General features: G+C 69.6%; 40 protein-coding genes, 1 tRNA gene and 1 CRISPR repeat array. Of the genes, 17 read left to right on the forward strand and 24 right to left on the reverse strand.

Annotated elements, in window-relative coordinates; all coding sequences use genetic code 11:
• The 3 genes from LIU39_RS27380 to LIU39_RS27390 all read left to right on the forward strand — a co-directional run.
• Nucleotides 1-1,098: FtsX-like permease family protein (locus LIU39_RS27380; RefSeq protein ID WP_227049579.1), on the forward strand; the 1,098-nt coding region annotated here is incomplete at its 5' end.
• A 63-nt stretch (nt 1,099-1,161) separates the two neighbouring features.
• Nucleotides 1,162-3,882 (forward strand): FtsX-like permease family protein, encoded by a 2,721-nt coding sequence (locus LIU39_RS27385; protein WP_227049580.1) that lies wholly within the window; start codon nt 1,162-1,164, stop codon nt 3,880-3,882.
• Nucleotides 3,879-4,919 (forward strand): ABC transporter ATP-binding protein, encoded by a 1,041-nt coding sequence (locus tag LIU39_RS27390; RefSeq protein ID WP_227049581.1) that lies wholly within the window; start codon nt 3,879-3,881, stop codon nt 4,917-4,919. Before LIU39_RS27385 ends, LIU39_RS27390 begins: the two co-directional genes overlap by 4 nt.
• A gap of 40 nt (nt 4,920-4,959) precedes the next feature.
• On the opposite strand, the gene LIU39_RS27395 is transcribed toward LIU39_RS27390, so the two are convergent.
• The 7 genes from LIU39_RS27395 to LIU39_RS27425 form a co-directional block, all read right to left on the reverse strand.
• Nucleotides 4,960-5,682: a DUF8010 domain-containing protein gene (locus LIU39_RS27395; protein WP_227049582.1), complete on the reverse strand. Its 723-nt coding sequence runs from the start codon at nt 5,680-5,682 to the stop codon at nt 4,960-4,962.
• Nucleotides 5,682-6,113, reverse strand: a complete 432-nt coding sequence (locus LIU39_RS27400) for an acyl-CoA thioesterase (RefSeq protein WP_227049583.1) — start codon at nt 6,111-6,113, stop codon at nt 5,682-5,684. The genes LIU39_RS27395 and LIU39_RS27400 overlap by 1 nt, the downstream gene beginning before the upstream one ends.
• Nucleotides 6,114-6,118: 5 nt before the next feature.
• Entirely contained in the window at nt 6,119-7,783 is a 1,665-nt protein-coding gene (gene ettA / locus LIU39_RS27405; protein ID WP_227049584.1) for an energy-dependent translational throttle protein EttA, read from the reverse strand.
• A gap of 552 nt (nt 7,784-8,335) precedes the next feature.
• On the reverse strand, nt 8,336-9,730 hold the full coding sequence (locus LIU39_RS27410; protein WP_227049585.1) for a thioester domain-containing protein: 1,395 nt from the start codon (nt 9,728-9,730) through the stop codon (nt 8,336-8,338).
• Nucleotides 9,731-10,107: 377 nt separating this feature from the next.
• The gene (locus tag LIU39_RS27415) at nt 10,108-10,773 is read right to left on the reverse strand and encodes a single-stranded DNA-binding protein (protein ID WP_227049586.1); all 666 of its coding nucleotides are present in this window, start codon (nt 10,771-10,773) and stop codon (nt 10,108-10,110) included.
• 325 nt (nt 10,774-11,098) lie between these two features.
• The gene (locus tag LIU39_RS27420) at nt 11,099-13,195 is read right to left on the reverse strand and encodes a GTPase (protein ID WP_227049587.1); all 2,097 of its coding nucleotides are present in this window, start codon (nt 13,193-13,195) and stop codon (nt 11,099-11,101) included.
• Between the two features lie 812 nt (nt 13,196-14,007).
• Nucleotides 14,008-15,762, reverse strand: coding sequence for a dynamin family protein (locus LIU39_RS27425; RefSeq protein ID WP_227049588.1), 1,755 nt, complete (start codon nt 15,760-15,762; stop codon nt 14,008-14,010).
• A 302-nt stretch (nt 15,763-16,064) separates the two neighbouring features.
• Between LIU39_RS27425 and LIU39_RS27430 the strand changes: the two genes are divergently transcribed.
• Nucleotides 16,065-16,137, forward strand: a tRNA-Arg gene (locus tag LIU39_RS27430).
• Between the two features lie 62 nt (nt 16,138-16,199).
• On the opposite strand, the gene LIU39_RS27435 is transcribed toward LIU39_RS27430, so the two are convergent.
• Entirely contained in the window at nt 16,200-17,723 is a 1,524-nt protein-coding gene (locus LIU39_RS27435) for a tyrosine-type recombinase/integrase (RefSeq protein ID WP_227049589.1), read from the reverse strand.
• Nucleotides 17,720-17,920 (reverse strand): helix-turn-helix transcriptional regulator, encoded by a 201-nt coding sequence (locus tag LIU39_RS27440; RefSeq protein WP_227049590.1) that lies wholly within the window; start codon nt 17,918-17,920, stop codon nt 17,720-17,722. The genes LIU39_RS27435 and LIU39_RS27440 overlap by 4 nt, the downstream gene beginning before the upstream one ends.
• Nucleotides 17,921-19,494: 1,574 nt before the next feature.
• Between LIU39_RS27440 and LIU39_RS27445 the strand changes: the two genes are divergently transcribed.
• The 3 genes from LIU39_RS27445 to LIU39_RS27455 all read left to right on the forward strand — a co-directional run bounded on the left by LIU39_RS27445 (nt 19,495) and on the right by LIU39_RS27455 (nt 21,960).
• Nucleotides 19,495-19,647: a hypothetical protein gene (locus LIU39_RS27445; RefSeq protein WP_227049591.1), complete on the forward strand. Its 153-nt coding sequence runs from the start codon at nt 19,495-19,497 to the stop codon at nt 19,645-19,647.
• A 212-nt stretch (nt 19,648-19,859) separates the two neighbouring features.
• Nucleotides 19,860-20,252, forward strand: coding sequence for a plasmid mobilization protein (locus LIU39_RS27450; RefSeq protein WP_227049592.1), 393 nt, complete (start codon nt 19,860-19,862; stop codon nt 20,250-20,252).
• 4 nt (nt 20,253-20,256) lie between these two features.
• The gene (locus tag LIU39_RS27455; protein WP_227049593.1) at nt 20,257-21,960 is read left to right on the forward strand and encodes a relaxase family protein; all 1,704 of its coding nucleotides are present in this window, start codon (nt 20,257-20,259) and stop codon (nt 21,958-21,960) included.
• A 27-nt stretch (nt 21,961-21,987) separates the two neighbouring features.
• On the opposite strand, the gene galE is transcribed toward LIU39_RS27455, so the two are convergent.
• The 7 genes from galE to LIU39_RS27490 form a co-directional block, all read right to left on the reverse strand.
• Complete coding sequence (gene galE, locus LIU39_RS27460) at nt 21,988-22,986, reverse strand: UDP-glucose 4-epimerase GalE (RefSeq protein ID WP_227049594.1); 999 nt, start codon at nt 22,984-22,986, stop codon at nt 21,988-21,990.
• 89 nt (nt 22,987-23,075) lie between these two features.
• Nucleotides 23,076-23,960: a formylglycine-generating enzyme family protein gene (locus LIU39_RS27465; protein WP_227049595.1), complete on the reverse strand. Its 885-nt coding sequence runs from the start codon at nt 23,958-23,960 to the stop codon at nt 23,076-23,078.
• Between the two features lie 2 nt (nt 23,961-23,962).
• On the reverse strand, nt 23,963-25,177 hold the full coding sequence (locus tag LIU39_RS27470; RefSeq protein WP_227049596.1) for an SDR family NAD(P)-dependent oxidoreductase: 1,215 nt from the start codon (nt 25,175-25,177) through the stop codon (nt 23,963-23,965).
• Between the two features lie 342 nt (nt 25,178-25,519).
• Nucleotides 25,520-25,756 (reverse strand): DUF5999 family protein, encoded by a 237-nt coding sequence (locus LIU39_RS27475; RefSeq protein ID WP_227049597.1) that lies wholly within the window; start codon nt 25,754-25,756, stop codon nt 25,520-25,522.
• A 95-nt stretch (nt 25,757-25,851) separates the two neighbouring features.
• Complete coding sequence (locus LIU39_RS27480) at nt 25,852-26,466, reverse strand: hypothetical protein (RefSeq protein ID WP_227049598.1); 615 nt, start codon at nt 26,464-26,466, stop codon at nt 25,852-25,854.
• On the reverse strand, nt 26,463-26,915 hold the full coding sequence (locus tag LIU39_RS27485) for a hypothetical protein (RefSeq protein WP_227049599.1): 453 nt from the start codon (nt 26,913-26,915) through the stop codon (nt 26,463-26,465). Before LIU39_RS27485 ends, LIU39_RS27480 begins: the two co-directional genes overlap by 4 nt.
• Complete coding sequence (locus tag LIU39_RS27490; protein ID WP_227049600.1) at nt 26,912-27,850, reverse strand: ATP-binding protein; 939 nt, start codon at nt 27,848-27,850, stop codon at nt 26,912-26,914. Before LIU39_RS27490 ends, LIU39_RS27485 begins: the two co-directional genes overlap by 4 nt.
• A 309-nt stretch (nt 27,851-28,159) precedes the next feature.
• Here LIU39_RS27490 and LIU39_RS27495 point away from each other — a divergent pair, with 309 nt between their 5' ends.
• Nucleotides 28,160-29,494 (forward strand): NsdA family TPR-like regulatory protein, encoded by a 1,335-nt coding sequence (locus tag LIU39_RS27495; protein WP_227049601.1) that lies wholly within the window; start codon nt 28,160-28,162, stop codon nt 29,492-29,494.
• A gap of 3 nt (nt 29,495-29,497) precedes the next feature.
• On the opposite strand, the gene LIU39_RS27500 is transcribed toward LIU39_RS27495, so the two are convergent.
• Nucleotides 29,498-30,529 carry an NAD-dependent epimerase/dehydratase family protein gene (locus LIU39_RS27500; protein WP_227049602.1) on the reverse strand — a complete coding sequence of 344 codons (1,032 nt, stop codon included), beginning with the start codon at nt 30,527-30,529 and terminating at the stop codon, nt 29,498-29,500.
• A gap of 556 nt (nt 30,530-31,085) precedes the next feature.
• Between LIU39_RS27500 and LIU39_RS27505 the strand changes: the two genes are divergently transcribed.
• The 6 genes from LIU39_RS27505 (at nt 31,086) to LIU39_RS27530 (ending at nt 43,360) form a co-directional block, all read left to right on the forward strand.
• On the forward strand, nt 31,086-35,654 hold the full coding sequence (locus LIU39_RS27505; protein WP_227049603.1) for a PDDEXK-like endonuclease domain-containing protein: 4,569 nt from the start codon (nt 31,086-31,088) through the stop codon (nt 35,652-35,654).
• Nucleotides 35,651-36,493, forward strand: coding sequence for a hypothetical protein (locus tag LIU39_RS27510; RefSeq protein ID WP_227049604.1), 843 nt, complete (start codon nt 35,651-35,653; stop codon nt 36,491-36,493). Before LIU39_RS27505 ends, LIU39_RS27510 begins: the two co-directional genes overlap by 4 nt.
• A 62-nt stretch (nt 36,494-36,555) precedes the next feature.
• Nucleotides 36,556-37,908, forward strand: coding sequence for a hypothetical protein (locus tag LIU39_RS27515; RefSeq protein WP_227049605.1), 1,353 nt, complete (start codon nt 36,556-36,558; stop codon nt 37,906-37,908).
• Between the two features lie 595 nt (nt 37,909-38,503).
• Nucleotides 38,504-38,920: a hypothetical protein gene (locus LIU39_RS27520; RefSeq protein WP_227049606.1), complete on the forward strand. Its 417-nt coding sequence runs from the start codon at nt 38,504-38,506 to the stop codon at nt 38,918-38,920.
• Nucleotides 38,917-42,681 (forward strand): caspase, EACC1-associated type, encoded by a 3,765-nt coding sequence (locus tag LIU39_RS27525; protein WP_227049607.1) that lies wholly within the window; start codon nt 38,917-38,919, stop codon nt 42,679-42,681. The genes LIU39_RS27520 and LIU39_RS27525 overlap by 4 nt, the downstream gene beginning before the upstream one ends.
• Nucleotides 42,682-42,856: 175 nt before the next feature.
• On the forward strand, nt 42,857-43,360 hold the full coding sequence (locus LIU39_RS27530; protein WP_227049608.1) for a hypothetical protein: 504 nt from the start codon (nt 42,857-42,859) through the stop codon (nt 43,358-43,360).
• 39 nt (nt 43,361-43,399) lie between these two features.
• Here LIU39_RS27530 and LIU39_RS27535 read toward each other — a convergent pair whose 3' ends face one another.
• Entirely contained in the window at nt 43,400-44,824 is a 1,425-nt protein-coding gene (locus tag LIU39_RS27535; RefSeq protein ID WP_227049609.1) for a hypothetical protein, read from the reverse strand.
• A 1,150-nt stretch (nt 44,825-45,974) separates the two neighbouring features.
• On the opposite strand from LIU39_RS27535, the gene LIU39_RS27540 reads away from it, so the two are divergent.
• On the forward strand, nt 45,975-47,348 hold the full coding sequence (locus LIU39_RS27540) for a hypothetical protein (RefSeq protein ID WP_227049610.1): 1,374 nt from the start codon (nt 45,975-45,977) through the stop codon (nt 47,346-47,348).
• Between the two features lie 391 nt (nt 47,349-47,739).
• Here LIU39_RS27540 and LIU39_RS27545 read toward each other — a convergent pair whose 3' ends face one another.
• The 4 genes from LIU39_RS27545 to hemC all read right to left on the reverse strand — a co-directional run bounded on the left by LIU39_RS27545 (nt 47,740) and on the right by hemC (nt 51,315).
• Nucleotides 47,740-49,134: a tyrosine-type recombinase/integrase gene (locus LIU39_RS27545; protein WP_227049611.1), complete on the reverse strand. Its 1,395-nt coding sequence runs from the start codon at nt 49,132-49,134 to the stop codon at nt 47,740-47,742.
• Nucleotides 49,134-49,331, reverse strand: a complete 198-nt coding sequence (locus LIU39_RS27550) for a helix-turn-helix transcriptional regulator (protein ID WP_227049612.1) — start codon at nt 49,329-49,331, stop codon at nt 49,134-49,136. The genes LIU39_RS27545 and LIU39_RS27550 overlap by 1 nt, the downstream gene beginning before the upstream one ends.
• Nucleotides 49,332-49,753: 422 nt before the next feature.
• On the reverse strand, nt 49,754-49,933 hold the full coding sequence (locus tag LIU39_RS27555; protein WP_227049613.1) for a MarR family transcriptional regulator: 180 nt from the start codon (nt 49,931-49,933) through the stop codon (nt 49,754-49,756).
• A 419-nt stretch (nt 49,934-50,352) separates the two neighbouring features.
• Nucleotides 50,353-51,315: a hydroxymethylbilane synthase gene (hemC, locus tag LIU39_RS27560; protein ID WP_227049614.1), complete on the reverse strand. Its 963-nt coding sequence runs from the start codon at nt 51,313-51,315 to the stop codon at nt 50,353-50,355.
• A gap of 110 nt (nt 51,316-51,425) precedes the next feature.
• Between hemC and LIU39_RS27565 the strand changes: the two genes are divergently transcribed.
• Complete coding sequence (locus LIU39_RS27565) at nt 51,426-52,022, forward strand: site-specific integrase (RefSeq protein ID WP_227049615.1); 597 nt, start codon at nt 51,426-51,428, stop codon at nt 52,020-52,022.
• 89 nt (nt 52,023-52,111) lie between these two features.
• Nucleotides 52,112-53,050 (forward strand): phosphotransferase family protein, encoded by a 939-nt coding sequence (locus tag LIU39_RS27570; protein WP_227049616.1) that lies wholly within the window; start codon nt 52,112-52,114, stop codon nt 53,048-53,050.
• 39 nt (nt 53,051-53,089) lie between these two features.
• On the opposite strand, the gene LIU39_RS27575 is transcribed toward LIU39_RS27570, so the two are convergent.
• Both LIU39_RS27575 and LIU39_RS27580 read right to left on the reverse strand, forming a co-directional pair.
• Entirely contained in the window at nt 53,090-53,896 is an 807-nt protein-coding gene (locus LIU39_RS27575; RefSeq protein WP_227049617.1) for a class I SAM-dependent methyltransferase, read from the reverse strand.
• Nucleotides 53,886-54,638 carry an ATP-grasp domain-containing protein gene (locus LIU39_RS27580; RefSeq protein ID WP_227049618.1) on the reverse strand — a complete coding sequence of 251 codons (753 nt, stop codon included), beginning with the start codon at nt 54,636-54,638 and terminating at the stop codon, nt 53,886-53,888. The genes LIU39_RS27575 and LIU39_RS27580 overlap by 11 nt, the downstream gene beginning before the upstream one ends.
• A 48-nt stretch (nt 54,639-54,686) precedes the next feature.
• Nucleotides 54,687-55,081: a CRISPR direct-repeat array (repeat unit 29 nt; unit sequence GGGCTCATCCCCGCAGGCACGGGGAGCGG).
• Nucleotides 55,082-55,125: the final 44 nt, after the last annotated feature.

A 55,125-nucleotide genomic window follows, 5' to 3' on the forward strand; every position in this document is an offset into this window, starting at 1 on the left:
CTGGTCGCCGACCTGGACCAGACGGAGGTCTCGCACCGGCAGCGGCTGACCCTCGCCGCCGCGCAGGCCCTGCTGCCCGGCGGCGCGGGACGTCAACTCCACGCGCCCGCGGGCCTTTCGTGGTCGGGGCAGGTGAGCGCGGCGAGCACCTTCGCGGGCGAGCCCTTCGGCCCCAGGGCGGGCCGCCCGGCCGTTCCTTCGGGCGGGCTGCTGACCCAGACGTACGACACCGGCGTCCGTCCGGCGGGCAGTTACGGCGCGGCCCGCACCACGCTGCGCATCGGCGCGGCCCACCCCCCGCACGGCCCGTTGCCGGCCGTCGCGACGGACGGGTACCTGCGCGACAGCGGCTCGAAGACCGGTTCCGTCATCGAGATCCCGGTCAACGGCCGGCCGCTGAAGGCACGGATCGTGCGGGCGGTACGGGCGCTGCCGGGGCCCGCCGACCAGCAGTCGGCGGGCGCCGGGCTGCTGGTCGACTTCGGCACCGTCAACGAAGCGCTCGGCGACCAGGATGCCGCGCCGCTGGCCGCCACCGAGTGGTGGATCAGGCCGCGGGCGGGCGCGGCCGGGCAGGTGGTGGCGGCGCTGCGGGACCGTGCGGACACCGATCCCGGCCAGGTGGTGGCGCGCGACGAGATCGCCGGCCGGCTGCACGACGACCCGCTGGGCCTGGGCCCGCAGGCCGCGCTGGCCGCGGCGGCCGTGGTGGCGGCGCTGCTGGCGGCGGTCGGTTTCGCGGTGAGCGCCGCCGGGGCGCTGCGCGAGCGCGCCCGGGAGTTCGCGGTCCTGCGGGCACTGGGCGCGCCGCGGCCGCAGCTGGCCCGGATGATCGCGGCGGAACAGGGCGTGCTGATCGCGCTGGCGCTGGCCGTCGGTACGGCGCTGGGGGCCGTGCTGACCCGCGCGGTGGTGCCGCTGGTGGTGCTGACCGAGCAGGCGACGCGGCCGGTGCCCGATGTGCTGGTGGAACTGCCGCCTGGGCAGGTCGCGTTGCTGCTGGCCGCGGTCGCCGCGGTGCCGCTGCTGGTCGTCGCCGCGGTGGGCCTGCGGCGCGGCGACCCCGTCCAGGCCCTGCGCAGCCAAGGAGCCGTGTGAGATGAACCGTGCCGACCACGAGGTCCGGTGCCGCGCCGGGGCGGCCGTGCGAGGTGAGGACCGGTGACCGCGTTCGCCGGGACCGGCGCGCTCCGGGCCGGGCGGCACGGGCCCGCGCTGGGTCTCTGCGTCCTGGTGCTGGTCACCGCGTTCCTCGCCGCGGCGTTCCCGCGCGCGGTGGACGCGTACGAGACCCGGGGCGCGCGGGATGCTCTGACGTCGGTCACCGCCGAGCAGCGGACCTTGCAGATCTCGCTCGGCCGCGACGACGTGACCTCCCAGGCCCCCGGCACCGCGTTCGCCGCCCCGGAGACCGACCGCCAGGACCGGGCGCTCCGCGGCCTGTTCACCGCACCGCTGCGCGTCGCCGCGGACCGTTCCGCGCACGGCGTGCGCACCACCGCGCCGCTCGGCGCCCAGGACACCTGGCTGCCCCGGCCCGACGGGGTGGCGGCCCACTTCACGCTCGCCACCGCGTCGGAACTCGCGGCGCACAGCACCCGCGTCACGGGCCGGCTGCCGCACGCCGCGGCGCCCGGCGCCCGCACCCTGGAGGCCGCGGTCAGCGCGGCGAGCGCCCGCACACTCGGCCTCCGCGTCGGCAGCACCCTGCACCTCGACGGCCTGACGGTGCGGATCTGCGGCCTGTTCACCCCGCGGGCCCCCCAGGACGCGTACTGGTCCGTCGACGCGCCGCTGGCCGCCCCGAGCCAGGCCACCACGGGCAGCGCCCCGGCGCTGCGGTACTGGCAGGCGGGCCTGCTGCTGAACCCGGGCGACGGCCCGCGGCTCGCGGAGGTCGCCCCCGGCAAGCCGGAGAAGTACTGGTGGTACGAGCTGGACGGACGGGCCCTGACCGCGCAGCAGGCGCCCGTCCTGCGGGACCTGCTGCTCTCCGTCGAACACGGCGCGGGCCTGGCCCGGATCCGTTCCGTCGCGGGCGCGGGCGCGGTCACCGACACCCCGGCCGACGGCCTCATCGACGCCTTCGAGCGGACCCGCGCCACGGTCGCCCCGGTGATCGCGGTCGCCGCGTTCGGCATCGGCACCGTCGCCGCCGTGGTGCTGCTGATGACCGGCGCGCTGACCGCCGCCAGGCGCCGGCCCGAACTCGCCCTGCTGCGGGCCCGCGGCGCCTCGCTCGCCGGGCTGACCGGACGGCTCGCGGCGGGCACGGCGGCGGCTTCGCTGCCCGCCGCGGCGGCCGGCGGTGGCCTGGCACTGCTGCTGGTGCCCGGCGGGCGGACCGCCGTCCCGGTGCTCGCCGCGGCCTGCGTCGGCGTGGTCGGCACCCTGGCGCTGCCGCTGCGGGCCGCGGCCGCGCACCGCCGCCCGCGCCCGGCAGGCCGCGATGACCTGGCCACCGCCCGCCCCTCCCGGCGCCGTACGGTCGCCGAACTCACCGTCGTGGTCCTGGCGTTCGGCGCGGTGCTGGCGCTGCGCCGCCGCAGCACCGCGGCCGGCGGCGTGGACATCCTGGTGAGCGCGGCGCCGGTGCTGATCGGCGTGATCGCCGCGCTGCTGCTGCTCCGCCTCTACCCGCTGCCGCTGCGGCTCGCCGCGCGGCCCGCGGCCCGTACGGCGGGGCTGCTCGGCTTCCTGTCACTGGCCCGCGCGGGCCGCGCCCCGGCCACCGCCGGGCTGCCGCTGCTGGCGCTGCTGGTGGCGCTGACCACCGCGTCGTTCGGCGGTTCGGTGCTGGCGGGGGTGGCGCAGGGCAGGGATCGCGCGGCGCTGGCCGCGGTCGGCGCCGAGGCGCGGATCTCCGGTGCCGAACCGCTGCCGAAGGGGCTGGCCGCCGCCGTGGCGAAGGTGCCGGGTGTCACCGGCGCGGTGCCTGTGCAGCTCGGCATTCTGGCGGCGTCGGACAGCGGGCCGCCGCTGACCCTGGTGATCGCGGACGCCGACCGCTACGCCGGGCTCGCCCGCGCCACCGGCCTCGGCGCCTTCCCCGCAGGAATCCTGACCGACCAGGGCGGCAACAGCCCGCTGCCCGCCCTGGTGTCCCCCAGCTTCCTGGCCCGTTTCGGGCACTCCCCCATGACCCTGCAACCGGAGGCGGGCCAGATCACGGTCCGCCCGGTGGCGGTACGCGCGGACACCCCGGCACTGCCCGGCGGCGACTTCATCGTGATCGACGCGGCCGGCGTGGCCCGGCTGCACCCGGACAGCGTCGCCGACCAGGCGTCCGGGCCCACCCTGCTGCTGGTGTCCGGCAGTTCACCCGGCCCGAAGGCGCTGCGCGCCACCGTCCGCGCCCACACCCCGGCGGGATCGTCCGTCCGCACCACCCTGCGCGCCGAGGCGCGGGCGCGGCTCGCCGATCCGCCGCTCCAGGAGGGCGCGGAGCGTCTGTACGTGGCCGCCGTCGGCGCGGGCGCCGGGTTCGCGCTGCTCGCGCTGCTGCTCGCGCTGCTCCAGGCCGCGCCGGAGCGCACCCAACTACTGGGCGGGCTAAGGACATTGGGCCTGACCGCGCGGCAGGGGCGGCGCCTGATGGTCCTGGAGGCGCTGCCGCAGGCGCTGTTGGCGGCACTGGGCGGCGCGCTGGTCGGCGTGGCCGCGATCCGTCTGCTGGGGCCCGGCACGGACCTCGCCCCGCTCGCCTTCCCCGGCGCGTCCGGCGGCGAGGCGGGCCCCGTACACCTGCGCGCCGACCCCGCGTCCCTGCTGCTGCCTTCGGCGGCGGTGGTGGTCCTCGCCCTGGCCGTGGCACTGACCCAGGCGTGGCTGAGCGGACGGCGACGCGAGAGCACCGAGTGGAAAGCGGGGGACACCCGATGACCCGGCCCGAACGAACAGAACCGACGGAGCCGACGGAGCCGAACGAACCGGCCGCAGGTCCCGCGAGCCTCGCCGAGCTGGAGCGGCGGGCCGCGTCCCGGCGCGGCCGGCCCGCCTACGGTCACGACGCGCTGATCGCCTGCGACCGCCTGGTCCGGGTCTTCTCCACCGACGGGGTGGAGGTCCAGGCGCTCCAGGGCCTCGATCTGCTGGTCGCCGAGGGCGAGTTGATGGCCCTGGTGGGGGCGTCGGGCAGCGGCAAGTCGACGCTGATGAACATCCTGGCCGGGCTCGACGTGCCGACCGCGGGCGCCGCCCGGGTCGCCGGCCGTGACCTGCTGACGATGGGCGCAACGGCCCGCCTCGGCTACCGCCGCGACGTCGTCGGCTTCGTCTGGCAGCAGACCGCCCGCAACCTCCTGCCGTACCTCACCGCCCTCCAGAACATCACCCTGCCCATGCAGCTGCGCGGCGGCCTGCGCCGGGCCGAGCGGACGAAGCGGGCCGAGCGGCTGCTGTCGATGCTCGCCATCGGCCACTGCCGCGACCGCCGCCCGCACCAGCTCTCCGGCGGCGAGGCACAGCGCACCGCCATCGCCGTGGCCCTGGCCAACACCCCGTCGGTGCTGCTGGCCGACGAGCCGACCGGCGAACTCGACTCGCACACCGCCGAGCAGGTCTTCTCGGCGTTCCGCACCGCCAACGAGGAACTGGGCACCACGATCGTGATCGTCACCCACGACCAGGCCGTCGCATCCGAGGTCCGGCGCACGGTCGCCATCCGCGACGGCCGCACCTCCTCCGAGGTACTGCGCCGCACCGAACGGGACGCCGCGACCGGCCAGGAGTCGCTGGTCGCCCAGGAGTACGCGATGCTCGACCGCGCAGGCCGGCTGCAACTGCCCACCGATTACACCGGCAGCCTGGGCATGGAACACCGGGTGCTGCTGGAGCTGGAGAGCGACCACATCGGCGTCTGGCCCGACCGCACGGCCGACGGCGCGGCACGGGAACGGGACGGGGAGGACGAGGGTTAGGGCGGATCCGACGGGTCGCCCGCCGGACGCTCCGGGTGACTCAGGTCGGCGTGACCGTCAGCCCGGAAAGCCCGGTCAGCTCCGCGGGCCCCGCCGTGCGGACCGCGATCGAACCGTAGGCGGTGCTCAGCCGCAGCCAGCCGCCCGCGGTCAGCAGGGTGGGCGGCTGCGCGGCGGGCGCGGTCAGTACCCCGCCGCCGGACCCGGCCGCGACGTGCGCCGGGCGCAGGAAGCCCAGCGACTGGGCGGCGTGCACGGCACGCAGCGGGAGATGGGTGTCGCCGAGCGTGCGCGACCAGATCTCCCTGCCGATACGGTCCCGGGCCGCGCGGGTGCGTTCCTGCGGGGCCAATGCCTCGTCACGGGCGCGGAATTCGGCGACGGCCGCGGCCACCGCGCGGACCAGCGCCTCGGGCGCGGGCAGCCCCGGCACCCGGCGCCAGCCGCCGCGCGGCGGCAGCACCCCGGCCCACGGCGGACCGGTGACGGCGGCGGGCACCGTCAGCGCGTCCGCCGTCTCCTGGATCCCTTCGAGGAATTCCCCCGCGGAGACGGTGACGTCCAGGGTCACCCGCTGCCCGGCGGCGAGACGGGCGGTGCGGACCGCCAGCACCTCGAACGACGGCGGCCGGCCGAACACGGCCAGCACACCGTCACCGGCCTGGAGGCGCACCGCGGCGGCCCTGTCGTAGTGGATCAGTCGGGCCAGGAAGGCGGCGAGATCCGCCGCCTCCCCGGCGTCGGCCAGGCGCAGCACCGTCATCAAGCGACGGCCCCCTTCGTCTGCGCGGCGTCGTCCAGGTACTCCTTCAGGTACGTCTTCTCCTCCGCGGTGAGGCGGCGCGGGCGCTCCTCGGCGAAGTCGTAGGGGACGACGACGGTCGTGGCGCGGAGGTAGAGCGCGTCCTCGTCCTTGACCTCGTAGCCGACGGTCATCGACGCGGCACTGATCTTCGTGACCCACAGCTCGATGGTCACCGGGGCGTGCCGGTGCACCAGCGGGCGCAGGTAGTCGATCTCGTGGCGGGCCACGACGGACCCGCCGGTGAACGACACACTGCCGCCCCCCGGCGCCAGCCGGGCCATGAAGTCGATCCGCGCCTCTTCGAGGTAGCGGACGAAGACCGCGTTGTTGACATGGCCGAAGGCGTCCATGTCGGACCAGCGCAGGGGGCAGGAGTAGTGGTGTCGCACGCGGCTCAGCCCCGGGTCAGCTTCTTGTACGTCGCGCGGTGCGGCCGGGCCGCGTCCGCACCGAGGCGCTCGACCTTGTTCTTCTCGTACGACTCGAAGTTGCCCTCGAACCAGAACCACTTGGACTCGCCCTCGTACGCCAGGATGTGCGTGGCGACGCGGTCCAGGAACCAGCGGTCGTGGGAGACGACCACGGCGCAGCCGGGGAAGTCGAGGAGCGCGTTCTCCAGCGACGACAGGGTCTCGACGTCGAGGTCGTTGGTCGGCTCGTCGAGGAGCAGGAGGTTGCCGCCCTGCTTGAGGGTGAGCGCGAGGTTGAGGCGGTTGCGCTCACCGCCGGACAGCACCCCGGCGGGCTTCTGCTGGTCCGGGCCCTTGAACCCGAACGCGGAGACGTACGCCCGCGAGGGCATCTCGACCTGGCCGACGTTGATGTAGTCCAGCTCGTCGGAGACCACGGCCCACAGGGTCTTCTTGGGGTCGATGTTCTCGCGGCTCTGGTCGACGTAGGAGATCTTGACGGTGTCGCCGACCTTGATCGAACCGCCGTCGGGCGTCTCCAGGCCCTGGAGCATCTTGAACAGCGTGGTCTTGCCGGCACCGTTCGGGCCGATGACGCCGACGATGCCGTTACGGGGCAGCGTGAACGACAGGCCGTCGATCAGCACCTTCTCACCGAACGCCTTCGAGAGGTTCTCGACCTCGACGACGATGTTGCCCAGGCGCGGGCCCGGCGGGATCTGGATCTCCTCGAAGTCCAGCTTCCGCATCTTGTCGGCCTCGGCGGCCATTTCCTCGTAACGCGCCAGACGCGACTTGGACTTGGCCTGCCGCCCCTTGGCGTTGGAGCGGACCCAGTCCAGCTCTTCCTTCAGACGCTTCGCGCGCTTGGCGTCCTTCTGGCCCTCGACCTTGAGACGGGCCTGCTTGGTCTCCAGGTACTTGGAGTAGTTGCCCTCGTAGCCGTGCAGGCGGCCGCGGTCGACCTCGCAGATCCACTGGGCGACGTGGTCGAGGAAGTACCGGTCGTGGGTGACGGCGACGACGGTGCCGGGGTACTTCGCGAGGTGCTGCTCCAGCCACTGCACGGACTCGGCGTCCAGGTGGTTGGTGGGCTCGTCGAGGAGCAGCAGGTCGGGCGCCTCAAGGAGCAGCTTGCACAGCGCGACGCGGCGGCGCTCACCGCCGGAGAGGTTGGTGACGGCCCAGTCGCCGGGCGGGCAGCCCAGCGCGTCCATCGCCTGCTCCAGCTGGGTGTCCAGGTCCCACGCGTTGGCGTGGTCCAGGTCCTCCTGGAGCTTGCCCATCTCCTCCATCAGCGCGTCGGAGTAGTCGGTCGCCATCAGCTCGGCGACCTCGTTGAAGCGGTGCAGCTTGCCCATGATCTCGGCGGCGCCGTCCTGGACGTTCTGCAGCACCGTCTTGGACTCGTCGAGCGGCGGCTCCTGGAGGAGCATGCCCACGGTGTAGCCCGGGGAGAGGAACGCGTCGCCGTTCGACGGCTGCTCAAGACCGGCCATGATCTTCAGCACCGTGGACTTACCGGCGCCGTTCGGGCCCACAACACCGATCTTCGCGCCCGGCAGGAAGCTCAGCGTCACGTCATCGAGGATGACCTTGTCGCCGTGCGCCTTGCGCGTCTTGCGCATCGTGTAGATGTACTCAGCCAAGAGAAACCGTCCGGCAGTCTGGATCTAGCAGGTCTGTATGCGGCTCCGCCGCGTGGGCCATGGTGCGGCGTGGCCGCGCGAGGGCAGATACACCCATCTTGCCGTACGGCCACGCCCTGAAGAAAACGAGTAGCCGAGAGCGCAGCCCCGAAAGCCCCCGCCCCCGCCACGACTGCCCCTTCCCGGCCCCGCCGACCTGCGGCCTTCCCGGGCCGTCCCCGGCGGGCTCTCCGCAGCCTTCAGCTTGCGGCCCCTGCCCGGCCGCCCCTTTTCCGGCCCCTCCCTGCCACCGCCCCTCACACGGCGGCGGCGACCCGCGCGGCGGCCCGCCCGTCGGCATCGGCCACGTCACGCCGCGCCATGACGTGTCACGCCGCCCACGCACGCCGGCGGCCCCCGAGCTGTCCTACGCTCCGGGGCCGCCGGGGTGGTGGCGCAGAACCGGCAGGCCGTCAGCCGGTCGGCAGGGTCCGGCCGGCCTGCGCCGGCTCCCCGGGCCGTCCGCCCGCTCGCCTACCTCGCCTGCACCACCGTGGTGTCAGCGCCCGATCACTACGCGGTGCCGGACTTCCTCTTGCGGAGGAAGAACACCGAGCCGCCGCCGACCAGGACCAGCACGACCGCGATGCCCGCGATCACCGGCGTGGCACTGCTGGAACCGGTCTCGGCGAGGTCACCGCCGCCGGTGTCACCACCGCTGGTGCCGCCGACCGAGGCCGGGCTCGGCTGCGGGGAGGGCTTGCCGCTGCCGGAGCCCGCGGTCTTGCAGTCGAGGACGCCGGAGAAGGTCTTCTTGAAGCCGCCCTCGCCGTTGACCGCGATCTTGTACGGCTGGTCCTCACCCACCGGCACCGTCACGGTCTGCGACCCACCCGGTGCGATCTCGTACTTCTTGCCCGACAGCTCGAAGTGGAACGCCTCGTCGCCCTTGTTGGTCGCCGTGACATCCACGCCGCCCTTGGAGCAGTTCTTCTCGGCGGTGACCGCCGGGATGGCGCCCTGCTTCTTCCACGAGGCCGTCGCGGAGGCCGAGACGGTGGACTCGCTGGAGCCTGCCAGGATCTGGGTCTGGCTCTTGGCGTGCTCGCCGATACCGGTGAAGGCACGGCCGACCGGGACCTTGGTGGCGGCCTGGGCGGTCAGCGAAGTGGAGCCGTCGGCCGCGCCCGCGGGCACGTCGAAGAACAGCTGGCTGCCGTCGGCGGCACCGGTGACGGGCTTGCCGTCCTTGCCGACGACCTTGACGCCGGACGGCGTACCCGCGGCGGGGGCGACCGTGACGCTGTCCGCGTTGGTGTGCACGGTCACCGGGCCGATGCGGCTGCCGGACTTACCGGAGACGGCCGGCGGGGCCAGCGTCAGCGATGCCTTCGGCTCGGTGAGGTTCTGTGCACTCTTCTGCAGGTAGTCGGCGAGCTTCTCGGCCGCCGGGTCGACCGCGTCCACCTTGGCGTGGTCGGAGAAGCGCCAGATCGCGACCTGGGTTCCGGCCGCCGCGGTCTTCTCGGTGAGGTTCCCTGCGTCGGCCTTATGGGCCAGCGCCTCCAGGTCGTTCACCTGCGGGTAGGAGTTCTGCAGGATCCAACGGATCTTGCCGGCGTCCGCGTTGTTGTGCAGCGACGACGCGCTCCACGGCACTTCCTGGTACTTCGCCTGCTGCTGCGTCGGGTTGTGGATGTCGATGCAGTACGTCTGCAGCGTGCCGCCGTTGTCGACCGACATCTCGAACAGGCCCGCACCCAGGCGCTGGTCCCCGCCCTGGCCGTGCACGACCGCCTGGTCGTAGACCTTCAGACCACCGAGCGTGGCGGTGGCACCCCCGTGTGCGGAGGTCGTGTCATCCGCCGCGGCAGGCCCCGCGGTGGCTATCGCGCCCGCGGCGACCAGGCCGGAGGCCATGACCGCTGCGGCAAGGCGGGCTGCGCCCCGCCTCTTCTTCGAAAGCATGAATTTCCCCTCTGGGCGAGGCGGTCGAGTGGGGAGGAGCCTCGCCGGAAAGATCCCAAAGAACTCAACAGCTGAACACATCAGCCCCCGTGAGTACTCGTCGGATCCTAGAGAGCAGGCGCAGGACGGTCCCCAGGATTGGCTTCCCGCACTCGATCCGAATCGCAATCGTTACCGACTGCCGTACGTATGACCTGGCATTATCGACAAATCGCCGGGACTTTTCAGGGCACTGCCACCTTCTCCGGCAAACCACCGGGGCGCGCCTGGCCACTTGAGGCACCCAGCTGCGGTAAAGCGCCTCGCACGCGCCACGCCACACCCTCGATTACGCGATCAACCACCTCCCGCATTTCCCATAAGGACCGCTCCACCGGTCAACTGCCGTGCGCTATCCCGGAAAGTTGGGAATTCAACCGGCGCCCGTCCTGATCCCCCGCCCTCTCCACCGCAGCGCCTTCGCCCGCCACACTCCCCTCCCGCGAGGCACCTTCCGCACACGAGGCCGCACCCAACGGGTCATCCGCAGGCGGACGGTCCGCCGCCCGCAACGAATCCGCCGCACCCGAGGAACCTGGCGCACCCGCGCCCGCGCCGGCATCCGGGATGCCTTCAGCCTCCGACACCCGCCCGCCCTGGGCCTGTTGGATCGGCACCTGATCCGTGCGCCCCCGCGGGGACCGACGGAAGGCGGCGGTACCCCGGGAAAGATCGTGGCCGATCGCCAGCGCATCGACCTCCGCCGCGAACCAGCGCGCCCCGCCACGCTCCGGAGGCTGCTCTCCCTCCCGCAGCCGCAACCGCCCCTGAACCAACAGGGGTTCCCCCACCGCCACCGACGCCGCGACATGGTCGGCGAGCGCCCGCCACGCCCTGACCGTATAGAAACTCGTCTCGCCATCCGTCCAGCGCTCCCGCGCCTTGTCCCACCGCCGGGGAGTCGCCGCGAGCCGGAATCGTGCCACCGCCACACCCGCCGCGGTCTGCCGATGCTCCACCGCCGTCGCGGCATTCCCCACCAGCGTCACCAACGTGTCGTTCATCGAACCCACTTCCCCCGTCCGCGCCGCGTCGTACGGCGCCGTCGTCCGCTGTCACCCACCGCTCTCGCCGTGCGTTGATCTCATGCTGCACGCATCCCGCAATCCCCGCTCCGGCCTGTGGACGACCACCCGTCTGTGGAAAACCCGGTCACCCGAACGAGGGTTGAGCGGGGCAAGCGGGGCGAGGGAACGGCAGGGGAATGCGGGACGAGGGCACGAGTACCGCGGTGGTGGAGCGGGGAGGCGACGGAACCCGCCCCCAACAGGCGGAAAACAAGCCGGAGATGACAAGCGGCAACACGGCCCCGCCGCCCGCCCAACAGGCTCAGGCCCCCGACGCCACCGCATACTGCTCGCGCACCTCGCGGTATCGCAGCAGCTCGGCGGCGACCGGTTCGAGCACCCGGGCCCGCCCGCACCCCGCAGCCGTCTCCCGCAGCCTGCGCTCGGTCTCCTGACCGTGCCGCCGGGCGGGGCCCCGCGCCGCCACCCCGCACAGCCATGTCAGGGCGGGCCCGCCCACCGAGCCGACGACCGCAGGCAACAGAGCGGCCCCCCACTCTTCCGCAGCCGCCAGCCCCGTGAGCACCCCCAGCAGCCACAACAGGCCCACGACCTGGAGGACGAACATCAGGCCCTGCAACGCCGCCGCCGCCATCCACCACCGCGGCCGCACCGTCGGCCCGTCCCGCAGCGCCTCCTCCGCGTCCGCCGCCACCACGTCCAGCGCCACCGGCAGCCCTTCCGCTCCCCGCACCGCCGCCTCGCGTACGGCCTGCGCCCACGGACCGGGCAGCCCGCGGGCCGCCTCGCCCGCTACCGCCCGCACCGCCTGCTCCACAACAGGCCGCGCCGCCGCCCGCCCGTCCATCTCCCGCGACGCTCCCGCACCAACAGCCACCCCGTCCCCACGTGCCGCCCCACCACGTCCCTTCCGCCCTCCACACACACCAAACGCCGTTCCAGCCGTTCCAGCCGTTCCAGCCGTTCCAGCCGTTCCAGGGTTGCCCACCGTTCCCGGCGTTCCACCCCCGTCCGGCTTCCCCCGCTTCGCGGACTTCCTCAGCTTCCCCGGCTTCCACCGCAAGCTGCCCGCCCCCCGCGCAGCCGCCGAGCGCGCTCCCGCATACGTCCCGGGCCGCCCCCCAGCCTTCCCGCCGGCCGTCCCATCCGCTGTCCCATTCGCTGCCCCGTCGGCTGTCCCATCCACCGTCCCGTCGGCCGTTCCACCCGGCCTCCCGAACGCGCCGTCCGGCCGTTCCCCGCCCGGCCACCGGGCCGGGCCCCGGCTGCGCAGCCGTGTCCACTGTGAACCGCAGGCGCGGTCCGCGTGCCGCAGCCAGTCGCGTTCCGCCGCGCGTCCCATCGCCACCGCGCCGACCGCGTCGGCCAGCCGGTCGTCGAACTCCTCGCGGGCCCGCTCCGTCAGCCCGACCCGCCGCTCCGCCACGTACACGGGACGCAGCCGCTCGGCAGCCGCGTCCACATCTGCGGCCAGCCGCCGTTCCGCCGCACCCCGGTCCGCCACGAACTGGCCCAGCGCGTCCCGCAGTTCTCCGACCCCTGCCCCCGTAGCGGCCGAGAGGGCGAGCACCTGCGCCCCGGGCTCACCGTGTTCGCCGAGCGCAAGACCGTCCTCGTCCAGGAGCCGGCGCAGGTCGTCCACCACCTGGTCGGCGGCATCCCCGGGCAGCCGGTCCACCTGGTTGAGCACCACGAACGTCACCTCGGCATAGCCGGCCAGCGGCCGCAGATAGCACTCGTGCAGCACCGCATCCGCGTACTTCTCCGGATCCACCACCCAGATCACCGCGTCCACCAACTTCAGCAGCCGGTCCACCTGTTCGCGATGTCCGGTCTCCGCCGAATCGTGGTCGGGCAGGTCCAGCAGCACGAGCCCCCGCAGCCCGTCATCACCCGCACCGCCTTGCCCACCATCACTGTTGGCCCCACCGTCCTCAGCGCTCCTCTCCACCGCGGCACCGCCCCCGTGGGTACCCGCTTCCCAGGCCGCCTCCCCAGGGGCGTGGCGGCGGCGCGGCGGACCGCCCAGCCGGTGCAGCAGCCCTTCGGCACCGGGGCCGCCCGGCCAGACGCAGGCCACCGGTTCGGACGTCGTCGGCCGGCGCGCGCCGACCTGCGAACGGTTCGCCCCGGCAAGCGCGTTGAACAGCGAGGACTTGCCGCTGCCGGTGGCGCCGGCGAGGGCGACGACCGTGTGCTCGGCGGACAGCCGGTTCCGCTCGTCGGCGGCGTCCACGACCCCGCCCGCCTCCTCAAGCGTCTCGCCACCCAGCCGGGTCCTGGACAGCGCGATCAGCTCCCGCAGTGCGTCCAGCCGGGGCCGCAGCACGTCCCCGGGAACGCGCCGTTCCCCACCCGGCGCCGGCACGTATCCGCCGCCCCCGTCGTCAGCCGCCATCTCGGCCTGTGCACGCCGCTCATCCGACGGCACATCCCGCTGGGCCCCGACCCGCACCGCGCCCCGCACCGCCTCCTCGTCCGCCGGGCGCACCGCCCCGCGCCCCGCGCCCCATGCCGCCTCCCACTCCTCGTAAAGCGCCCCCTTCGCCCCGGCTGCGTCCCCGCAGCCGGCGGGCGCCCCGATACCCGCAGCTGTCCCGGCCCCTGCCGGATCGGCCCCCACCGGGTCAGCCCTTCCCGCCGTATCCGCACCTTCCCCTCCACCACCCACGTCGTCCATCGCACGGAGCGCTTCCGCCGCTGCTTCCGCTTCTGCCGCACTTGCCGCGGATTCCCCCTGGGCCTCGCGCCACCGCGCGCCCGGCCGCGGGAACGCGCCGGTCCGCACCCGCCGCGCGATCAACCCGTCGTCCCAGGGCGCGTCCCGCGGGAAGCCCCGCCCGTCCGCCCCTGCGCCCGTCGGCTCCGGAACGCCGGTCTCCTCCGTCTCGCCTCCCGGCTCCGGTACGTCCTCGTCCGGATCCAGGTCATCCACCCTCTCGCCGCACGCACGGCACGCCCCACACATCCCGGAGACCCCACACACCCCGCAGGCAGAGCCCTGTGCCGATTTCCCCGGCCCCTCGTCGGCCCCAGATGTCCCCGAGCCCTCGGAACTCACACACTCCCCAGGGCCTTCAACGCTCTCGCCGAGGCCGTCAGCGCTCCTGGAACACACTCCCCTCCCCTGTCTCTCGGAACTCCCCTGATTCCTGGGGCACTCGGGACTCTCCGGGCCCTCCGTCTCCTCCGGACGTCCCGTGAACCCGCTCACCACGACACCTTCTCCCTCTGCAATACGGACAGTGCGGCGATCAGTTCGGCCTGCTGGTCCGGCGGCACGGACAGTTGATCGAGCGGCGCCAGGCGGCGCTCGCGCTCGGCGTCGAGCGCGCGTTTCAGGTGCCTGGTCAGCAGCCTGCTGCCGCGTTCGCACAGCCGCAGCGCACTCTGCGCCCCGAGCAACTCGGCGAGGCTCTCCCCCGCCGTACGCGCCCGGCGCCCGCCGAGCAGTGCGGTGGCCAGCAGCGCCGCCGACTCCTCCGGCGCCACGGAGCCCGGACGGTCACCGGCGAGGCCACCGGATGCCTCTCGGGTCTCCTCGTCGGCCAGTTCCTCCAGGCAGCGACGCCAGCGCCGTACGACGACTCCGAGCCGCGCGGACGCACCCGCGGCGCCGGCCGCGGCCGACGGCGACACATCCGCGGCGGCCGGGTCGCGGCGCCAGGCGTCGGCGACCCGTTCGTCGGCCTGCTCCACCGCGCAGTCCAGCAGGGCGGCGAGCCCGTGGGTCAGCGCGTCCAGCAGCTCGTCGGGGCGGCCGCCGAGTGCGTGATCGCGCCAGTGGGCACGCGCGTCCCCGGACAGCACCTCGCCCGCCGCGACCTCCCCACGGACCCGCCCGGCGGCCTCCTCGTACGCCTCCTCGACCCGGCCTGCCAGTCGCAGCGCCGCGGCGTACTGGGCCGCGGCCTCGCCCGCGAGTGCCGGCAGCCGGCTGCGCAGCGAGGCGATCACGCCGGCCGCGGTACGGTCCGCGGCGGCCGACCGGGCGAGCGGGTCCTGGGCATGCCGTGCCAGCCAGTCGCGCAGGGCGGCGACCGCGGTGGCGGGCAGCAGCCCGCTGCCGCCGCCGGCCGACTCGGGCAGCTCGGGGATGGTGAAGCGCGGCACGTGGCCGAGGCCGGCGCCCTGGAGGAGCGCGGCGTAGCGCCCGGAGATGTCGGCGGCGATCTGGTGCGGCACCCGGTCGAGCACGGTCACCAGCGTGACGTCGTACTCCTTGGCCGTACGCAGCAGATGCCAGGGCACCGCGTCGGCGTACCGGGCGGCCGTGGTGACGAGCACCCAGACGTCGGCGGCGCAGATCAGTTCGGCGGCGAGTTCGCGGTTGCCCGCCACCAGGGAGTCGATGTCGGGAGCGTCCAGGAGGGCGAGCCCGCTGGGCAGCGACGGGTCGGTCTCGATCCGCAACGTCGGCATCCCGGGCTCCCCATAGGCCCCTTCCGCCCCTTGCCCGTCCCCTTCGCTGCCCTCCCGGTAGTCGTCATACGCCTCGTACGGGCCGTAGCCGCCGGCCGCGGCGCCGTACTCGCTGCGCCGGTGGCCCCGGCCGCCCGGTGCCTCCGGGCGGCCGCCGTCCTGTTCCGGCACCCAGACCCGGGCCAGTTGGGGCAGCACCCGCCGGCCCGCGAACCAATGGCGGTCGTCGGGGTGGCAGACCAGCACCGGCGTCCGCGTCGTCGGGCGCAGCACCCCGGCTTCCGACACCCGCCGCCCCACCAGCGAATTGACCAGGGTCGACTTGCCGGCTCCGGTGGAACCGCCGATGACGGCGAGCAGCGGAGCCTGGGGTGCGCGCAGGCGGGGCATCACATAGTCGTCGAGCTGGGCGAGCAGCTCGGCTCTGCTGCGGCGGGCGCGTGCTGCGCCTCTGAGCGGCAGCGGGAAGCGTGCGGCGTCGACGCGGTCCCGCAGTACGGACAGCGCGTCGATGAGCCGGGGTCGTACGTCCAAGGTCGCCACATGTGCAGAATGCCCAATTTCGTTGGGTTTTTGAAGCGTATAGCCCTGTGTGCGCGCCGTAAAAAACGGTACAGAACGGGACGAGTGATGCGTGAGACGATCGAGACAAGTGGGGCACAGGCATAACGACTGCACAACACCCGCTGCGCGAGTGGCCAAAACCGGTGCAGGATTCGTACCCGCCTGCGATTATCGAGATCGCTTCACGGAATCTCCACAACGTGCCACGGAGGTGAAGCAACCGGGACGAGGCACCCGGACCCCTATCCTTGTCCGCGGTCCGTGATCCACGTCCACCACCGGCCCCCGTAGCTCAGTGGATAGAGCAGGTGCCTTCTAAGCACTTGGCCGCAGGTTCGAGTCCTGCCGGGGGCACTCTTCTCCGCCCGTTCCTCAGCCCTCCGTCGCGGAGGGCTTTTTTGCAGGTCAGAGGCCATTTAGCGGGTGCGGTGCGGCGACTTTGGCAGGGCCAGTCCAACTGCTGACGGCGGAGGCGGGAGTCCGGCTGACGCCGGTTTTGCACGGCTCTCGGCGGCTGTTCTTCCCGAAAACTTCCCGAAGTTTTCGGGCGGCCCCTTCGAGGCCGCGCGTCCCGCAGGCAGCTGCTGGGGACCTTCGATCCGCCCCTGGAGCTCGGTCAACTGTCCGGTGATGCAGCGGGCGTAGGTGGACAGAAGGACGGGAACACTGTTGCCCGCCCACTCGGCGACCTGGGCCGGCGGAACGCCGTTGTTGAGCCAGGTCGTCAGACAGGTGTGGCGCAGATCGTACACGCGCTTGCCGACGGGCGAGTGGTACTCGTGCGCGTCGAGTACCGCCGCGCGGGCCTTGTTCCAGGCCCGGCGGAAGACCGATCCGGCGAGCAGGCCGCCCTTCTCTCCGGGGAAGAGCAGGTCGCCGGGCTTGAGGCCGTCCTCCTCGATCAGTTCGCGAAGGATCACGACGAGCGCGGGATGTGCGGGCACGGGCCGGGTGTCCCCGGCGGCACGCCCCTTGAGGCCGCGGGTCTCATGGGGCTCGCGATCGTCGGTCCACTTGCTGCCGACCTCAGGCTCGGCGGTGTGGACCAGGAGCTCTCCCCACCCGGCGGTCGGCAGCGTGGCGGCATCGACCCGCAGCGCGACGGCTTCCTCCGGACGCAGGCCCGTGTAATAGAGGGTGGCGAAGAACGCGCGGAGACGGTAGCCGGTGCGGGGGCGGTCACCGATCCAGGCCAGGAGGCCGGCGACCTGGCCGGGGTTGAGCAGAGACCGCTTGTCGACAGCCCCGGCCGCCTTGGGCGCCGCGCTCTCGTCCTTTCCCTTGGGTAGCGGGTTGGTCTTGAGGATTTTCTGCCGGACGGCGTGCTTCAGCGCCACGTTCGTGATGCGCCGGCCCCTGTTGACGGAGCTGGCCGCGGCCCGCGACCCGTCCAACCGGGTGCTGAGCGCGAGCATCACGTTGTCGACGTGCTTGGTGTCCTCCCAAGCGCGCATGGGCAGGGAGTTGCGCCGGATCCAGGAAAGGATCGTGCGCATTTCGGGAGGAGCCTCGTCGCGTCGGTTCTTGTTGAACGCGTACTCGCGCAGGGCCTTGCGGACCTGAACCGGGTCGAAGGGCGTCGGATGGGCGTGCAGCAGGGCGAGGGTGACCTTCGTGAGGGCCTTGGCCGTGCTCTGGCGGTTGTTCGCCGAGATGCGGGGCCACTTCATGTCGACGTACTGGAGGGCGAATTCGTACCAGGTGATCTCGGCCGAGGGCACGGCGTGGGATACCGGTCGTCCGGTCTCCAGGTCGAAGGGTTCTCCGTTGTTCGCAGCGACGAGCAGCGTCGCGCGGAAGGATTCCGCCAGCGCGCCGGTCTTGAAGGTCTCGCCGCGGCGCCTGCCGTTCACGGACCAGCGGACGGTGTGGGTGGTGCCGCGCTTTCCCTCGTAGACCTCCGTGTCGTAGAAGCGGATCTTGAAGGACCGGTCCGTCACGCACGGTCCTCACAGTCGGTGAGCCAGTTCTCGATGTCACCGCGTCGTATGCGCAGAGCACCGTTCGGTATGCGTATGCAGTGGGGCGCCCGGCCTTTCTGCCGCCACTCGTAGAAAGTCGAGCGCGAGATGCGGAGTTCGCTGCAGAACTCGTCGACGGTCAGCTTGTCGCCGGGATTTCGGGGGTTGTGGGTCAAGCCGATGCCTCCCTCGCGGCGGGGGTGGCGGAGGCGCTGGGGCCGACGGGTGTGCTGTGAGCAAGGGGTATGGCGGTGCGGTGCATGGGTCCTCACTTGGCGCCGGGCGCAGGAGTGCCCCGGTATGCCGTTGCAGGGGTAGGGGATTCGCCCGGCGCGGCTGTTGCGCTCAGGCGTGGGTGGGACTCAGCAGGCGCGCTCGCTGGCTCCTTCGCCTCCTTTCACTTCGAGCGCACGTCGCTGATCCCGCCACCTCCGCACGGGCTGCGCCACCACAGGCAGTCGTCGTGCGGATCTGCTCCATCTTCAGAAGAACCCCGGATTTCCGAAGTCCGGGATCTGCTGGTAGAGGCGGCGCCGCGCACAGGACCCAGGGCTGTTGCGATGCATTCGTCGAGCCCTCGTCAAATTTCGATGAGGGCTCGACGAGGGCTCGCGCAATCCGCTTTGTCACGGTTCAGTCGGATGGGCAGGCCACCGTCCGCCAGCCAACGCCTGATCACGGTGCCCTCAACCGAGACTTCACGCGCCTCACCGCACGCCCACAGAAAGGTGCAGGTCAGGGCACATTCGACGAGCCCTCGTCAAAATTTCACGAGGGCTCGTCGTCTGGACCTAGGATCTAGGATCCTGGATCTTTCCCTTCGGGGCGCGGTGCGCCCACACCGTCCCCGGCTCACCTGAAGCCCGATCGACGCCGAGCCTCTCGGAGGCGATCGCTTCACCAAGACTCGGCCGCGAGAACACATCGATGCCGGCCTCGGATCGGCACCACGGCCACGACGTGACCAGTCCGGATTCTCGGGTTACGGTGTTCGCCAGCCACCACGCCTCCACCCGCCGCATCCTGGAATCCGATCCCGGCCACAGCCCGAACGCCCCTCCTGCCACACCCGTGTCGGCGCGTCAGAGCATTTCGGGGCATGGCCAGCACCGAGCCCCAACAAGCTCGCCAACGGCCCCCAGATCACCGCTGAGCGCTTCTGGCCTCGCCGGTCACCACGCCGCAGATCACGCGCAAGCTTCGCAGCGTCGGCTAGGGCGCTATCAACTCACCACGCGCACCGTGGCCGACCACCGGCCACCGGCCCCGGAAGCACTCTCAGCAGCGGCCAGACCGCTGGGCACCTGGCGGATCAACCACACGCTGCGGACTGCCGTCGGTCCTCGGCTGGCCTGGCCCAGCCCAGCCCGCGGGTCATCACAGCGTCATCCCGCTCCGCGACAACCCACCCACCCCGAGGGCAACGAGCACCTCACGCCCCGCACCGAGGAGAAAGCCGCCCTGCCCCAAAGCCCCGTCACAACCCGCCGCCCGCCGCCTGACCGGATATCCGGTCACCTGCACGGAACGGCTCCGCCCACCGCCGGCACGCGTCACCTGCGAGCGCACAGCAACCCAGTCCCACCCCAGAGCAACGCCGTGCCCGCCTGCACCAGAGGGTCGCGTACCTGATGGCCATCGCCCCTAACCGCCGCCTGCGCACCTGCCGCGAAGGCAACTGGCCGCCCGCACCTCGTCCCGTGCCGACGGCCGCCCGCCGACGCCGGGCCAAACCAGCAAGGAACCAGTCATGCCCGACAACCTCGGTGTAACCACCGCCAAGGCCGATGCGTGGATGGACGTCATCCTGCGCCACCGCCACCTGCCCACCGCTTTCCAGGACACCCACGACACACGGGACCGGCAAGAAATACTCGCCGAGACCGACGGGGACACCCGATGACCGACCAGCGCGACAACACCCACCGCCCACCGCAAACCGCGGCGACCAACCCGGCCTCACCGCGAGCAAGTTGTCGGGTAAGGAGTCCTTCCCCGGCCTCCGCCCCGCAAGGGGCGGAGGCATCCGGCGCCCAGGGGGCGCCGGAGTCGGCCGGCCCGGGGGAGCCGACCGAGGGAGGGACCAGCCAGCCTCCGCCGTCGAGCGCGCCGCAGATGCGTACGCCGCGTCGTCGCCTGCGTCAGCCTCAACTGCGCGAGCGCCGTGTCCATCCGCGCTACAGCGACGACGAGTTCGCACTCCTTCAGAAAGCCGCCGACCTGAGCCGTGTGCAGGTGGGCGGATACGTCGCTGAGGCGTCGCTCGCCGCCGCCCGCGCCGACGATCCCACCGCCGCGGTGGCCGACTACCGAGCCATGGCCAAGGCTCTGATGGCCGCCAACGGACAGCTCGCCAAGATCGGCAGCAACCTCAACCAGCTCACCCGCCACCTCAACCAGGACGGCACCTGGCCACAACCCGATCTGGTGCAGCGGCTGCTGGAGCACGTCGAGGCGTCGATCGCCGACGTGGACACCGCCATCGCCCAGGTCACCGAGGGGCGGTGACCTGGTGATACCGAAGATCATCCTCGGCAGGGGCAAGCGCGCCATCCGCCGCCTGATCGGCTACCTCTACGGGCCGGGCGACGCCAACGAGCACACCGACCCGCATCTGGTGGCGTCCTGGAACGGCTACGCCCCCGACCCCGGCCGCAGCCCGAACCGCGACCCCAAAGAGGTGGAGGACCAGCTCGCCACACAGCTCGAACAGCCCGTGACCATGCTGGGCGACCGGGCACCGAAGACCACCATGTGGCACTGCCCCGTCCGCGCCGCTCCTGACGACCCGATCCTGACCGACGAGCAGTGGGCGGACATCGCCCGCCGCATCGTGGCCGCCGCCGGCATCGCCCCCACCGGAGACGACAAAGCCTGCCGCTGGGCCGCAATACGCCATGCCCCCGACCACATCCACATCGCCGCCACCCTCGTCCGCCAAGACGGCCGCCGACCACGCCGCGACCACGACATGCGCGCCGTCCAGCGAGAAGCCCGCAAGATCGAAATCGACTACGGACTCAGGCAGTTGAAGCCGGGCGACGGGACGGCCGCCAAGCGCCCCACCAGCAAGGAGCACTTCAAGGCCAAGCGCCAGGGCCAGGACACGACGGCCCGCGAGATCCTGCGCATGCGCGTCCGCCGTGCGGTGGCCGCCGCGTCCGACGAAGCCGAGTTCTTCACGCTGCTGGAAGCGACCGACGTGACCGTACGCCCCAAGACCGGGCCGTCCGGCGACGTCCTCGGCTACAGCGTCACCCTGCCCGGCGACACCAACAAACACGGCGAACCCGTGTGGTTCTCCGGCTCCACCCTCGCCGCCGACCTCTCCCTGCCCAAAATCCGCCAGCGCCTCACCACCACCAGCCCCGAACCGGCCACCGCCCGACCGGACAATCCGTGGCACCAGGCCACCGCCGCCACCGAACGCATCCCCCACCACCTCATCCACGGCGACGACCACGTCGCCCAAGGACAGCTGGCCGCACTCGGCACAGCACTGGACCTGCTGCCCCTCGCGGCACCAGCCGCGGTGAGGGCTGAACTCGAACAAGCCGCGGCGGCCTTCGAGCGCGCCACCCGCTCCCGCATCACCGCCGATCTCGACAGCACCAGTGCCCTACGCCGCAGCGTCCAGGCGATCTGGCGCGACCCCGCTCCGGCAGGTGACGGGTCAGGGCTGGCGATACTGCTGGACGCCACGCTCACCGCGGTCGCCTTCGCGATCCACTGGCACCACAAACACCAGCACGCCCAGCAAGAAGCCGCAGCCCAGCAGGCCCTCGTCCACCTGCACACCGCATACACCCAGGTCACCGAACCGATACTCGACAACCTCGCCCGCAGCGCCCCCAGCCGGCAGACGAAGCACCGCTACGCCCACCACCTACAACAGGCCGCCCCCGAACACGCCGAACGCATCCTGAAGGACCGAGCCTGGGACGCACTCACCACCGCGCTCGCCAAGGCAGAAGCACGAGGACACAACGCAGCCACCGTCCTCGACCAGGCACTCACCCAGCGAACCCTGGACGACGCCCGCAACCCCGCCCGCACACTGACCTGGCGCATCCAACGCCTCGGCCAACGCCACTCCCCCAGCCCCCGAGCCCAGGCCGCAAAGAACCGCAGCGCCACCGCGCGACAGCCCGCCGGGCCGGCCCACCCGACGGCAACCGTTCCGCCCCCGCAGCCGCCACAGGCACACCGGCGCTGATCACGTCCGCTTAGAACATGGGTTGCCTCACGAGCCGTTGAGAATCCGGTCCCGTTCTGCCACCCAGTCCAGGGAATGGCGGATGCCCTCTGCGATCGAGTACTGCGGGTGCCAGTCCAGGAGTGTGCCGGCGCGGTCGCTGAGGGTGTAGGCCCCGGCGACGTCGCCGGGGCGGCGGGGGCCGTGTTCGATCGTGATGGGCGTGTCCACGGCGGCGTTGAAGGCGGTGGCGAGTTCGAAGACGGTGGTGCCGGTGCCGGTTCCCAGGTTGACGGCCGTGGAGGTGGCGTCGGCGAGGACAGTGTCGAAGCGTTGGAGGGCGGCGATGTGTGCGGCGGCCAGGTCCCAGACGTGGATGTAGTCGCGGATGCCGGAGCCGTCGCGAGTGGGCCAGTCGGTGCCGGTGACCGTGAACGGGACGCCCTCGTCGTGCGCTTCGATGAGTTTGCCCAGGGCGTGGCTGGGGCGGCGCAGTTGGAGGCCGGTGCGCATCTTGGGGTCGGCGCCGATGGGGTTGAAGTACCTCAAGGACAGGATCTTGAGGGGCTGGGTGGCGGCGATGTCGGCGAACATCGCCTCGCACACGGCCTTGGTGCGGGCGTAGGGGCTCTGAGGTGCGTGCGGCGAGGCTTCGTCCACGGTGAAGCTGTCGCCGTCGGTCCGGTAGATGGATGCCGAGGAGCTGAAGATCATTCGCTGGCAGCCGTTGCGCAGCAGGTGGGAGACGAACGACAGGCTCTTGGCGACGTTGTTGGTGTAGTAGCCGACGGGGTCGGCGACCGAGTCGGGGACGACGATCAGCGCCGCGCAGTGGACGACCGCCTCGATGTCGGGGTGCTCGGCGAAGACGCGGTCGACGAGCGCGCCGTCGGCGATGTCGCCCTCGTAGAAGTCGCGGTCGCGGGTGAACTCGCGGCGTCCGGTGGCGAGGTTGTCGAGGATGACGGGGTGGATTCCGGCATCGAGGCAGGCGGAGGCGATGGTGCTGCCGATGTATCCGGCACCCCCGGAGATGAGGATTTTCATGCGGCGAGCGTAGCTCCAAAAGTGGGTGGATTCGGGCACGCGGGAGGGTGGTGACGGGCCTGTTCCCGCGCGCCCTTGCCATGGCCAAATCAGCTGCCTGTCAGCGCTGTTGAGGCGCAGCGGAAGCCGATGGCGTGGTTGGAGTAGGCCGGGTCGGTGGTGAACCGCTCGGTGGTGCGGGTCTGGTGGCGGAAGTGCATCCAGCCACCGCCGCGCATGGCCCGGTAGCGGTGGGCCGCGGCGTGGTAGATCGGCTCGTAGGCGCGTTGTGGGTCGTAAAGCTCGTAGCGGTCGGCGGTCCATTCGCCGACGTGGCCGGCCATGTCGCCGACGCCGAACGGGGAGTCGCCGGCCGGGGAACGCGTCCCGACGGGGGACGTTCCGGGCACCGTTCCCTGGCGGGCGAAGTGTCGCGCCCACCAGGCGCGCCACTGAGGGAAATCGGCGCCAGGTGCGTGGATGCTGTCGCAGGTGAGGGCATTGTCGGGCTCCCAGGTGTTGCCCCAGGGCCAGCTGCGCCAGGTCGTGCCGTGGGCGGCGTACTCCCACTCGGCCTCCGTCGGCAGACGTTTGCCGGCCCAGTGGGCGTAGGCGGTGGCGTCCGCGTGGTCGACGTGGACGACCGGGTGGTCCATCCGGTCATCGATGACGTCGTGCGGGCCGCCGGGGTGCCGCCAGCAGGCGCCGGGCTGGGGCAGCCAGTAGGTCTCGCCGTAGACGAGGCCGAAGCCGCGCCGTTCCGCGGCCGTGCGGTAGCCGGTGGCTGCGGTGAAGGTGGCGAACTGGGCGTTGGTGACGGGGTACCGGTCGATGAGGAACGCGTCGAGGCGGACCGTGTGCTGGGGCGCTTCGTCCTCGAACCAGGAGCGGCCGTAGTGCTGAGCGCAGGCAAGCTCATCGAGGTGCTGGTCCGGCGCGCCGATGACCACCTGGGCAGCGGCGATGTGGACCATGCCGGTCGTGGTCACGGTCATGGTCAGCCGCCCGCCATCGCCGGCAGAACGGTGAGCGTGACGTCATCGGACAGCGCCGTCTCCAGCCCGTCGATGTCGCGCACGTTGGTGTCGCCGAGGAAGACGTTGGTCCAGGGCACGAGTTCGCCCTCCGGGCTCAGAAGCCGCGGGGCGAGTACCCGGTGGGTTTCGGTGAGCCACCTCAGCGCGTCGCCGACCGTGGCCGCCTCGCACCTCAGCTTCGCGGCGCCGGGGACCAGGGTCAGCCACGCCGTGGGGACGTCGAACTCCACCGTCGCGCCGCGTGCAGGAGGTGCCGTCGCGCGCATCGCCTCGACGGTCGCGCGGATGCCGTCCGCCAGCGAGGTGGTGGGCGCCCAGCCGAGTACGGTGCGGGCTGTGGTGATGTCGGGGCAGCGGGTCGTGCCCTCGGCGTGCCGGGCCGGAACGACGGTGACGGTTCCGGAGCCGGCGGTTTCGACGACCAGCTCAGCCAGATCAGCGATGCTCGTGCCGCTCGCAGCCCCCAGGTTGATGGGCCCCGGGGCGTCACTGTCGAGCATGGTGATCAGCGCGCCCACGAAGTCGTCGATGTAGCACAGGCTGCGCACCCCGTTGCCCTGGACGGTGAGTTCGCCGTCGGCCAGAGCCGCTTCCACGAAGGCGGCTACGACACGGCGGTCGCCGCGTAACATCCCGGGCCCGTACACATTGAAGGGCCGGATGATCCCGGTGTTCACCCCGTATTCGCGGCGATAGGCGAACGCCATCGCCTCAAGGAACCGCTTGGCTTCCGCGTACCCGGACATGGGGCCGGTCGGATCGACGTTGCCCCAGTAGGTCTCGGGCTGCGGCTGAACGGCGGGTTCCCCGTACACCTCGGCGGAGGAGGCGAGCACGATGCGCGCCCTGTAACGGCGGGCGATCTCCAGTGCGTTGACGGTGCCGGACGATCCGGCTTGGAGAGTGCGGACGGGGTGATTGCGTACGTGGGCGGGGCCGATGGGGCTGGCGAGATGCATCACGCCGGTCACGGGCTCCGACCAGTCCAGCGGCTGGGTGATGTCGTGCTCGATGAGCGTGAACCGCGGGTGCTTTTGCAGGTCGTCCAGCGCCGGGAGCCGGCCGGCCGTGAGGCTGTCCACGGCGGTGACTCGGGCGCCGCGCTTGAGCAGGGCTGAGCAGAGATGGGTGCCGATGAATCCGGCACCACCGGTTACGAGTACGTGCTCATTCATGGGAATTCCCTTCGTGGGGTTGGCATGGAGACGGTCTCCGGGGCGGTCAGGGCGGTCGGGGCGCTGGGGGGGGCTACCTGCGTTCGTGACCGGGTGTCCCTTGGTGTCGTGGGTGGCCGGTCGCAGCGGCGGGTGGGGCAGTCGCCAGGCGTCCTGTCAGGTGGATGCCGGAGTGATTCGGCGGCGGGGTGGAGTGGCGCGCGGGTGCGGCTCCCTCCGACGGGCTCATGAAGGCCGCGCAGGCTGCGACTCCGAGGCCGAAGCCGGTGAGCCACACCTTGATCTCCCGTTTCGGTTTGTCCCACCGACTGGTCTTGATCTCCGTGAGCTCGAATTTGGTGGTCACGGGGTGGTGGGCCGGGTCGAGGGGGCATCGGGGCCGAGTGAGAGTGTCGTTCCGCCGATCGGTCGGTGCGGCGCGATGACCTGCCCATTCGGCGACAGCTCGCCGGTGTCCTCGAACAGCACGACGCCGTTGCACAGCAGGCTCCAACCCTGCTCCGGGTAGCCGGCCACGAGGTGCGCGGCCTCTGCGTCCGGCGCGGTGGCCGCCGGGCACGGCGACCGGTGTTGGCACATGGACTTCTCCTCAGCAGCGGTTCGGATAGGGACGAGGTGGGTGCGTGGGCCGGCCGCCGCCGAGGGCCACCGGGCGGCGCCGCACACCTTCAAGGTCACGGGCAGGCGCTGCGCCGGAGGGCCGTCACGAATCGCCGGGCGGTACGCACCGTGAGATCTCCCAAGCTGACGACGGGGTCCTCGTCGCATCGCTGGCAGTACGGGTGGAAGTACATGTCCATGAACCCGCCGCCCGTGGCCTTCTTGAACGCGGAGTGAAGACGGTCGAGGAGCTGCTGCCCCTCGGGCCAGTCGGGGATCTCCTCCAGCACCGGCTGCGGCGGCGCGCCAAGGGCGCAGGCGAGCCGGTCGGCCGTGGGGATCGAGAGGTCACCGAGATGGATTCGGGCGTTGTGGACGGAAGGGTTGGGGAAGTCGTCCAGGCCGTGGGCACGCGCCGCTTCACGCAGCTGGGCGGCCACCTTGTAGGTGCCGCGCATCCCCTTGCGGATGAGGCGCGCGAGTTCGGTCGCGTCCACGGCGTCGGTGCGGTTCAGCCTGACGTAGGGGGCCGCCCCGGAGTCGTCGAACACCGGCCTGATGCCGCTCAGGCCCGCGGCGCGCAGCTCGCGGTCGAGTGCGAGAGCCGCCGTGTTCGTCTCCTGGCGGGTGGGACGGGGTGTGAGGAGCCCGGTTTCATGCTTCGTCGGGGCAGGGGTCTTGCGGGTCATGCGGATCTCCGGACGGTCGTTCGCGGGCATTGGGGACAAGGGCGGTCGCTGTGCCACAGGAGGCCACCGGTTACGTCGGAAGGAACCGAATGGCGGTCCGACGTGGCGGAGTTGGGGCAGTTTGAGGTGAGCGGCAGGGCGAAGACGGGGTAAGCGCTCCAGTTCCAGCGGCTGTCGCCAGTCGGGAGGGTGAAGGTGACCGACCGTCCCTGGTGCAGTTCCTGGACTGCGGTTCCGGCTGCCTGCTGGTCGCTGAGCCACGCACACGCGATCCCGAGCGCCTCGCTGTCGAGGCCGGACAGGATGCCGCGGACCGAGTCGCGCATCCAGACGACCGCGCGGCCCGGGGAGAGCGTGAGGGTGCGCTGAGGGTCGAGGCGTTCGAAGCCGGGCCCGTGGTAGCTCCGTTGGCACCAGTAGGTACGCGGCAAGGGCTGGAGCTGGGTCACGCCGACCGCCTGCGCTGACCGGCATTGGCGGAGCCGAAGGTGGGCAAGGGCTCGTCGTCGCCGCCGGCCAGCTGCTCCAGCAGATCCAGCGTCACCATCGCCAACCGCCTCAGGTGCGCCTGCTCGACGTTGCCCTCGCACACCTGGCGAGCGCGAAGCCGGTCAGCTCGGCTGATCGCTTCAGCAAGACCGGACTCGGGCGCCCCGCCGGATCGCTGCTGCGCGATGGCCACGAGCTGCCCCAGCATGCGGCTCAGGTGATCGGCACTCCGGAACATCTCGGCCACCGCACCGCTCGGAGCTTCGGCCGTTCGTCGAGGAAGGAGGGCCGCGAGCCGCCCCAGCAGCCGGGGCCGACGCGGTGGCCGTCGGCAGCTCCCGGCGATCCCAGTCGGTCCTGCCGCAGCTCCAAGGACCGCCTCCAGAGCGTCGTCCAGGTCCGTCTCGACGAAGGAATCCCGCAGCTTGCCCAGGACACGCGCCATGACATCAACGCTGTTGTCAGCATGGCCGGGAGGAAGAACGGAAGCGGAGTTCACGCAGGAGCCCACGCCCCGGATCTCGACCCAGACGTCCTTGCCCGTGTCCGTAAGGGCAGCGCCCCACTCGTCGGCCGTCCTGCTGAGGATGTACATCCCCCGACCGCTCTCGCTCCTCCAGTCCGGCTCACGAACGACGGGCAACTGCCGGCTGCTGTCGCTGACGACGATCCGGATGCCGGACGGCAAGGGCTGGATGAGCAAGGAACAGACGCTGGAGCCCGCGTGCTGATAGACGTTGGCGAGCATTTCCATCACGCACACCACGGCCGGATCGACCAGCTCACCCCACCCCCAGCCCTGCACGTAGGCAGCGGCGGTCCGACGGATACGCCCGAGGTACTTCGGGTTGACGGTCAGCTTCTGCCGGTACTGCTGTGTGATTGCCTCTGCCATGAGGGGCACGGCTCCTCCATCGCCCGGACATCGAATTCCCGGTGGACCGACCTGCGCCGTCCCGAAGGTCGAGCTCAAGGTGGCGAGGGGAGATAAAGGTTTCCGCCGCTGCGAAGACTCCGCCATGTCACGGCGAATACCACCTCGATATCAGCGGGTGACTCGCTGATCACCGACATGTCACCTGAGCACCACTTGCACCCAAGGTCTCTACTGCTGAGTGGAGTTGGGCAATAGTGGGGTGCGAGGGCTTCCCCGGATGCTGACGCCCCGACCGTGAACGGATCAGCTCGAAAGGACACATCCGTCATGAACTCGCTGACGCTGCTCCAAGCCCTGGTCCGGGAGCGGGGATGGACGTACGACGTGTTCAGACGGGCCTACGAGAAGGCCGCGCGAGAGGTGGCAGCAGCCGCCGGGGAGCCGCCTTCCACTGCGACAGTGGAAGAGCAGACGTTCCGCCGATGGACCTCAGGGCGCGTCAAGGGAATCCCGAACCAGCCGGCACCGCAGGTCCTGGAGCACGTATTCGGGTACACCGCGCGCCAGCTCTTGAGCCCGCCACCCGAGCTGCCTCCGGCCACGCTGGGAAGCCCAGTACCGACGCTCAACGAAAGTGACCTTGCCATGACTGCTCGGGATGCAGCCGCGCACGCCGGTGACGCCGCCTCCCTCAGCGTTCCGGATATGACGCTCGACCAACTGGACGACGACGTCATGATCCTGGCCCGCGACTACAACCGCACCTCACCGATCGAGGTGTACCGCCGCGCCAAGGAACTCTTGAATTCCGCCCAGACCCTGCTGGAAAGGACCCAAGTACCGCGCCAGCGCACACGCGGATATCTCGCCGCAGGCCAGTCCGCTTCCCTCCTCTCCGCCATCTGTTTCGATCTGGGCTCCCTGCCCGCCGCCGTTTCACTTTCCCGAACCGCGGCGCTGTACGGCCAGGTCATCGAACACGGCCCCCTTCAGGCATACGCCCACGGAGCGCTCGCCTTCCTCGCGTTCTGGGGCGGCCGTCCGTCGGAATCCGTACGGCTCGTGCGCACTGCGCAACAATTCGGCGGTCTTGGTGACACTGCCCGAACTCGCTTGTCCGTCATCGAAGGACGGGCATACGGGCACCTGGGAAACCAGCCGGCAGCGAAGCGCGCCATACACAACGCTCTTGAGCAGAGCACCGATGGACGCGACGACCTGCACGACGACATCGGCGGCGAGTTCGGGTTTCCGGGCGAACGGGTAGCGATGAGCAACGCCACGACCTACCTGCTGCTGCGCGACGCAGAGGGCGCCGAGGCAGCAGCGGAGAGCGCTCTACACCTGATCGGCTCCAAGCCCGATGACCAGCGGCCGTTGCTCATTTCGGCCCAGGCTTCCATCGACCTCGCCCGCGCCCGCCTGCTGCGCGGCGAACTCGAAGGCGCTCACGCCGCCTTGGAGCCCGTCTTCTCCATTCCGACCGAATGGCGAGGCGCAGGAATTCTGGAACGCATGGCCGCGGTGCGATCCGGGCTTTGCCACCCCGACTTCAGCGGGGCGGCCGAAGTAGGCACGCTCGGTGAACGCATCGAAGAGTTCGGCGCGGCAGCGACAGCACACACACTCGGGGCCGCAGCGCCACTGGCCATTGAGAGCTGACCGTCAGCCGCCAAGCCTCGCCAGAATCTCGGCCTCCTTCGCCGACGAGATGCCGTGCTCGGCCCAACGGGGATGTTCCACCGGCATCCCGCCGGCCTCCAGCCACTCCCACGTATCAGCGACTGTCTCCGCGAGAGGGCGGCACCGCAGCCCAGCCGCCTGCGCCCCGGTGGAGTCGATGTTCCACACACCGGCGTGCGTGCGCCACAGCGGCAACTCGGTCCACTGCCGCACACCGTGCTCCAGCAGAACGTCGTCGGGTGCCCACACTAGGCGGCTGTCCTGCCCCGTCGCCTCCAGGCAGGCCGTGAGGAGACCGCTCATCGTCGCGTGCCCGATCGGCGCCGTCACATTGAACGCTCCGCCGACCGAAGAAGCGGCTCGATCGAGAGCGAATTCCGCAACGTCCCGGACATCCACCGGCTGAATCGCTTTCCGCGGATCCCCAGGAGCAAGAATCACCCCACCCTTCTCCGCCCGCCGCAGCCACCACGGAAGCCGCCCCACGTACTCCCCCGGCCCCAGAATCACCCCAGGACGGAGAATCGAAGCCCGCGCTTCCCCAAAGGCCAGCACCGACGCCCGCTCAGCACCCGCCTTCTGCCGGCCGTAATACCAATCCGGCCCATCCCAGTTCGCGGGAAGCCGCCCATAATCAGCATCGGCGTCTGCAGGCCCATCGAGCACCTGCGAGGACTCCGTCAACGGCTCGTCCGGCCAGCCCCGATATGCGTTAACCGTGGAGATGAAAACGTAACGGCCCGCTACGGACTCCAGCTCCTCAGCCCCGGCAAGAACGTCACGAGGTGCCAACTCCGAAGCCGATGTATCGATCACGGCATCCCACGGCCCGTGCTCCGCCAGCCTCCGCAGGTCTCCTCGCACCATGCGGTCCCCGCGGATCTGCCGCACCCCTTCCGGCGCGACGCCGGACACCCCCCGGTTGAAGGCCGACACCGACCACCCCCGCCCAAGTGCCCCCTGCACAACGGCCCGCCCGAGGAACCAAGTCCCGCCCAGCACAAGAATCTTCATGCCACCGATCCTGCCCGCCAAGGCCCTGACCGCGCCACGCCCCCCGCATTACAAGTCTTCCGGTAGAGCAGCACCGTCCGTAGGGCTGCCCCCAAATGATCTAGGGGAAGCTGGTTGCCCGGCTTTCTCTGTCACCTGGCAGGGTTGCAGCCATGCAGCCGGGCGATGCCGAGCTTGGCGTGGTGGACGCCGCCGACCTTCCCCACTCGTGCATCTCGACAGCCGCTTCGAGCCACAATCCGTCATCACTCAGAACGGTGAGTAGCTACCCCAGTTCGCCTACAGCGCTGCTTCGAGGTTCGCGAGGACAGGAATATTTGACGGCCGTGTCCTTCCGTGCAGCCTCTCCATTTCGCCAGTCACCTGCGCAGAAGCGTGTAGAGGGAAGCCTTAGCGCCGCGCCTTCCACAGACCCTCGACATACACATGCTTGGTGCGCTTGGTGAAGTGCATGGAGCCCGCTCCGTGGAACGAATCAGGTCACCCTCGCCAGAGGCCGTTGCAGCCACCTTGACCCGCCCTCATCCTGGAGCGTTCGTCAGCGGTTGAAAGGAGAATGGTGAACCATCCGCGAGGCCACGCCAGTGATCCCGACGTCATCGGACAGACGGTGGGGCTGGTCAACTTCCTGCGTGACGTGGTCCACAGCAGCCACCAACGACAGCGCAATGACCGAGGTCGTGAGCACCAGTGGCTGGCACAACTGCCGGAGTCAGTCCGCAGGCCCACTCCACGCAACGACGGTGTGCTGCTAACGCTCGACCACGTGCCGCAGAGCACGCCGCCCGACCTCCCCACCTCGCTCGACGGCTGGGTGGATCCGGCGCTCTGCCTGGATCCGGACGGGGGTGATCCACCTCTTACGGAGCAGGGCCCGGGGCATGAATTGGTGCATGTTGCGGACAGTGAGGAACAGCAGGAAGGAGAAGGCGTCCTCCGCCGTGAAGAGGCCGGTGACGTACTGCGGGTCTATGGCACATGGCTGGACCGGTGGCGCAGATGGGCGGAGCGGGAACGTGCGGAGCGGCCCCTGCGTGAACTCTACGACCGGCTCTACGCATGGCACCAAAAACTGGTCCAGGAGGACGACCAGACGGAACTCGTCCTGGCTGTTGGGCTGTTGACCTCGGTCGGGCCGAATGAGGACGTGGTGCACCGGCACCTGCTCGCCCAGCGGGTGGAGACGTCGACAGATCGCCGTACCGCGAAGCTGACCGTGCGACTGTCACCGGAGAGCGCCCTGCGGCTTGAGGACCAGGACTTCCTGGACAGCGATGACGGATGGGTACGCGAGCGTGGGGCCGCCCTCTCGGAGGAGATCACCGCTCGGGCGATGAATCCGCTGAGTCCGGAGGCTCTGGAGCAGCTGGCGCAGTGGCAGGAGCGTGCGACCACCCGTCCCATGGGCTTCAGCGCGGAATGGGAACCGCCTCGTGCCCAGGAGCCAGGGGCCCGGCTCACGTACGCGCCGGCCTTGGTCATGCGCCCGCGCAATCTCAATTCGCTGCTGCGATTCTACGACCAAATCGCAGAGACAGTGGCTTCGGAAGGGCACGCTCCGCTCGGCCTGGCCCAGATGGTCCGTACGCTGGAGGCCGAGGAGCGTTCGGCCTGGGACGGGGCCGGCAAGGCGCCGTTGTTCGGCGACGATCCGCTCTTTCCCGGCAAGACGAACGCGCAGCAGCGCAGCGTGCTCGGACGTCTGGAGCACGACACTGGGGTGGTGGTCCAGGGGCCACCCGGTACGGGCAAGACCCATACGATCGCCAATCTGGTCTCCGCACTGCTCGCACAGGGACAGCGGGTGCTGGTGACCAGTGCCCGCGATCAAGCACTGACTGTGCTGCGGGAGAAGCTCCCGACTGCGGTGCGGGACTTGTGCGTACTGCTGCTCAGCTCCGCCCGTCACGACGGAGCGGGTGAGTTGGAGCGCACCATCAATGCTCTCATCGACCAGGTGGCCGGCAGCGACCCCGACGAACTACGTGCCGAAATCCGCCGCCTGAGTGGCGAACGCGACGAGGTCCGCGGGCACATCGAGACGATCACAGAACAAGTGATCTCGCTCCGTGAGGCCGAGTACCGCCACCGAAGCGTGGCGCCGGGGTACGCGGGAACGCTCGCCGAGATCGTGGAACGGGTGCACGTCGGCACCGAGAAATACGCATGGATCGCCCCCGTACCGGACACTGCGGGAGACGTCCCGCCCCTGGCCGTCGAGCAAGCCCAGGAACTCCTTCTGCTGCTGCGCGACGGCGCGGGTGAGCCGCGTGCAGAGGGTGCGCTCCCGGACCCTGGCGAACTGCCTTCCCCTCAACAGGTCGCGAACGTCTTCGCTGCCAGCCACCTCAGCGACGAAGGCCTGTCCGCGGAGACAATCGAGATCCGAGACACTCTCGCCGGCCTCGACGCGTCCGTGACGGCCGAGCTGGCCTCCCTTCTCGATACCTGCAAGACGGCCCTGCACCACCTTGGCGCCCCCACGGACGCCACCCGCTGGGACCTGGACTCGTGGACCACCCGGGCGCTGACGGACCGACTCTCCCGGGCCGACCTGGCTCTCTGGGGGCGTGTGGCTGCCGCTGCGAACGAGATCCGGGAGGTCGCACGGGACGTGGACGCGTTGGGCCTCCGTCTGGTGTCCGTGCCCGAGGACCTGACCGCTCAGAAGGCAGGCCAGTTGATGGCCACCGGAACTGCGCTCCGGGAGCATCTGGCCGAAGGCAAGTCTCTGCGATCCCGGTTTCCGAGCAAAGCGCAGAAGAACGCCCAGGAGTTGCTGAACTCTTGCACCGTAAACGGTCGTGCACCACAGACGGCCGAAGATCTGGACGCCGTGATGGTGCATCTCCGGGCCCACGCCACACTCGCGGGAGCGGCCACGCGCTGGCAACAGGTGAGCGCCGTGGTCGGCGCAGGGGACTTGGAAGTACGACTGGCCGAACTGACCTCACGGGCAGAGCAGCTTGAGCACGTTCAGAGCTTCGGCACGGCCCGGGAGCACATTGATGCACTCCTGGTACGTCACGGGATTCGTCTGACGATCACCTCCCGCCGGGCGTGGCAGGACTTCAACGCTGCTGTGGCCGCACTCGAGGGGCGACGCGCCGCCGACGAGGCGACCGCGCAGCTCGCCGCGTGGGACGAGCTCCTTCGTGCACCTGTCAGCGGTTCACACCCGTCCACGGAGGCCCTGGTCCTTGTACAGGCCCTACGGGACCAGACTGTGGATGCCTATGCCGAGGCGTTGGAGGCACTGGCCGCCGCACACCGACGGGAGCATCGAACGCACCGGTGCATGGAGTTACTCGGTCTCCTGCACAGCGCGCACCCTCTGCTCGCAGACCGCCTCGTGAACAGCGCCGACGATCACTCCTGGGAGGAGCGGCTGGGGCTCCTGGAACAATCCTGGGCATGGGCAAAGGCCTCGCAGTTCGTACGCGAGCAGCGTACGCCTGGGCTGGAGCGCAAGCTCGAAGGCAAGCTGGGCGAACACGAAGCCAGGCTGGAGTACGTAACAGGCGAACTCGCAGCCACCTGCGGCCGGTTGCGGTGTCTGGAGCGGATGACACAGGAACAGCGTTCGGCACTGCAGGCATACCGGACGCATATGACGTCGTACGGCAAGGGCAAGGGGCGGCATGCGGGACGCTTCCGGGCCGCTGCGCGCGATGCGATGTCCGTGGCCCAGGGCGCGGTCCCTGCGTGGGTCATGCCCATTCCCCAGGTCGCCGAGATGCTGCAGGCGAAGCGGGACGCCTTCGACGTCGTGATCGTGGACGAGGCCAGCCAGGCGGGCATGGACGCACTGTTCCTCATGTGGCTGGCACCCCGCGTGATCGTCGTGGGCGACGACAAGCAGTGCGCACCCTCAGTTGCGGGCAAGGGACGTCTGCGGGCGATCCAGGACAAGCTTGCCGCCCACCTGCCCGACATGCCCGCCCGGCTGCGGGAGCTCTATACACCACACACCAACCTCTACCAGTTGCTGTCCACCTTCTTCCCGAAGGTGGTCCGCCTCGAAGAACATTTCCGCTGCGTGCCCGAGATCATCAACTGGTCCTCAAGCACGTTCTACGACAACAAGCTCCTACCTCTGCGCCAGTACGGGGGCGAACGGCTCGAACCGCTGCGCACGCACTTCGTCGAAGGCGCCGTGGCCACAGGCCGCGACAGTCGCGTCCACAACCCCAAGGAAGCCGAGGAGATCGTCGAGTGCCTGACCCGCTTGGTTGAGGACCCTGCCTACCAGGACAAGACCATGGGTGTGATCGTGCTCCAGGGATTCGGGCAGACCAGGCTCCTGCAATCCCTCATCGAGCAACGGCTGCCGGCCACTGTCCGTGAGCACCACCGGATCCGCGTCGGCAACGCGGCGTCGTTCCAGGGCGACGAGCGCCACGTCATCTTGCTGTCCATGGTCGTGACGAACCCGGCGCGCGCCGCCGGCGGTGCCAAGAGCGACCAGCAGGCATACAACGTCGCCGCCAGCCGGGCCCAGGATCAGATGTGGCTCTTCTACTCGGTGCCGCCCGACCGCCTCAAGCCACACGACATCCGACTCAACCTCCTGACATACATGGAGAACCCGCCCGCAGCGCTGGAGGCCGCCGACAGCATCGGGCCAGTACAGCCCGACATCCGGACGGCTCCCTTCGACTCCCTCTTCGAGCAGCAGGTGTACTTGCAGATCAAGGAACGGGGCTACCACGTGGTCCCGCAGTTCCCGGCTGGCAGCAAGCACATCGATCTGGTGGTCGTCGGAGCCCGTGGCCGTTTGGCCGTCGAGTGCGACGGAGACCCTTTTCATCGCGCCACGCGGGAGCAGATCGAGAACGACCAGCGACGAGACCGCGAACTGCAGCGTGTGGGCTGGACGTTCTGGCGTGTCCGGGACAGCGACTTCCGCTTCGATCCCGACGCTGCTCTCCGCGGCCTCTGGGAAGAACTCGACCGCCAGGGGATCCGGCCCGCGAACTACACGCGGTCCGCGAGCAGCACGCCGCCCGCCGAATCCACCGCCGAGTGGAAGCCCCTCGATCTCTCCTCGGACGAGCCCCTCGCCGAGGACGAGGAGACCGAGGATGAACAGACCGACGATGACATCACAGAGGATGCCGCATGACGCAGGAAACCATTCTGGGCCGACTCGACGGCAACACCCTGAAGGAATTGGCCCGCGTCATCTGCGGCGACGAGCACCTGTACTACCGCAGAGGCTTCGAGATCGCCCAGTTCCTGGAAAACGCCGGATGGCGCAACGTACCCGAGTACGACGGCGAGTACCGCAGCGACTGGGCACTCCAGCAACTCACGGAACGCCGCGACAGCCCCACCGAGTTGGAGAAGGTGCTCATCAGGCTCGCCGACGCACGTGAGTACCTCGAAGAACCCCACCTCCTTCCGACCGTGATCAGCTCGGTCAACACCTTCCTCGTACACGAAGGTTTGCGCCTGGAGAACCCGGGCGGTCGGCCCAGGGTCGTCGTCTGCGACCCCGCCATGGCGCACCCGGGTCAGCAGGCGCCGATCGAGCTCAAGGCCACCATGACCGACATCATCACCGAGCCACGGATGGCGGCTCTCCTCCAGCGCCGCCTGGATGAAGCGCTCACCTGCTATTCCAACGGTGCCCATGTCGCGGCCATCATCATGCTCGGAAGCCTTCTCGAAGGCGTCTTGTTCACGGTGATCGAGGAACGCGACGCCTCGCTCCTACGCAACAAGAGGGGAAAGTTCATCAACCTCAAGGAGCTCATCGACATCTGCCACAAAGCAGGTTGGATCGATGTCGACGTCGAACGATTCAGTCAGGCGCTTCGCGAGTACCGCAATTTCGTTCATCCACGCCGTGAGTTCGTCGAGGCCCACACTCCCGACCGCGACACGCTCACCGTGTCCTGGTACGTCGTGAACGGCGCACTCAACGACCTCGCGGCCAGTCAGCCCCAAGCCAGCACATAGAACGAGAACGGTCGAAATTCGCAGCACTCATAACCGGCACAACAGACGAAAGAGAATACAGGTTGAAGAAGCGCGCGGCAGAGGTGCTGACAGACCTTGCGGAGTCATCGAACCTCGCAGCCCACTCGAGTTCAGAGCTGGCCGGAGACGTGAGTGCCGCGGCAAGGGACGACGATAAACAGAGGAAGGAAAAAGAGCTCGACCAGCTTCGTCGAAAGTCTAGGCTGCAGGCCCTGCCAGCAAAGGACCTCAGCCGGGTCGGACAACTCACGCCCTGGGAAGTGCTGCACACTTTCGGACGGTCAATTTCCTTGGCCCGGCGTGGAGCGGGTCGTGGCCTCGCCGAGCACTGGGGCTGCCTGAAGTACAACCAGGCTCTTTCCGGAAGCTCAAACTTCTTCATGACCCTCTCGGCCGAGGGCCGCGAAACCGCGGAGCACTACAAGGCACTTCAATCGGGAGAACTCGGCACCGGTTTCGCACTCGCGCTCGCTGAACGTCTCTTGAAGCGACGCTACCCAGATCACTTCGTCTCCATCGTTCCGGCCGATACCACCATGCGTGCAGGGTGGGCCCTCACCAGCCGGGATTCAGGCCCGAAATCTGGGTACCGGTACCGCCCGCACTTCCTCGCCGAGGTATGGAAGCCCGGCGAGCCCTCTCGCGTCTTCCCCATCGCGAGCAAGGGCAATCACAGTGGGCCTTCCGCTTCGCATAATCAACTCGCTTCGGCTTCGGCTCACGTAGAGGCGTTACACATAGGAGAATGGGGCCAGACACCGTGCCTAGTGTTCAGCACGGAACTCCCGCTCGATGGGCCGCTCACTGTGCACGCACTTGAGGCCCAGGGGAGCAGCGGTTGGCTCGACGCCCCGGCACGCGTTTTCGACCACGCGTTGGAGGACGAAAACATCTACCCCGGCATCCAACCACCCACACAAGGCGATAGCCCCTCGGAGCTCGAACCCGGCTATCACGTGAAGCCGGAACTCTACGCATGGTTCCAACATGCCCTCGCCCGCACAGCCGCAGCTAGCCTCACCGCCTTCGCAGGGGATGACAGGGCGACCGCTCCGTACCTCACGAAGAGGCAAGGACAGCGACACTTCACAGGCTTGACACACGCGGCCACGGACAGCGTCCAAGATGCGCGTCATAAGCTCCTTGGAATCGACTTTGTCGGGACGGACCATGTCTTCCGGCTAAACCGAAAGCGAGTCGAGGCATTCTCCGGAGTCGCGAAGGACCTCTTCCATCACCTTGAGGAGGGGAGGGTGGATCAGTACCGCCGCGAGACCTACGCACGCCGGTCCACCTGGCCGAGCGATACCTGGGACTCACGTTGGAACGGCCCCGTCTCCGTGCACCCTGACGGATCGGTGCTGGCTATACGCCTACTCCCCCGTTCCCGTTAACTGCTCGGTGGTAATTCCCCAAGACCGGCTGGAACATACCCATGCCTGCCCCACAACGTGGGCAGGCATGGGTAGCGTCCTGCCTCTCAGTGTGGACGCCCGTCGGGCCGCGGCTCATCTCTGCGTCACGGCCTCCGTCGGCCAATGCGGGATTTCCCCCCTTTGGTTCATGTCGCTTGCGTGAGCAGGCAGAGGAAGATGAAACGTCCAACTACCCCAGCGTCAAGCTGAGTACTGCTTGCCCGTGGGCCCGCTCCCCGCGAAGGCGAGGGAGCATCAGTTCGAACCTGCCAGGAGTACTACTCAGGTCCCGAGGCCCCCTGCGAAGCCGCAGCCTGATCACCGATGCGAAGGGCGCCGCGGCCTCTCGCTCCTGAGCAGCGCCGACGGGCTGTCAGCAGAACGTCTCTCCCGCCGCGATGCCCGCGATCGCCCGGGGAGACGTCGGTCGGCGACTGATACGCCGCTCCTCCAACGCACGGAGGTGGCCGGATGCCGCTCCTCCCCTCGACCCCGGCTATCAGCAGCGAACGTCCTCGTGCCAAAGTCGCTGAACGGATCGGACAAGCACATAAGCGAACGCGAGGAGCAGCACATGCGCGACGGGGGACCGCAGTGGACACTCACCGTGCCCACAGGCGGCGACACGCTCCGGCAGGAGCGCCTCACCCGGGATCTGCACGACAGCCTTGAGAGGGCAGACGGTCTCGTCGTCGGCTTTCATGACGCCGAAGGGCCCGCCGAACCGGGCCGTAAGGGTACGGGCGTGGGCGAGGTAGCTCTCTGGGCCGCTACCACTGCCACCGTCGTTCGCCCGGCGTCCCAGGTCCTGATCACCCTGATCAAGGAGTGGTGCGCCAAGGAACGACACCGCAAGGTCGTGGCCACCATCGGGGGTGACTCCATCGAGATCACTGGACGCCCTGATGCCGCGCAGGAACGCATGGTCCGCGAGTTCCAGGACCGGATCTCCGGTGACGGCGGCCCCGGACCGGATGACAGCGCGGCGTGACCCGCCTCCATAAGCGCCGGGCTCTTCTGATCGGCAACGAGCACTACGACGACGGCCGCTTCTCGCCACTCGCCTCGGTCCGAGCGGACGTATGGGGACTCGCCCAGGTCCTGGAGCACCGCAACATCGGCAACTTCGTCTCGGTCCAGAGAGAATCCGATCTCACCGCGGACGACATGCGGGCGGTCATCGGTGAGTTCCTTCAGGATCGCGACGAGGACGAGCTCGCGCTCGTATACGTCTCCGGGCATGGTGTACGCACGGTGCGGGACGGCGGCGAGTTCCACTTCATCGCCAAGGACACCGACTACGACAGAGTGGCCGCGACCGGTGTCAGCGCCGGGTTCCTCAACGACTCGCTGGAAGAGTGCGTCGCACCGCAGAAGATCGTGATGATCGACTGCTGTCGCAGCGGCGGGTTCGCCATGGGGCTGCGTACGTCGGACCGACGACCTGACAGCTCCGTGGCGAAGTCCGGCGAGCAGCCTCCGCTGACCAGCAGGGGTGTGTACGTCCTGTCGTCCTCACGGGCCGGGGAAGACTCGTTCGCCGACACGGGCGACGGCGATGACGTGAAGCCGTCGGCGTTCACCGGTGAGGTCATCGAGGCGCTGCGCACGGGGAAGGTCAGCAAGGACGGCGGTAGCGAAGTACAGGTCAGCGACCTGTTCCACTATGTGAACCGGCGTATGCGTGCCAAGGACGGTGGCCGTCAGGTGCCGGTGCACTCCGCGCTCGGCGTCGACGACCGAATCGTCATCGCGGACAGTCCATTCGGCCGGGCCCCCGCCCTCGAACCCTTGAGTCCGCGCCCCCTCCCCAGCGCCGAGGAGCCGCCACGGCCGCACGCCGCGAAGTCTGCTCATACGCAGCCCACCTGGGCCGGCCTGCTGGACTACTACCGCGAGTGCGTCCTGGCCGAAGGCGCCGAGACGCCTCTGATGGAGGTGGGCCACCAGAACACGTCGTACGTATGCCTGGATGGCGCGGAGAGGTTCATCTCCGGCGACGTGGACGACGATGGATGCACCGCGCTACCGGAGGAAGCGGCCTCGCTGGTGGATGCGGCGGCCGAGGAAGACGCGGAGCTCTGGGCGGGCTACCCGGCCGTGGTCCTCACCGGGCCGCGCTCCGGAAGCCCCTGGCGGCACCCGAAGTTCGCGCCGCTTCTGGTACGCCGTGTCGAGATCGTCCAAGGCGAGGGCAAGGTGAGGCTGAAGCCGTACGGTCCGGTCCAGCCGCATCCTCAGCTGGCTCTCGACTGGCTCGGCGAGGAGGAGGCCACCCAGCTCATCAACACGTTCCAGCCGTCCTGGCATCGAGGGCAGCACGACCGTATGGCGTTGGAGGCACGCAACCTCCTTACGCAGGAGTTCGAGCTGCCGTGCGTGCAGGAGCTTCGGCCCGACCAACTCGCCGACCGCATCGACGTCCGCACACCCGGCCACGGCGCCCGCAACACCGCAGTCCTTTTCTCGGCGCGCCCCCAGACAGGCTTCACCAAGCGCCTGCTCAACGACTTCGCCGACATCGCCAAGCGGACCGACCAGATCGAGAAGACCGCCCTCGGGGCCCTCGCGCCCGAAGCCTCGCAGCGTGACCGAGTCCTCAGGCACACGGAACCAGAGCCAAAGCGCCTCGTGACGCCACTGCCCTCCAACGAGGCGCAGACGGCGGTGCTCCGGTCCGCCATGACCCGCCGACTCACGGTGGCCACCGGCCCGCCCGGCACCGGCAAGAGCCAGTTGGTCGCCAATCTCGTCACCACCGCGATCTCCGCCGGTCAGACCGTACTGGTCGCGTCCACCAACAACGAGGCCGTGGACGAGGTCTGGCGCCGCTGCGACACACTGGTGCCCGGCAGCATCGTACGCACAGGTTCGGCGCGGAAGAACGCCAAGAACAACGCGGAGAACGAGGCCGCCGCACTGCACAGACTGCGCACCGGCCCGGAGCCATCATCCACCGTGGCCACGGCGTCCATGGAGGCCACCCTGGCGGCCGACCGGCTGACAGAAGTACGGCGGAACCTGGCGCACATCGCGGAGACGGAGCTGCGGCTCCGCCGGGCAGGCGAAGCGCGCGACCACCACGCCGAACAGCTCGGGGCCGCCGTCGCCGCACTCCAGGACCTACTCGGTCGTCTGCCCCGGCCGAGGGAGTTGGAGGACAAGGCGCGCCGTCTCTCCCACGCGCGCTTCCTCGGGTCGTGGCGCCGGGCCCGGTTCCTGCGCAGGGCCGGCCTGGACAGGTACGACGGTGATTCCGCCGCGGGCTGCCTCGCACTCGCGGGCTTCGCCGCAGCCGAGAAGGAATGGCGTGACGGGCACGAGCACGCGGCCTCCGTGGACGACACAGCGCTCTCGCAGGCACTGCGCGATGCCGAGAACAACGTTCAGGACGCCTCACGCACTCTCCTCGCCACCACGGTGCAAGCCGCTGCTTGGGCAGGGCGCCGCCGCATCCTCGATCTGCTGACCGCTCAGGAGGACGGCAAGCGCAGCGACTGGCCACAGATGCGGAGGGTTCTCGGCCGCTCAAACAGCGCGACGGATGCGCCCGCGGTGGCCGGGTGGGCCGTCACCAGCCTCTCCGCCCGGCGTTTCCCCCTGGGCCCGGCCCTGTTCGATCTCGTCGTCATCGACGAGGCCAGCCAGTGCGCGATCCCGCATGTCCTGCCGCTGCTCTTCCGCGCGCGGCGCGCCCTCGTCATCGGCGACCCGATGCAGCTCACCCACATCACGAAGACCAGCCCGCACCACGAGGCGCTCATTCGCCGCGGCAACGGGCTGCGGTCCGACTGGCTTGAGAAACACCGCCTTGCCTACCGGCGCCACTCCGCCTTCCACGCCGCCGAACGCGCCGCGGGCGGCACGTTGCTTCTCGACGAACACTTCCGCTGCCACCCGCACATCGCCGCGATCTCCAACGACCTGTTCTACGACGGAGGACTGACCGTCCTCACCGACACCCGCGGCCGCCCCGCTCTGCAGCGTCCCGCCGTCATCTGGACAGACGTGCCCGGACGGGCCACCCGCCCCCGGTTGGGTGGCTCCTGGGTCAACGAAGACGAGATCCAAAAGGCGCAGGACAGCGTCAAATATCTGCTGGACCAGCTGCCGCCCGAAGCCACCGTCGGCGTCGTTACTCCCTTCGCACCGCAGGCCGAAGCCCTACGGAAGCGGTTGCAACCGTACGACGAGAAGCGTCTGCGCATCGGTACGGTGCACACTTTCCAGGGCGGCGAACGCGATGTCATGGTGTTCACCCTCGTCGCCGGGGACGGCATGCATCCCGGCGCCGTCCAATGGGTCGGCGGACAACTGAACCTCTGGAACGTCGCCGTCACCCGCGCGCGAAGTCACCTCATCGTGGTGGGGAACAAGGAGCTCTGGCGGAAACGAGGAGGCGTGGCCGCCGCGCTGCTGGAGACCGCGGAGCGCGACGGCGTTCCCTCGCGTGACAGCAGCGAAGACGTGCTGCACAAACGCCTGTACGAGGCACTGTCCCGCGAGGCGGGAACCACTGTCACGCTGGGCAAAACCCTTCACGGGCATCCGGTGGACGCTCTGGTGGAAGGCGTCGACACCGCCCCTAAAGCTGTACTGCTCGACGAAGGAGTCGAAGAGGGCGCCGACGCGGCACGCCACCTCCGGCTCATGCTGCACCGGCGGAATCTGCTGAGCAGCGGGGACGGCGAAGTCGAAGCCACTCGATGGCCGGCATGGAGGCTGTACGAGACGGATGAGCAGCGGGGGTGAGCTCAGGCCCCGCGACCTGATCCGGCGGGGGCTCTCGCTCTCCGTACGCCCGCCTCCAGCGCGTCCGGTGGCGAGGATGCCCCTGTGTCCCGCCACGGATGGCCGTCCGGTCGCGGCGGAAGAAGACCTTTATGAGGCCCACGGGCTGGGGCCCGGCCTATCAGGAGGGCACGCGATGGAACCGAGAAGTGCTGCGGCGGCGGGAAGCGAGTTCCCCTACACCGCTCGGACCACCTGCTACATCGAGATCCACAAAGACGGCAGCGTCGCCCACGGGACAGACCGGGCGACGTACGAGAGGGCAGTTGCCGGCGAGTCGAGACTGTACGCGGTGTGGCCCGGGAAGTGGTCCAGCCATCTGTTCGTGATCGACGATCTGGACGAGTACGCCAAAGCCCACGGCATCAAGCACGACGTACAGCGGACCGGGCTGGCCGAGCATGTGCACCAGGTCCGGTGGACCAAGTCGGGCGGCGAGCAGAATCCCCGCAGTCCGTACATCGGCATCGAGGTAGTGCTGGACTGCGGGTGCAAGATCGACAGCCTCGGCGTGTTCGCCGCGCAGATGCGAGAGCAGAAGGGCTGGGCTGTGGCCACCTCGGTCGGGTGGAGCCGCTGCAGCGGACCCGAGGGCACCACGTACTCCCTCAGAGTCCGCCGCAAGAGCCTGGCTTCCTGAACTATCCCGGTCAGGACCCTCAGGGACGCTGCCTGACGATCAGCGACGGAATCCGCGGTGGGGATCTCGCGCCTGGACATTCAGGAACGGTTCGAACCAGGCCGCGGCACGGAGATCACCGATGCCCATGTGCTGGTTCGTCTCACCGGCCGGGTCCTCGATCCCGTCGAGGCTAGCGTTGTAAAGCATCAACACGTCGGTGTCCTGGAAGAACACTTCGGAGCACATGTCGAAGTCGTAGTCGTCACGGTGGGTGGGCAGCCTCCCGTGGTCGCCAGCGGCATCGCCTTCATCCCTACTGTCTCCCGCGTCACGGATGGCGAGATGCAGGGCAAGTTCCTCGGCCGTGCAGGTGGGCTCCGGCCACTGCCCGCGTTCGAGGTCACCGGCGAGGTCGTCGGCGGCCCGGGCGAACCGGCGGCGCCACTGGAGGTCGGCCGAGAAGGTCAACTTCGGGAGATAGGCGAACACTCCCCAGTGGCCGTCGTGCTCGTCGGGCACCACGGGCCTGTCACCGAGCTCCTCGCTGTCGTCGTACGCCTGGTCGGCGAGCACGCACAGCTCCGTGTAGAGGACGTCGGCGGTTCGAGGGGTGAGTTGCCACTGGCACTGCTCGTCTTCGCACTCCGGGTCATCGCAGTGCGGTGCCTTCATCGGGAACAGCTCCCCGAAGTCCAGGTCCTTCCCCTTCGTAGACGGATTCGCCTGCTCCCCTCGGCGGACAGCCGCCGAGTACCGCCAGCCTGCACCGAAGTTGGCGACAACCGCTTCCTCGCTCCAGTCGGCGACCTCGTGCCCCTTCTCCGTGCGCAGCCTCAACCCCTGAGAGGCGTCCGTGACCGTGTCCGCGCCCTCGATCTCGCTGTCGGATTCCCCAAGCCACATGACGGCTCCGACGATGTCCTGAGGGTCGTCGCCCTCGGGGTCCTCGTCCGCCAGGGGCTCCCAGCCCGCGCTCCTGGCCGCCTTCAACACGGCCTGCTGGTCATGTACGTGGAACTCTCGGAGTACTTCTACCCGAATGACGGGACCAGCCAGGTCAGCAAGCCGGGCGTCGTCCCGGGTGCGCACGGCGCGCGTGACCGCATCGGCGTCTTCCTCGTCCGGGTCGTCGTCAATGCCATCGGCGATCTGCTCCCACTTCAGGAAGCTGCCTGAAGACATGGGCCAGACGCCCGCGAGCGCGTGGCGTACGGCATTGCGAAGGGAGGAGGCCGGAGCATCAGGCATCTGGGCACACAACTTCTCCAGCGGCTCGGGCTTCCAAGCGTCGGCAGAAGAACTGATGGCCCGCTCAAGGATGGCCACTGCCTGCTGCGCGAGCTCAGGTTGCCTGCAGGTGAGAACGGCTTGCAGTGAGACAGGCCCCTCTCGGTGGTGAACGAGAGCGAGGATGCGGCTCTTGCTTGGGGTGTGCTCGCAGTGGAAGCCGCGGAGTGCGGCCAAGGTCGGCTGAGCAGACATGCGGAGGACTCCGAATGGTGGGCGCACGAGGGCCGTGCGTGGAAGCGAGTGGAGTTCCGCTGGTGGGCACGGTGCTGACGCGCCTCCGGACGGCGAAGACTGGGTGCGCTCGGTTGGTTCCCCCGGTACTACCGGGGGTCCGGACCTGGCTTCCACAGTTTACTCACACGAAGCGGCCGAGAGCGATGGAAGGGGCTGGTTCCGAGATCAGGGTTCTCCGTAGCGATCTCGACTCAGCCGGGGTGGGCCTTCCCTGGATGTGGGCCCACCCTTTCCTTGGCTGACTATGTGGTCAGGCCTTCCGGCCTATGGACGTTGCCGGTGGCCTCATCGCGGCAGTCTTGCCGAGACCTGTACCGCTTCTGTCTCCGGAGAAGCCGGCAGCCGTACGAATGTCCAGCGCGTCAAGGATGGGCTGTAATTGTTTGGACAGCAGGGTTGCCGTGAGAAGCTCCTGGACTTCGGAGAAGTTCCTTCAGCCGACGGCCTGACCAGGTGCTCGATCTGCAAGAAGGCTGTCTGACTCCCGAGGAACCCCGGCAGTGCGCGTTCCGATACCGGCGAACCGGACCTCGCGCGAAGGAGCAGGAGCGGTCCCCGCCGGCGGCGAGGGCTTTCGGCCCCAGCAACATGAGACATGGTCACCCCGCGGACAGTAGAAGCACAGATAGCGGAAGTAGGCGTTCTTGGTCAGCAGTTGCTCCCGGGCATACGCAATGAGTCGGATCGCCCGAAGAGCGATCTCCTCCGCTCCCCGCTCACCAGGCGCCGTCGCGAAGGGCTCGATCGACTGCGCGGACCGGCCTTGGATCTCGGCATCGGCCAAGAGCCCGAACACCCACTTCGACAGCTCGGCATCCAGCTCGTCGAGCGAGGCGATACCACTGTGCCCATCATCGATGGTTCGCGTAACAGAGGAGAGCCATGCGTGCTCCTGATAGGTAGCGATGAGGTTGTTACCTACAGGCCCGAGACAAGCCCACAATGGCAAACATTCCCTTCCAGTACATAGTGACATGCGCCATACGGGGGTTGGCTTCCCCCGCCAGGAGAGCTCTCGCATCCGCCCCTGCACACTTGCGTGCTCCGGCTATCGACCCCATAACTTCGCCGGGTTCGTGAAGCGCCCGCCCAAGCCGTAGGGGACGCATTGAAGCCCGCCAAGAACGTACTTCTCGACCTCGACGCGTCGTCGAACATCTCCGTCCGATCCAACGAGGAACTGCTCGGCAAGGTGGAATCCGCCGTCGCCGCGGACGACAAGGCACGCAAGAAGAAGGAGGCTGAGCCGCTCCGCCGCAAGCCGGTCCTGTCCCAGATCCCAAGGAATGAACTCGACCGCCAGACGAGGGTCTCCATGTGGGACGTCCTGCACACGCTCGGCCGGGCGACGACCCTGTCCTGGAAGGGAGCCGGTCGCGGCCTTGCGGAGCACTGGGGAGCCCTGAAGTACAGCCAGGCCCTGGCAGGCGGCCCCGACTCCTTCCTCGGACTGACGGCCGAAGGACGGAAGATCGCCGAACGGTACAAGAACATCCAGTCGCACGAGCTCGGCATCGCCTTCGGACTCACACTCGCCAAGCAGGTTCTCCGGCGCAGGTACCCCGAGCACTCCGTAAGCATCGTCCCCGCCGACGCCGTCCTGCGCGCCGGGTGGGCTCTCACGAGCAGGGAGAAGGGCAACAAGGTCAGGTACGGGTACCGGCCGCAATACTTCGCGGAGGTCTGGCGCCCCGAGGAGCCGTCCCTCGTGATCCCCATCGCCACTAAGGGCAACCACAGCAACGCGGCCATCTCGGCCGGGCAGTTGGCGTCCGCATCGGCACACGCCGAGGCCGTGCACATCGGCGCGTGGAACGAGACCCCGAGCCTGCTGTTCAGCACGGAGCTGCCCGCAGGCGGCACCGTGACCGTCCACGCACTGCAGGCACCGGGCCGGGACGGCTTACTCGCCGTCCCCTCTGGCGGGAGCAGGGCCGACCTGGACTCCGATCCGGTGCAGGAGAACCCCTTTCCGGGAATCCAGCCGCCCCGGGAAGGAGGTATGGGCCGCGAGCCCGTGCCCGGCTGCCACGTGACCCCCGAGTACTTCGGATGGTTCCAGCAAGTTCTCGGGCATACGGCGGCGGCCGGGCTCATGGCCTTCACCGGCTCCGGCCAGGGCACCGCCCGCTACCTCACCGAGCGGCAGGGCAACGACCGCTTCGACGATTTCGAACACGCCGCTGCTGGCAGCGTCCAGGACATCAGCCACCGGCTCCTCGGACACACCTACGCCGGCACCGACCACGTGTTCCGGCTGAACGGACCTCGCGTCGAAGCCTTCTCCGGTATGGATGAGCAACTCTTCCACCTCCTCATGGCAGGGAAGGCCGAGGAGTACCGCGTCCGCGTACACGCGGCCCGACACACCCGTCCCAAGCTCGCCTGGGACAAGAAGTGGGGTGGCCCCGTCTCCGTCCATGCGGATGGGTCCGTCCTCGCCATCCGTCTGCTGCCTGGTCAGCGAGTGAAGCGCAGCTAGCGGACCGTCCCGAAATAGCCGGAAGGTCGAGCGCGGGATCTGCGAGAACTGCCGAAGACGCAGGCCACGGGCCCTATCCCGCAGATCACACCAGGTGCCTTCTAAGCACTTGGCCGCAGGTTCGAGTCCTGCCGGGGGCACCACTGGTGCATCGTCAGTTTAGCGACGTTTTCGCAGGTCAGGCTGCATCCGCTTGCCTGCCCAGGCGAAACGGACCACCTCCCTCCACTGAGGGCAGAGTCCGGCTGACACCGGCGAAAACCGGGCTTCTACGGGTATCCGTCGCACATACGTCCCACAAAATTGAGGCCCCGGAACCACCCGCGAGCCCCCTCCGAGTGCAAAACTGAGTGGCCTCGGAACCGTCTTCCCGGCTCCGAGGCCACTCTCTTCACGTCGCCACCTTCGGCAGGTCCTGGACGCCTTCGATCCGTTTCAGGTAGTCGCCCAGTTGGCCGACGACGCAGCGCGCATAGGTGGCCAGCAGTACCGGCACGCTGCTTCCGGCCCACTCGGCCGCCTGGGCCGGAGGGATGCCACTGTTGAGCCACGTCGTCAGGCAGGTGTGACGCAGGTCATACACTCGCCTGCCGGTCGGCGACTTGAACTCGTGCTCGGACAGAATCGCCTTACGGGCCTTGCGCCAGACACGCCGGAACACCGAGCCTGCCAGCATCCCCCCCTTCTCTCCGGGGAACAGGTAGTCCGTCGGCTTGAGATTGCACTCCTTGATGAGCTCACGGAGGAGTGCGACGAGGGAGGGGTGGATGGGTACGGGGCGGGTGTCGCCTTCGCCTCGCCCCTTAAGGCCACGTTCCTCGTGGACGTGGCCGGTATCGGTCCACTGGCTGCCGACTTCGGGCTGAGCTTCATGAACGAGGAACTCGCCCCACCCACTCTCCGGCAGCGTAGCGTCGCCCACACGTAGGGCGACGGCTTCCTCGGGACGAAGCCCCGCGCAGTAGAGGGTGGCGAAGAAGGCCCGGTAGATGCGTCCGCGACGCGGACGCTTACCTATCCAGTCCAGCATCTTCGCGACCAGGTCACGGTTCAGCAGGCAACGCTTGTCGACGGCCGGCGCCGTCTTCAACGCCGCGCGCGCCCCCTTGCCTTTGGGGAGGGGGTTGATCTTGAGGTAGCCGTGCCTGAGCGCATAGCCCATAGCCAGGTTCGTGATCCGCTCATTGCGCGTGACCGAGCTGGCGGCTGCCGCGGTTCCGTCCAGCCGGGTGCCAAGAGCCGCGACGACCCGTTCGACCGTCTCGGTCTTCTCCCAGGAACTCATCGGGAGGGAATTGCGCTGAACCCAGTCGAGTATCTTCTGAACCTCGGCCGGTACGGGCTTGTCGGGATCAGTGCGGCTTCTGCTGTTGAAGGCGTACTCCCGTAGCGCCCTGCGCACCTCTACTGGGTTGAAGTGGCTCGGCGGCGGCTGGCGCAGGAGAGCAATGGTGGCAGGCGTAAGCGCCTTGGCCATGCACTTCCGGGTGTTGGCGGACGCACTGGGCCATTTCCAGTCAACGTACTCGACCGCGAAGTCGTACCAGTTGACCTCGGCCGCCTTGGACGACCAAGACACCGGAAGCCCCGTTTCGATGATGAACGGCTCGCGATTCCTGTGCGCAGTCATCAGCTTTGAGCGCTCGTCATCGGCTACAGCACTCTTCTTGTAGGTCTTGCTGTGCTTCTTGTGGGCGACCTTCCACCGGACGGTGTAACTGTTGCCCTTGGCCCTCTTGTTCGTCTCAATCGCGTAGAAACGAACGTCCAATGAGCTTTTATCCATCAGGAAGGGGCCTCGCAATCCAAAAGCCAGTTTTCGAAATCGTTGCGCCGTATTCGGAGAGATCCATTAGGCAGACGGATACAGCGTGGTCCGCACCCCTTCTGCCGCCAGTCGTAGAAGGTCGACCGGGCAATCTGTAGCTCGTCACAGACCTCGTCGACGGTGAGCTTCTCAGCAGATCTGGTCACTACAGCCATGACGCCACCCCACTGAAAGGGGCGATCTCATCGCCTACGCGAAACCCAGAAGAGGGCACCCGCCCTAGCTGAATGAGGGCAGGCGGTATTACGGATCGGCACATACGAACGGGTATTCCTTGCGGAGGGGTGCGCTGGATGACGGGGCTGGTCCAGCGAGCACGGAGCCCACTCCGAGGGCGGAGCGCTCTCCAACGAACAGGGGCTGCGGGCTATAGGGCAGCAGCAAGCAGCGACCGCTCGTCCTCCTTTGCGAATTCATGCGGATCTGCCTACTGCGTCCGCTACGGCTCCACCGCCAAGCACAGCCGTGTGCGAACGACTTAAATGCTCCGGATGATCCCCGGTTTGGCTAACCGGGGATCATCGGCTATATAGGGGTGCCGCATGAAGTTCGCTGCCGAGCACTGAGCAGGAAATCGTCAGGAATCGGGGTGGCCGCCGCCGAGGCTGTACGTCGCGCTGTCCGCGGCCAGGGCGAGGAGGCCGTCGTCGGCGAGGCGGCCGAGAGCACGGGCAATTGCCGGCTCGCGGATGCCGAGGGCGCGCGCGATCTGTTGTGCCGTCAGGCCGGGGTGGACGGCGACGTGGGCGAGGACCACTCGGTCACGTCGGTAGTCCTGTTGCGACAGGCCCTCAGCGAAGAGCCCTGCTGCGCAGACGCACAGGCACAGGGCGGTGGCGAGGGCGCCGTGATCCTGACCGCGTTGTGCGGTCCAGGCGTTGATGCTTCCGAGGGTGAAGAGGATCGGCGCAGAAAAGCGCAGGGAGAATCGAGTGGCATCGTGCAGGTGGACTCCTTGGGTCGGTGCCTCGGGCGAGGCGGGTCAGCGAAGGGGCCAGTCTCTGTGCATGCATGGCAGGCGCGGGTAATTTCCGGTTGGGCTGAGCCTCAGGCCCCTTCGCTGACCGGGTGTTTCGGGGACGTTGTACGTTGACATGGTCTCGGGGGCGTATTCCAGTCCCTTGGGGCTTTTTCTCGTCTGCCGTGGGCGAATGCGCTCTATCGAGAAACTGATCGTTACCCGGCGCCGAGGAGATCTCCGGCTCCTCGGTCGTGCAGTTGCTGGGCAACGCGGACGATGACGGCTGGGTCGTCGCCAACCTGCTGAACAACCGTCGTGCCCACGGAGTGCCTGCCGTCAGGACTGAATACGAACGCCTCGACGCGTACGTGGGTGCCGGGTTCGTCGTAGGCGGCGTGTACGGAGCAGGCGGTGTGGCAGTCGCCGCCCAGGGCGCCCAGGATGCCGCGCTCGATCCGCAACAGCCGCGCTGCTGCCGGATCGTTGACGGCGGCGAGCAGCTGGGCCGCGAGGGCGTCGCCGGCGCGGTGTTCGACGATCACGAATCCGGCGCCGGTGGCGGGCAGGAAGGCGTCGGCGGGAAGGACTTCGGCTGCGCGGTCGGCGAGTTCGATGCGTTGCAGGCCGGCGTAGGAGACGACGAGGGCGTCGAGGTGCGGGGCGGTGCCGGGTGCGTCGAGGCGTGCGATCCGGTTGTCGAGGTTTCCGCGCATCGGCGTGACGGTCAGGTGGGGGTGGCGGGCGCGGAGTTGGGCGGTGCGCCGGGGAGCGATGGTTCCGACGATGGTGCCGGCGGGGAGTTCTGCGAGGGTGGTGGGCGGTGTTCCGGCCGGGAGGACCAGGGCGTCGCGGGGGTCTTGGCGGGTGAGGACGGCGCCGATCTCGATGAGGCTGCTGCGTTCGTGGGGTCCGGGGAGGTCCTTGGCGCAGGAGACGGTGAGGTCGGCTCGGCCCTGGATGAGGGCTTGGTCGAGTTCGCGGACCCAGGCGGCTTTGCCGCCGATGGTGTCGAGGGGTCCGGTGTGCCGGTCGGCTGTGGTGGTGATCTCGGCGAAGTGGGTGGCGAGGCCGGGGTGGGCGTCCTTCAGCAGGCTGGCGACGTGGGCGGCCTGGGTCATGGCCATGGTCGACGTGCGGGTGCCGATGATGGTGCGGCTGGGGGTGGGGAGGTTGGTCACGGGTGCCTCTGGGGCCGGAGGCGGCAGGTGCTGGCCTGGCCGCCTGAGCGGAATCGGTCGGAGCGGGCGCGCTGTTCACCGGCGGGTGGCCGGGGCGGCTCGCGCTGCCTGTGACCGCGGCAGAACCGGAGCCCGTCTCGGGCGATGCCGGACACCTTACCTACCTGCAGCCCGGACAGCGGCTCACCCCGGCGGCGGCGACAGCGGACGAACTGCTGGAACTCGACGTGCCCGACCTCGACATGGAGTTCCGCCGCGGCCGGGTCGGGGAGAAGGGCGGCGACAACGCGTACGTGCACTGGGAGACCCCCACCGCCCGCCTGCTGCCGCGCCTGCTCCAGGGCCGTATGACCGGTCCGGTGTTCCTCGCCGACCGCCGGGCCCCCGCCTCTGGCAAGCGCGCCCCCGCTATCGCCGACATCGACCCCGCCACGGGCCGGGGCCGGCTGTCCTATCCCCGGGCGGAGTACCTGTTCAAGGCCGCGTCCAAGCTGCACGACCCGCACGGCAGGGGCTACACGCTGCACCAACTGCGGCACTCCGGGCTCAAACACCTCGCGGAGAAGGGCCGTTCCGCCCCCGAGCTGCAGGCCAAGTCCCGGCACAAGCACCTGGGGACGCTGGGCCACTACGTCAAACTCGGCGAGGAGACTTCTGCCCGCGTCACCGCCGAGAATGACGAGCACAACCGCCGCCGTCGGCGCTGACATCCGCCCGGCCGCGCCCGCCACGAGATCAAGGGAGCCCCATAGAATTCCGGCCGATTGAGCGCGTCCCGCAGGCGTTCCAGCAGTCGGTGAGCACCGAGGAGATCGGGAAGGTCTGCCGACGGGCCTTCGGGGGCGCCGCCGCACCGGTGTCCGCCGTCGAGCTGGGCACGGGGATGTACAACAACGTGTACCGCGTGAACCTGGCCGGGCGGGACCGGCCGGTGATCCTGCGGGTCGCGCCGGAAGAGGGCCGCCAGTTCCACAGTGAGCGCCACCTGATGCGCAACGAGTACGGCAGCGTGCCATGGCTGGCGGTGATCGCGCCGCTGATGCCGCAGGTCCTCGCCGCGGACTGGTCACACAAGGTGATCGGCCGGGACTGGATGCTCCAGACCCACCTGGACGGCGTCCCGGCTCCGGAGCACCTGGGGACGTATCCGCGCACGGCGTGGCCGGCGTTCTTCCGGCAGATGGGCACCATCGCCCGCTCCGTGCACGACGTGCGGGGACCGCACTTCGGGCCCGTCGGCAGCCCGGGGTACGGGACGTGGAGCGAGGCGGTGATCACGTCGCTGGAGGAGATCGCCGCCGACCTTGACGGTGCCGGCCTGGACGCGGCCGACGTACGGAAGGTCGCCGCGGTGGCCGCGCACGAGCGGGCCGTGCTCGACGAGGTCACCGAACCGAGGCTGCTGACCGGGGACCTGTGGACGGTCAACGTGATGCTCGACGCCGAGGCTGCGGAGCCAACGATCACCGGGGTGCTCGACATGGACCGCACCTGGTGGGGCGACCCAGCCGCGGACTGGACGATCCGCATGGCACTGGCGAAGCAGGACGAGCGCGTGGCGTTCTGGGAGGCGTACGGGGAGCGGGACGACTCTCCCGCCGCAGTATGGCGTTCACTGGTCTACGAGATCCGGCACCTCGGCGCCGTCCGTCTGGAGCGCCACCGGCTGGGCAACGCCGCCGGGGTGAAGAACACCTACGACGCCGTGGCCGCCGTTCTGGCCGACTTGGGCTGACGTTCCCACACCACTTGTGCGCCGGGTCGGTTGGAGGGCTCAGGCGGATACGGCGGTGACGGCGACTCTGCGCAGGAGGTGGGCGGTGGGCAGGCGTCGGCGGGCTTCGCTTTGCAGTCCGGCGAGCGCGGTGTCCGGGCCCGGTTCGCCGAGCTGGAGCGCGACGCGGTAGATGTTCTGGTAGGTGTCGGTCCAGGCCGGACGGGCGTGGCAGTGCACGGCGGTGAACCCGGCAGCGTGCAGGACCGCGGGCCAGTCGCTGTGGCGGTGCCGTTCGGGGAGTCGTGGGTCGCCGGGGCTGAGCGGGTGCCAGCCGGTGACGACGAGACGTCCGCCTGGGCGGAGAATCCGGCGGGCTTCCTGGGCTGCTGCTGCGCGGTTGTCGGCGTACTGGAGAGCGTCGATAGAGACGGCCGCCGATACGCTCGCGTGGGAAAGCCCGGTGGTGGTCAGGTCGTTCACCACGAAGTGCGCCGTGCCTTTCATCGCGTAGGTGGCGGCCCGTTGCCGGGCTTGGGCCACCGCGACCGGCGCGAAGTCGATACCGACCAGGTCGGCGTGCGCCGCACGGGCCAGCCACAGACCGGGGCCGCCGCGCCCGCATCCGAGATCGGCCAGCACCTGGCCCTCCTCCAGGGCCAGTTCGGCGGCGATATGGTGCAGCAGATCGACGCAGAGGAAGGAGAACGGTTCGGCCTCCGGCGGCAGCGCCGGATCGACGATCCGGGTCACCCGGCTGAAGCCTCCGGAGCGGGCTTCGTCGTGGAACAGCGCGTCGAACTCGCCCGGCAGGATCGCCGAAGGGTCCTCTCGCCCGATGTGCGGGGTGCCCGGCTCACGGTGCACGGGTTGCCTCCCTTTCCGGGCCCGGCCCGGGGACAGCGGGTGATCCCGCGCGGTGCGGCGCGCGGTCGGAGTCGACCACGACGGTGATCCGGGCGAGTGTCTGCTCGGCTTGGCGCTCGACGGCGGCGGGATCAGGGCCGGTGACGATGAAGTGGCCGAGGCGCCCGCGGTTGGCCTGTGCCGGTCCTACGGTCTGGCCGACGGCCGTGCGCAGGTGGACGGCGGGCACCCCGGGGCCCTCCTTGGGCAGGCCGGTCACCGCGGCCAGGCGGCCGGTGCGCGGGCTGGTCAGGAACCGTACGCTCGCGTACGCGTAGCGGGCCGGGGTGAGGTGCGCGGGGCGGCCGAGGGCGGTGTCCAGGAGGGCCGTCCACGGGTCGATTCCCAGCGCGTGCCGCAGGAGGACGCCGATGTGTCCGGCACCGAGGCGGGCACCAATCTCGATGACCGCGCACCGCCCGTCTCCGCCGACGATGACCTCGGTGTGCGAGGCGCCGTTGCGGATGCCCACCGCGGCGATCGCCCGCTCCACCTCATGGTGCACGGCCCGCTCGGTGCCCGGGGGCAGGGCTGCGGGCAGGCTGTGACCGACTTCGACCCGGTGGGCGCCCGGGGTGACGGTCTTCCGGGTGGTGCACAGATGCGTGGTCGTCCCGTGCTGCGTGATCGATTCGACGCTGTACTCGGTGCCCTCGACGTAGTCCTGGACCAGGACACGCGGGTCGGGCGGCAGGCCGTACATGCCGCGTGGGGAGCGGGCGACCCGATCGAAAACCCTGGTCGGCCGGATGGGCTCATCCCCGCAGGCGCGGGGAGCGGCCTGGTTGGGGCTGGCGAGTGCACACCCCGTTCGGCTCATCCCCGCAGGCGCGGGGAGCGGGTTCGCCTCCAATGCCCAACGGCACGCGCGGCGGGCTCATCCCCGCAGGCACGGGGAGCGGGTCCATATTCAATTGCCCCTTTCGTGAGGGTTGGGCTCATCCCCGCAGGCACGGGGAGCGGGCCGGTGCATTCCTCCGGGACGCGCCCGACTGGGGCTCATCCCCGCAGGCACGGGGAGCGGCAGAACGCGACCGCGGTCACCGCCTTCTCGTCGGGCTCATCCCCGCAGGCACGGGGAGCGGTCCGGCCATCCGGTGATCCGGGCGGTTGCCGCGGGCTCATCCCCGCAGGCACGGGGAGCGGGACTGGATCCACCAGCAGGATCCCGACCTGCTGGGCTCATCCCC

This window comes from Streptomyces pinistramenti, from assembly GCF_020564935.1.
GTDB classification, from domain to species: Bacteria; Actinomycetota; Actinomycetes; order Streptomycetales; family Streptomycetaceae; genus Streptomyces; species Streptomyces pinistramenti.

What these genes read in the sequence shown, in the direction of transcription:
- LIU39_RS27505 (WP_227049603.1), top strand. Translation starts at nt 31,086, where the DNA reads ATGGTGAACCATCCGCGAGGCCACGCCAGTGATCCCGACGTCATCGGA.
- LIU39_RS27395 (WP_227049582.1), bottom strand. Translation starts at nt 5,682, where the DNA reads ATGACGGTGCTGCGCCTGGCCGACGCCGGGGAGGCGGCGGATCTCGCC.
- LIU39_RS27530 (WP_227049608.1), top strand. Translation starts at nt 42,857, where the DNA reads ATGGAACCGAGAAGTGCTGCGGCGGCGGGAAGCGAGTTCCCCTACACC.
- LIU39_RS27445 (WP_227049591.1), top strand. Translation starts at nt 19,495, where the DNA reads ATGCCCGACAACCTCGGTGTAACCACCGCCAAGGCCGATGCGTGGATG.
- LIU39_RS27490 (WP_227049600.1), bottom strand. Translation starts at nt 27,850, where the DNA reads ATGGCAGAGGCAATCACACAGCAGTACCGGCAGAAGCTGACCGTCAAC.
- LIU39_RS27500 (WP_227049602.1), bottom strand. Translation starts at nt 30,529, where the DNA reads ATGAAGATTCTTGTGCTGGGCGGGACTTGGTTCCTCGGGCGGGCCGTT.
- LIU39_RS27475 (WP_227049597.1), bottom strand. Translation starts at nt 25,756, where the DNA reads ATGTGCCAACACCGGTCGCCGTGCCCGGCGGCCACCGCGCCGGACGCA.
- LIU39_RS27495 (WP_227049601.1), top strand. Translation starts at nt 28,160, where the DNA reads ATGAACTCGCTGACGCTGCTCCAAGCCCTGGTCCGGGAGCGGGGATGG.
- LIU39_RS27450 (WP_227049592.1), top strand. Translation starts at nt 19,860, where the DNA reads ATGCGTACGCCGCGTCGTCGCCTGCGTCAGCCTCAACTGCGCGAGCGC.
- LIU39_RS27480 (WP_227049598.1), bottom strand. Translation starts at nt 26,466, where the DNA reads ATGACCCGCAAGACCCCTGCCCCGACGAAGCATGAAACCGGGCTCCTC.
- LIU39_RS27415 (WP_227049586.1), bottom strand. Translation starts at nt 10,773, where the DNA reads ATGAACGACACGTTGGTGACGCTGGTGGGGAATGCCGCGACGGCGGTG.
- LIU39_RS27470 (WP_227049596.1), bottom strand. Translation starts at nt 25,177, where the DNA reads ATGAATGAGCACGTACTCGTAACCGGTGGTGCCGGATTCATCGGCACC.
- LIU39_RS27545 (WP_227049611.1), bottom strand. Translation starts at nt 49,134, where the DNA reads ATGGATAAAAGCTCATTGGACGTTCGTTTCTACGCGATTGAGACGAAC.
- galE (WP_227049594.1), bottom strand. Translation starts at nt 22,986, where the DNA reads ATGAAAATCCTCATCTCCGGGGGTGCCGGATACATCGGCAGCACCATC.
- LIU39_RS27390 (WP_227049581.1), top strand. Translation starts at nt 3,879, where the DNA reads ATGACCCGGCCCGAACGAACAGAACCGACGGAGCCGACGGAGCCGAAC.
- LIU39_RS27550 (WP_227049612.1), bottom strand. Translation starts at nt 49,331, where the DNA reads ATGGCTGTAGTGACCAGATCTGCTGAGAAGCTCACCGTCGACGAGGTC.
- LIU39_RS27420 (WP_227049587.1), bottom strand. Translation starts at nt 13,195, where the DNA reads ATGGCGGCTGACGACGGGGGCGGCGGATACGTGCCGGCGCCGGGTGGG.
- LIU39_RS27510 (WP_227049604.1), top strand. Translation starts at nt 35,651, where the DNA reads ATGACGCAGGAAACCATTCTGGGCCGACTCGACGGCAACACCCTGAAG.
- LIU39_RS27535 (WP_227049609.1), bottom strand. Translation starts at nt 44,824, where the DNA reads ATGTCTGCTCAGCCGACCTTGGCCGCACTCCGCGGCTTCCACTGCGAG.
- LIU39_RS27410 (WP_227049585.1), bottom strand. Translation starts at nt 9,730, where the DNA reads ATGCTTTCGAAGAAGAGGCGGGGCGCAGCCCGCCTTGCCGCAGCGGTC.
- LIU39_RS27465 (WP_227049595.1), bottom strand. Translation starts at nt 23,960, where the DNA reads ATGACCGTGACCACGACCGGCATGGTCCACATCGCCGCTGCCCAGGTG.
- LIU39_RS27580 (WP_227049618.1), bottom strand. Translation starts at nt 54,638, where the DNA reads ATGTACGGCCTGCCGCCCGACCCGCGTGTCCTGGTCCAGGACTACGTC.
- LIU39_RS27520 (WP_227049606.1), top strand. Translation starts at nt 38,504, where the DNA reads ATGCGCGACGGGGGACCGCAGTGGACACTCACCGTGCCCACAGGCGGC.